At 36.2% G+C, this 43,824-nt stretch carries 34 protein-coding genes; 5 read left to right on the plus strand and 29 right to left on the minus strand.

All coding sequences use genetic code 11. The annotated features are described in order from the left end of the window. Together ADH99_RS00030 and ADH99_RS00035 are read left to right on the plus strand one after the other, a co-directional pair. A partial coding sequence (locus ADH99_RS00030) for an IS3 family transposase (RefSeq protein WP_049555912.1) occupies positions 1–180 on the plus strand: 180 nt, incomplete at its 5' end. Between the two features lie 220 nt (positions 181–400). Next, positions 401–1,609 (plus strand): putative glycoside hydrolase, encoded by a 1,209-nt coding sequence (locus ADH99_RS00035; protein ID WP_049554589.1) that lies wholly within the window; start codon positions 401–403, stop codon positions 1,607–1,609. Between the two features lie 46 nt (positions 1,610–1,655). Here ADH99_RS00035 and parC read toward each other — a convergent pair whose 3' ends face one another. Beyond that, complete coding sequence (gene parC / locus ADH99_RS00040) at positions 1,656–4,124, minus strand: DNA topoisomerase IV subunit A (RefSeq protein ID WP_049554590.1); 2,469 nt, start codon at positions 4,122–4,124, stop codon at positions 1,656–1,658. A gap of 1 nt (position 4,125) precedes the next feature. Continuing rightward, complete coding sequence (gene parE, locus ADH99_RS00045; RefSeq protein WP_049554591.1) at positions 4,126–6,183, minus strand: DNA topoisomerase IV subunit B; 2,058 nt, start codon at positions 6,181–6,183, stop codon at positions 4,126–4,128. Positions 6,184–6,354: 171 nt separating this feature from the next. On the opposite strand from parE, the gene plsY reads away from it, so the two are divergent. Beyond that, positions 6,355–6,975 carry a glycerol-3-phosphate 1-O-acyltransferase PlsY gene (gene plsY, locus ADH99_RS00050; protein WP_049554592.1) on the plus strand — a complete coding sequence of 207 codons (621 nt, stop codon included), beginning with the start codon at positions 6,355–6,357 and terminating at the stop codon, positions 6,973–6,975. A gap of 19 nt (positions 6,976–6,994) precedes the next feature. Here plsY and ADH99_RS00055 read toward each other — a convergent pair whose 3' ends face one another. The 16 genes from ADH99_RS00055 to deoD form a co-directional block, all read right to left on the minus strand. Continuing rightward, a complete protein-coding gene (locus tag ADH99_RS00055) occupies positions 6,995–7,867 on the minus strand; it encodes a hypothetical protein (RefSeq protein WP_049554593.1) in 873 nt (290 codons plus the stop codon). A gap of 15 nt (positions 7,868–7,882) precedes the next feature. Beyond that, a complete protein-coding gene (gene codY / locus ADH99_RS00060; RefSeq protein ID WP_005605445.1) occupies positions 7,883–8,686 on the minus strand; it encodes a GTP-sensing pleiotropic transcriptional regulator CodY in 804 nt (267 codons plus the stop codon). 16 nt (positions 8,687–8,702) lie between these two features. Continuing rightward, a complete protein-coding gene (hslU, locus tag ADH99_RS00065) occupies positions 8,703–10,109 on the minus strand; it encodes an ATP-dependent protease ATPase subunit HslU (RefSeq protein WP_049554594.1) in 1,407 nt (468 codons plus the stop codon). Between the two features lie 12 nt (positions 10,110–10,121). Continuing rightward, positions 10,122–10,652: an HslVU peptidase proteolytic subunit gene (gene hslV / locus ADH99_RS00070; protein ID WP_049554595.1), complete on the minus strand. Its 531-nt coding sequence runs from the start codon at positions 10,650–10,652 to the stop codon at positions 10,122–10,124. Then, positions 10,649–11,602, minus strand: coding sequence for a tyrosine recombinase XerC (xerC, locus tag ADH99_RS00075; protein WP_049554596.1), 954 nt, complete (start codon positions 11,600–11,602; stop codon positions 10,649–10,651). The genes hslV and xerC overlap by 4 nt, the downstream gene beginning before the upstream one ends. Before the next feature lie 172 nt (positions 11,603–11,774). Next, complete coding sequence (gene topA, locus ADH99_RS00080; RefSeq protein ID WP_049554597.1) at positions 11,775–13,847, minus strand: type I DNA topoisomerase; 2,073 nt, start codon at positions 13,845–13,847, stop codon at positions 11,775–11,777. A 147-nt stretch (positions 13,848–13,994) separates the two neighbouring features. Further along, a complete protein-coding gene (dprA, locus tag ADH99_RS00085) occupies positions 13,995–14,861 on the minus strand; it encodes a DNA-processing protein DprA (RefSeq protein WP_049554598.1) in 867 nt (288 codons plus the stop codon). 65 nt (positions 14,862–14,926) lie between these two features. Beyond that, positions 14,927–15,697 carry a ribonuclease HII gene (locus ADH99_RS00090; RefSeq protein ID WP_049554599.1) on the minus strand — a complete coding sequence of 257 codons (771 nt, stop codon included), beginning with the start codon at positions 15,695–15,697 and terminating at the stop codon, positions 14,927–14,929. Beyond that, a complete protein-coding gene (gene ylqF, locus ADH99_RS00095) occupies positions 15,697–16,557 on the minus strand; it encodes a ribosome biogenesis GTPase YlqF (protein WP_049554600.1) in 861 nt (286 codons plus the stop codon). The genes ADH99_RS00090 and ylqF overlap by 1 nt, the downstream gene beginning before the upstream one ends. A gap of 188 nt (positions 16,558–16,745) precedes the next feature. Next, positions 16,746–17,399 (minus strand): NAD(P)H-dependent oxidoreductase, encoded by a 654-nt coding sequence (locus ADH99_RS00100; protein ID WP_049554601.1) that lies wholly within the window; start codon positions 17,397–17,399, stop codon positions 16,746–16,748. 173 nt (positions 17,400–17,572) lie between these two features. Continuing rightward, the gene (locus ADH99_RS00105; protein WP_005605428.1) at positions 17,573–18,274 is read right to left on the minus strand and encodes an MgtC/SapB family protein; all 702 of its coding nucleotides are present in this window, start codon (positions 18,272–18,274) and stop codon (positions 17,573–17,575) included. 204 nt (positions 18,275–18,478) lie between these two features. Beyond that, positions 18,479–24,301 carry a putative Ig domain-containing protein gene (locus tag ADH99_RS00110; RefSeq protein ID WP_049554602.1) on the minus strand — a complete coding sequence of 1,941 codons (5,823 nt, stop codon included), beginning with the start codon at positions 24,299–24,301 and terminating at the stop codon, positions 18,479–18,481. A gap of 296 nt (positions 24,302–24,597) precedes the next feature. Further along, a complete protein-coding gene (gene abc-f / locus ADH99_RS00115; RefSeq protein WP_049554603.1) occupies positions 24,598–26,076 on the minus strand; it encodes a ribosomal protection-like ABC-F family protein in 1,479 nt (492 codons plus the stop codon). A gap of 83 nt (positions 26,077–26,159) precedes the next feature. After that, positions 26,160–26,810 (minus strand): signal peptidase I, encoded by a 651-nt coding sequence (gene lepB, locus ADH99_RS00120; protein ID WP_005605425.1) that lies wholly within the window; start codon positions 26,808–26,810, stop codon positions 26,160–26,162. A gap of 11 nt (positions 26,811–26,821) precedes the next feature. After that, positions 26,822–28,315: a S41 family peptidase gene (locus tag ADH99_RS00125; RefSeq protein WP_049554604.1), complete on the minus strand. Its 1,494-nt coding sequence runs from the start codon at positions 28,313–28,315 to the stop codon at positions 26,822–26,824. 26 nt (positions 28,316–28,341) lie between these two features. Continuing rightward, the gene (gene deoD, locus ADH99_RS00130; protein ID WP_049554605.1) at positions 28,342–29,046 is read right to left on the minus strand and encodes a purine-nucleoside phosphorylase; all 705 of its coding nucleotides are present in this window, start codon (positions 29,044–29,046) and stop codon (positions 28,342–28,344) included. Positions 29,047–29,252: 206 nt separating this feature from the next. Between deoD and trhA the strand changes: the two genes are divergently transcribed. After that, positions 29,253–29,918 (plus strand): PAQR family membrane homeostasis protein TrhA, encoded by a 666-nt coding sequence (trhA, locus tag ADH99_RS00135; RefSeq protein ID WP_049554606.1) that lies wholly within the window; start codon positions 29,253–29,255, stop codon positions 29,916–29,918. A 51-nt stretch (positions 29,919–29,969) separates the two neighbouring features. Here the strand turns inward: trhA and ADH99_RS00140 are convergent, their stop codons facing one another. The 11 genes from ADH99_RS00140 to hisS form a co-directional block, all read right to left on the minus strand. Beyond that, positions 29,970–30,968: a 2-hydroxyacid dehydrogenase gene (locus ADH99_RS00140; RefSeq protein WP_005605418.1), complete on the minus strand. Its 999-nt coding sequence runs from the start codon at positions 30,966–30,968 to the stop codon at positions 29,970–29,972. Positions 30,969–31,028: 60 nt separating this feature from the next. Beyond that, entirely contained in the window at positions 31,029–32,075 is a 1,047-nt protein-coding gene (locus ADH99_RS00145; protein WP_049554616.1) for an AEC family transporter, read from the minus strand. 107 nt (positions 32,076–32,182) lie between these two features. After that, positions 32,183–33,340, minus strand: coding sequence for a radical SAM family heme chaperone HemW (hemW, locus tag ADH99_RS00150; RefSeq protein ID WP_049554607.1), 1,158 nt, complete (start codon positions 33,338–33,340; stop codon positions 32,183–32,185). Positions 33,341–33,358: 18 nt separating this feature from the next. Beyond that, entirely contained in the window at positions 33,359–33,994 is a 636-nt protein-coding gene (gene pcp, locus ADH99_RS00155) for a pyroglutamyl-peptidase I (RefSeq protein ID WP_049554608.1), read from the minus strand. Between the two features lie 9 nt (positions 33,995–34,003). Further along, positions 34,004–35,719, minus strand: a complete 1,716-nt coding sequence (locus ADH99_RS00160) for an Rqc2 family fibronectin-binding protein (protein WP_049554609.1) — start codon at positions 35,717–35,719, stop codon at positions 34,004–34,006. A gap of 31 nt (positions 35,720–35,750) precedes the next feature. Then, on the minus strand, positions 35,751–36,977 hold the full coding sequence (gene pepT, locus ADH99_RS00165) for a peptidase T (RefSeq protein WP_049554610.1): 1,227 nt from the start codon (positions 36,975–36,977) through the stop codon (positions 35,751–35,753). Further along, positions 36,970–38,115 (minus strand): Nif3-like dinuclear metal center hexameric protein, encoded by a 1,146-nt coding sequence (locus ADH99_RS00170; RefSeq protein WP_049554611.1) that lies wholly within the window; start codon positions 38,113–38,115, stop codon positions 36,970–36,972. The genes pepT and ADH99_RS00170 overlap by 8 nt, the downstream gene beginning before the upstream one ends. After that, complete coding sequence (locus ADH99_RS00175) at positions 38,102–38,809, minus strand: tRNA (adenine(22)-N(1))-methyltransferase (protein WP_049554612.1); 708 nt, start codon at positions 38,807–38,809, stop codon at positions 38,102–38,104. Before ADH99_RS00175 ends, ADH99_RS00170 begins: the two co-directional genes overlap by 14 nt. A gap of 23 nt (positions 38,810–38,832) precedes the next feature. Then, positions 38,833–39,600 (minus strand): DeoR/GlpR family DNA-binding transcription regulator, encoded by a 768-nt coding sequence (locus ADH99_RS00180; RefSeq protein WP_049554613.1) that lies wholly within the window; start codon positions 39,598–39,600, stop codon positions 38,833–38,835. A gap of 34 nt (positions 39,601–39,634) precedes the next feature. Continuing rightward, positions 39,635–41,392: an aspartate--tRNA ligase gene (aspS, locus tag ADH99_RS00185; protein ID WP_049554614.1), complete on the minus strand. Its 1,758-nt coding sequence runs from the start codon at positions 41,390–41,392 to the stop codon at positions 39,635–39,637. 14 nt (positions 41,393–41,406) lie between these two features. After that, the gene (gene hisS / locus ADH99_RS00190) at positions 41,407–42,723 is read right to left on the minus strand and encodes a histidine--tRNA ligase (protein WP_049554617.1); all 1,317 of its coding nucleotides are present in this window, start codon (positions 42,721–42,723) and stop codon (positions 41,407–41,409) included. Between the two features lie 411 nt (positions 42,724–43,134). Between hisS and ADH99_RS00195 the strand changes: the two genes are divergently transcribed. Further along, a partial coding sequence (locus ADH99_RS00195; RefSeq protein WP_049555913.1) for a helix-turn-helix domain-containing protein occupies positions 43,135–43,824 on the plus strand: 690 nt, incomplete at its 3' end.

Here is a 43,824-nt window from a genome sequence, read left to right on the forward strand (position 1 = left end):
TTTTTCGCCAGAATGAAGAACGAGATGTTCTATGGTTTTGAAATGGAATATTCTACCTTTAAGGAATTTCAAACGGCTGTGGAAGAATATATAGATTATTACAATAACAAAAGAATTCAAGAAAAAACAAAATGGATGCCCCCTGTTCTATACAGGGAAACATCCATGTGTTCAGCTTAATTTAAAAATGTGTCCAGGATTCTGGGTACATATCATTTTTCGTTAGCATATCAGGTGGAAAACAAACAAGCGATGAATTAAAAGCGCTCATTATTGAAGTAAATAATTCTGCTAACGAGCGTCAACAAATTATTGAAGCAATAAATTCTCCAATCAGTGAGCTAGATAGACCAATTCGCATTCTAAAAGCTCGCTTGGCAAATAGCGGAAAGGGTGAGTAATGATGTTGAAGAAAAAATCTTTAGTAACGAGCATGCTTACTGTTGCGTCTGTTAGTTCACTACTCGCTTTCCACTCTGTGGCAAATGCGCAAGATACTGCTGATAGTAAGTTGAATGTAAGAACGAATAGTTTACTCCGAGTTCCAGCGAATATACCACAGGAACATATTTATGATTCAGGCATTTCTATTCCATATCCTGAAGACGGAGTTAAGGGGGTTTATTTACAGGCGTTTCGTGCCAAAGGACAAGACTTGGAAAATATGATTCAGTTCGTTAAGTATACTCCCATTAACTCTCTTGTAATTGATGTCCGTGATGGATATGGACAAATTACAATGCCTCTGGAGACTGATAATCAACAAGTGAAGAAACATACTGTCAATGAAGTACCAGATACTACTGCTCTTCTTAAGCGACTCGAAAAGGAACAAATTTATCCAATTGCTCGTATTGTATGTTTTGGAGACCGATTTGTTCCAAAAGAGAATCCAGAACGTTCCTTTAGAAATGCTTTAGGCCAGCTATGGTATACAGATGACGGAGAAACGTTCCTGAATCCTTTTCTTAAAGAAAACTGGGAATACGTTGCAGAAATTGCAATTGGTGCTGCTAAAGCGGGATTTAAAGATATTCAATTAGATTACGTTCGTTTCCCACTGGGGTTCGAAACTGTTTCGGAAGACTTAGTCTATGATAAAGGCGATTATGCTCATATTAAAGATGATGATGAAGCCCGTATTGCTGCGATTACAGACTTTGTTGCATTTATTCGTGAAAAACTTCAACCATATGGTGTACATCTTTCAGCTGACATCTTAGCACACGCAATTACTGAATCAAAAATTGGTGGTATTGGACAAAAATTTGTCAATATTGCTGATAAAGTAGATGTCATCTCTCCTATGATTTTTCCAAGCCATTGGGTGAATTATGCTCTAGATGTAAAGGATCCTGATAAAAATCCATATGAAATCGTTAAACGCTATATGGTGATTGAAAAAGGATATATAAAAACATTAAACCCTTCTCCAATTTCAAGGCCTTGGATTCAAGCGTTCACTGCAGATTTTCTTGGTGAAGGAAATTATCAACTCTACACCGCGGATATTATCAGCAAGGAAATTCAAGCGCTAAAAGAAGCTGGCGTAACGGAATACCTACTTTGGAACGCTGCTTCTCAGTATTCATCAGAAATAAACTTCTAAACCAAAAGGACTTCCATTAGTATGGAAGTCCTTTTCTTTATAATCTCTATTGTTCTTTCAATGAACTGTAGTCAAAGTTTGCCAATACAGCTTTTACTTCCTGGTCGTTATCCCCTAGAAGCATTGAACCATTACTTGTACGATCTACAAGTGTTAAGTCCATTGGTCTAACCACTTTTGTTTCGCCGTTTCCAGCAATGATTGTGTATTCACTGTTTGAAGTGATTTCTCCATCTAAGAATACGACACGATGAGGTTTTGTTTTCAATTCACGTAAAACCATAAGTCCACGTTTTGCACGTGTAAGCATCGAAATTTCTAATACATTGAATCGTTTTACAGCCCCACGCTGTGTTGTAAGGAAAGCAGAAACAACTTTATGTTCTAATGAGTAAACCATCGCTCCGGCAACAAAATCTTCTTTACGAAGGTTGATTGCTTTCACACCGCTGGCTACAGTACCAACTACTGGAATTTCGCTTAATTCATAACGTAAACCAAATCCACAGTGCGTCACGATAAATACTTCTAAACTTTCTGGATTTGTGACAACCACTTTGACTACTTCATCCGTTGTAGTCTTCAATTTCATCGCATTACTTGTACGAGTCTTGTATCCTCGGTACGTTGTAAACTCATTGAATAATGTTTGTTTCACTAAGCCCTCTTTTGTAAAGAAGACAACCGTCCAATCTTTATAAGAGGCATCACTATCTTTAGCCTTAATGAATCCAGTTAAAATGACTTCGTTGCTACCCAAAGAAATGGATTGACTTAAATGGTTTCCCACGTCTTTCCATTTCGCTTCCGGAATTTCATGCACTGGTAAGTGTAAGTAATTTCCTTTTGAAGTAAATAGAATTAAATTATCTAATGTGGAAGCTTTTTGACAAAGAATAACTTCATCCCCTTCACGCATTCCATTTTCTTCTGGAGCGCTTGAAGCAAATGAACGCGGGCTAACACGTTTGTAGTATCCTTGTTTTGTAGCAACCACATATACTTCTTCTTCAGCGACTAACACTTCAGTTTCAATCTTAATCTCTTCAATTTCAGCTTGAATTTGCGTTAAACGAGGCGTTGCATATTTCTTCTTCAAATCACGAAGTTCACTCTTCATGACTTGAAGAAGAGTTTTTTCGGATTTTAAGATACTTAAGAATGTTGCGATTTGCTCATTTAAATCAAGCTTTTCATTTTGAAGAATTGTAATATCCGTATTCGTTAAACGATACAATTGTAAGCTTACAATCGCTTCTGCTTGGATCATTGTGAAGTCATATGTTTCTACTAAACGTTCTTTCGCATGTTTCTTATCTTTACTGTTACGAATTAATGCGATGACTTCATCTAAAATCGATAAAGCCTTCATCAAACCATCAACGATATGAAGACGATCTTGAGCCTTCTTCAAATCATATTGCGTACGTCTCGTAATCACTTCTTTTTGGAAGTTGATATAAGAAGTTAGAATTGTTTTTAATCCTACTTGTACAGGTCGGCGTTCATCGATAGCGACCATATTGAAGTTATAGTTCACTTGTAAATCTGTATTCTTCAATAAGTAGTTTAAGATTCCCTCAGCATTAGCTTCTTTCTTCAATTCAACAACGATTTGAAGCCCAGTACGGTCTGATTCGTCCCTTACTTCAGCAATCCCGTCAATCTTCTTATTCAAGCGAATTTCATCAATCTTCTTCACTAATAAAGCTTTGTTTATTTCATAAGGAATCTCTGAAATAATGATTTGCGATTTTCCACCTTTAATCGGTTCGATTTTCGTTTTCGAACGAATCACTACTTTACCGCGTCCGGTTTCATACGCTTGTTCCAATTCCTCAAGACCCTGAATAATTCCTCCTGTAGGGAAATCAGGACCTTTCACAAATTGCATCAATTCTTTCACAGTCGCTTTAGGATGGTCAATCGCATGAATGGTTGCATCAATAACCTCACCTAAGTTATGAGTAGGAATCTCTGTTGCGTAACCGGCTGAAATCCCAGTAGCTCCATTTACAAGAAGGTTTGGATAGCGCGCAGGAAGTACAGTCGGTTCTTCTTCTGTATCATCGAAGTTTAAAACAAATTCAACGGTTTTCTTGTCTAAATCTTTTAGTAATTCTTCTGAGATTTTAGAAAGACGAGCTTCCGTATAACGCATCGCAGCAGCAGGGTCTCCATCCATACTACCGTTATTCCCGTGCATTTCAATTAACACATCACGAAGCTTCCAATCTTGACTCATACGAACCATTGCTTCATAAACTGAAGAGTCTCCGTGTGGGTGGAAATTACCGATTACGTTACCGACAGTCTTTGCTGATTTACGGAATTGTTTATCGCTTGTGTTTCCATCGAATGACATCGCATATAAAATACGACGTTGTACTGGTTTCAAACCATCACGGATATCAGGAAGAGCACGGTCTTGGATAATGTATTTCGAATAACGTCCAAATCGGTCGCCCATTACATCTTCCAGATTCAATTCTTGAATATCTTGAATTTGACTCATACTATTCCTCCTCTCCTAGTAACGACAATTGTTCTACATGATCAATTGTTGCTTCTTTTTTCTTAACTGATGGTTTCTTTTCTTCTTTCGGACTAGCTGTTGTGCTAATGGCATTTACATCTGATTCTAAAATGCTCTTATCTTCTTCTAGACCAAACTCAACGTGGCGTTCAATCCACTTACGACGAGGTTCCACTTTATTCCCCATCAATGTGCTTACACGACGTTCTGCTTGAGCTTTATCATCGATAACCACACGAATTAACGTTCTTGTATCTGGATTCATAGTAGTATCCCATAATTGGTCAGCGTTCATTTCCCCAAGACCTTTATAACGTTGTAATAAGTAGCCTTTTCCGACTAGTTTAGTCTTCTCTTCAAGTTCTTTTTCTGTCCACGCATACTCAATCACTTGTTTTTTGCCAGTTCCTTTAGAAATTTTATATAAAGGTGGTAATGCAAGATAAACTTTTCCGGCTTCAATCAATGGTTTCATATAACGATAGAAGAATGTTAACAGCAAGACTTGAATGTGAGCCCCATCGGTATCCGCATCAGTCATAATGACAATCTTGTCATAGTTACAATCTTCAATCTTGAAGTCACTACCAACACCAGCACCAATCGTATAAATAATCGTATTGATTTCTTCGTTCTTCAGAATATCTGAAATCGATGCTTTTTCTGTATTGATTACTTTACCACGTAATGGAAGAATTGCTTGGAACTTACGGTCACGACCTTGTTTAGCAGAACCACCAGCAGAGTCCCCCTCTACTAAGTAAAGTTCGTTTTTCTTAGGATTTTTACTTTGAGCAGGCGTTAATTTACCAGAAAGAAGAGTTTCTTTCTTCTTACCCTTCTTACCATTACGACTTTCTTCACGAGCTTTACGACTCGCTTCACGAGCTTCACGAGCTTTAATCGCTTTACGGATTAATTCTTGCGCAATTTCCCCATTCTCCGTTAAGAAGAAACCTAATTGTTCAGAAATTGTATTATCCACAATTCCACGTGCAGCAGGCGTCCCTAATTTATCTTTCGTTTGTCCTTCAAATTGAAGAATCTCTTCAGGAATACGAAGCGAAATAATCGCAGTTAATCCTTCACGAACATCGCTACCTTCTAAGTTTTTGTCTTTCTCTTTTAAAAGACCAACTTTTCGTGCATATTCGTTGAACGCTTTTGTTAAGGCACTCTTCATTCCCACTTCATGAGTACCACCGTCTTTTGTACGAACGTTATTTACAAAAGATAAAATCGTTTCGGAATAGCCATCGTTATATTGGAATGCAAATTCGGTTTCAACACCATCCACTATGCTGTCAAAATCAACTACTGGAGATAATGTATCTTTTTCTTCATTTAAATATTGAATGAAATCTCGAATTCCTTCTTCATAATGGAACGTTTCTGATTCCCCAGTACGTTCATCTGTAAGAACGATTGTAAGTCCTTTTAACAAGAACGCTGATTCTCTTAAACGTTCAGCTAATGTTTCATAAGACCAATTCGTTGTTGAAAATGTCTTATCACTTGGAAGGAATGTAACTGTAGTTCCAGAACCACGACGGCTTGTTTTTTCTTTTTTAACAGTTCCGACTGGTTCACCACCATTTTTAAACGATTGTTTGTATAATGTTCCATCTCGCAAAACTTCTACGGTTAACCAATCTGACAACGCGTTAACAACAGACGCCCCAACTCCATGAAGACCACCTGATGTTTTATATCCACCTTGGCCGAATTTACCACCGGCATGTAATACAGTAAAGATAACTTGAATAGTTGGGATCCCAGAAGCATGCTTTCCCGTTGGCATTCCACGACCATTATCTTTTACTGAAAGTGATTGATCTTTATGAATTGTTACTTCAATTTTTGTAGCGTAACCTGATAATGCCTCATCGACCGCATTATCAACAATTTCATACGCTAAGTGATGAAGTCCTCGATGATCAGTTGATCCAATATACATCCCTGGACGTTTACGAACAGCTTCAAGACCTTCTAAAACTTGAATCGCATCATCATTATACTGATTCGTCACTTTGCTCATTTAATACTCTCCTTTTTTCATCATCTTATCTATAATACTTGTTTTTAAATATTTTCGCAAGATTTCCCTTCATAAATAGCGTTATAATAACATTTCTTATTAGAATTGTAAGTTAAAATGTTTTTGTGTTAAACTGTTTCTAGACTGTTTTTAAAAGGAGAAGTCAAACAAATGTCATTTACATTTATAATTGGTGCCATAGTGGCATACTTACTTGGTTCGATTCCATCTGGATTATGGGTTGGGCAGTATTTCTTTAAAAAAGATATTCGCCAATATGGGAGTGGAAATTTAGGATCAACAAATGCGTTTCGAGTTTTAGGAAAAAAAGCGGGTTCCCTAGTATTATTCTGTGATATCTTTAAAGGATTCTTAGCGATGATTCTTGCTTTAACTGTATTTAAGCAACCTGATATTTCTCCATTGTGGATGGCCTCTTTCGCGGTTATTGGTCATACTTTTCCCATTTTTGCTTCATTCAAAGGAGGAAAAGCGGTTGCTACTTTTGCTGGAATGATTTTAGCTTACCAACCATTATTACTTTTATATGGACTTATTATTTTCTTAGTACTCCTTGCAATTACACGAATGGTTAGTCTTACTGCTATGGTAACTATCACTTTAGGGGTATTCCTTTCACTACTATTTAATGATTGGACACTAACACTTTTTGCACTTGCAATAGATATTTTTATCATTTACCGACACCGTTCTAATATCCAAAGAATTTTAAACGGAACAGAAAATAAAGTTCCAATGCCTTGGGAACAAAAAAATAAAGACACTAAGTAAGTACTTAGTGTCTTTTCTTTTACTCGAAAATAAAACTGGCTGTAGATTGATAAGGTGTCTTGTTTGTAATTTTCAAGACATTCTTTTTTTCTTCTAAATTTTGCGTAAAATCATTCGCCAAGTCTGGATATCCATCCCAAGGTTCAAAGCAAACAAAAGGAGAATCATCTGGCATAGTCCATACTCCTAACGCGCCAATCCCATTTAAAAGTACGGTTACGCTTTTATTCCCTTTTTGAGAATACAACTTGCCTTTGAAATGAGGGGAATTTGATTTAAATAATAATACATCATTCGTAAATAAATCATGGTGTAATCGAAATTCTTTTTCTGGATACGAAACCCCTTCAAGTGAAGCAAGATATGGAATCTCTAATTCAAGTTTATGAATCGAGCTTTCCGAATCTAATTGGATTCGATAATCTTCAAACGACAATCTTTCTTCCAACGGTACTCTAAATGCAGGATGACCACCAATTGCAAAGTACATTTCAGGACTTTGAGTAGTAACGAAATAACTCATATCTAATTGACGACCATTTAAAGTGTATTTTAGACGCAATTGAAAATCGAAAGGATAGTTTTCCTCGATCATCTCATTCGTGAGTAAGAAAGTGGCAAAGTCACTTCCATTATCCTCTAACTTAAATGCATAGTCACGAGCAAAACCATGTTTTCTAGCTTCGTAATCATTCCCTTTGTAGGAAAAAGAGTTATTTCGAATAGCACCAATATTCGGAAATAAAATTGGAGATTGTTTATTCCAATGAATCCCATCTGGTTGATACATATATTCCGTATGAGTCTCTTTATCAAATACAGAAGTTAGTTCTGCCCCAAAAAGTTTTACTCTGACTTTTAAAAATTTATTTTCTAAAGAAATGTTATCCATATAATCGCCTCTAATTTATGAATGTTTTAATTCAGTTAATAAGGATTTTTTGATATTTTGATTTTTTATTTTTATATAGGTTCCTTTAGTTCCTAGGCTGCGACTTTCAATAATTCCTGCTGATTCAAGTTTACGAATAGCATTTACAATTACTGTACGAGTAATATTATACTCTTTCGCAATTTTTAAAGCAGTGAATCTTAAATCCATACCATCAAACAATTGGATAATCACTTTAATGGCTTCTAATTCACTATAAGATAACGAACTAAGAGCTAAATGAACATTTTGTTGTTCTCTCTTTTCTTGCTCAATCTTTCTTGTATACCAGTGCAACATTTCTGTTCCAATTACTGTTCCAGCGTGTTCAGCCAAAATAAGATCGTCGGTTGAAAAAGGTTCTTCATCCTTCCCCATCACTACAAATCCTAATTGAATTCCTGAAGCAAAAATTGGAATAATGGTGGTCATTGCATTCTTGAAATTATCATGTAATTCAACTGGAAAAATCGTTAGTTCATCCGTTACAGGTATATTTTCCTTCGTGAATTTTAAAGATGTTAATCCGTCCATATAAAAATCCGGAAATTGTCTACTATTTTTATACTCCTTCATACGATCGTTATTTACTTGAAATTCATCATGAATTCCTAACAATCTTCCATCGCTTGATGCGATATATAAATCAACTTTCAAAAGAGTTCCCAAAATTTCTGTTAGTTTATTAAATGGTAAATCTGCTGTTTCAGAATCTCTCCAAATATTATCATACTGGACAATTTCATTAATCTTCCTTAAATCAGCTAAAACTTTACGCATGAGTATATTCTCCTTTTTATAAAATGTATTTAGTTAAATCTTGATCCTCTCGAATCGCATTTAATTTACTTTCTACATATTGTTCAGTTATTTGGATGCTTCCCATTTGCATCGTTGGTGCTTCGAACAATAATTCTTCTAATACAGTTTCTAAAATAGTGTGAAGACGACGGGCACCAATATTTTCCATTGTACTATTCACTTCGAAAGCAATCTCAGCCAATTTTGAAACAGCTTCTTTTGTGAAAACGACTTCCACATTTTCTGTAGCAAGTAATGCCTTATACTGTTTTAATAATGCGTTTTTAGGTTCCATTAAAATGCGTTCAAAATCTTCTTTTGATAAATCTTGTAATTCAACCCGAATCGGGAATCGCCCTTGTAGCTCGGGCATTAAATCACTTGGTTTAGCCGCATGGAATGCTCCAGAAGCAATAAACAAAATATGGTCTGTATTAATCACACCGTATTTCGTATTCACTTGGCTCCCCTCAACGATTGGTAAAATATCTCTTTGTACTCCTTCCCTTGAGACTTCCCCTCCGTTTTGACCTTTTGCAGTAATCTTATCAATTTCATCAATAAAGATAATTCCTGATGTTTCAGCTAGTTTTAAAGCTTCTGCATGCATATCTTCCTGATTGATAAGGTTATTTGCTTCTTCCTCCGTTAATAGTTCTAACGCTTCTTTAACAGTGACTGTACGGCTAATTTTCTTCTTAGGAGTCATCTGATCAAGAACGGATTGAATTTGCATCATTTGTTCCATTTGGTTACCAGATCCCGCCATCCGCATTGGTTTCTCAGTTAATTCAATTGTTACTTCTTTTGAATCAAGTACTCCATTTCTTAATTGTTGCTCAATATCACGACGACTTTGAGCAATTTCTTCTGTGATTTCTTCCTTCATTTCAGGTTCTAATCCTGGATTTTGAATGCCCATTTGTTGGAACATATTGAAGAGTGAATCTTGTTGTGGGTTCGATACTTTCTTCATGATTCCAGGTTTTAAGATCTTCGCAAGCTTTTTAACAGCCTTATCAAAAGCTTGTGGCTTTACCTCTTCTTGTTTTAGTTTAGTCACAATTTGAATCGCATTTTCCACTAAATCACGAACCATCGATTCTACATCACGCCCAACGTAACCGACTTCCGTAAATTTAGTGGCTTCGACTTTTGCAAATGGTGCATCGACTAGTTTTGCAAGACGACGAGCCAATTCAGTTTTTCCGACCCCCGTAGGTCCAATCATCAATAAATTTTTTGGAGTGACTTCTTTTTTCATTTCGTCGTCCAATAATAAACGACGGTAACGATTTCGAAGAGCAACAGCTAACGCTCGTTTTGCATCCTGTTGCCCGACGATGAATTGATCTAATTCAGATACAACTTCTCTAGGTGTTTTACTAATATTTGCTTGCATACTTCCACTTCCTTAAGCCAATGTTTCAGTAATGATATTATCATTTGTAAAAATATCAATCTCTGAAGCGATTTTTAAACTTTCACGAGCAATATCTTCTGCTGTTAAATTCGAATCGCCAAATCTTAGGAGACCTCTAGCAGCTGATAAAGCGAAGTTACCACCAGAACCGATTGTTAGAATGCCATCATCTGGTTCAATGACTTCTCCTGTTCCTGAAACAAGTAACACTTGTTCTTTATTCATTACGATTAACATCGCTTCTAATTTTTGTAAACCACGGTCACTTCTCCATTGTTTCGCCATTTCAATAGCTGATCGTTGTAAGTTCCCTTTGAATTGTTTAAGTTTATCTTCAAACATTTCTTCTAAAGTAATTGCATCCGCTACCCCACCTGCAAATCCCACAAGCACTTGATTGTCAAAAATACGACGGATTTTACGAGCGGTTCCTTTCATTATCACTTTTTCCCCCATTGTCACTTGACCGTCACCAGCCATTGCAACTTCGTTATCTTTTTTTACTGCACAAATTGTAGTCATGATTTTCCTCCGTTATTCTTATTAAAGGCACTAGCGTCAAATTCATTCTTCCCAGCTTTAGATCTTGGAAAATATAATTGGTAATTTTGCTGTAGAGCTTCTTTCGTTACATGTGTATAAATTTGAGTAGAACTAAGACTAACATGCCCTAAAAGTTCCTGAACGGTTCTCATATCCGCACCATTATTTAATAAATGCGTTGCAAACGTATGTCTTAGCATATGTGGATGAATCTTTAATGTTAGTCCACTTTCTTGAATTAGTTTTTCTAAAATATAACGAACTCCATTAGTCGTCAGTGGATCACCTAAATGATTCACAAACACGAAAAAATGCTCCTTCCTTTCTTTAGCCATAAGATCCTTTCGTCCTTCTTCAAGATAAGTTTCTAAAGCCGTTCTTGCAAAGTCACCAATCGGAACATAGCGTTCTTTAGAACCTTTACCGATGACGAGGATAATGCTATTATCCAGGTCTAATTGCTCAAGAGTTAAATTCGTTAACTCACTGACACGCATACCTGTAGCATATAATACTTCGACTAGAGCTTTATTACGTTGGTCTAAAGACTGATTTCCATCAATAGAATTGATAAATTTTTCAATTTCATCTTCATAAAAAAACTCTGGAAGAAGCATTTTACCCTTTTTATAACTGACTGACGCAAAAGGATTTGATTCTACTGCTTTTCGTTCTACCAAAAAATGATAAAAAGAACGTAAACTTGAAAGGAACCGAGAAATACTTGAACGATTATAGTTTTCACGATGTAAAACTCCTAAATAGATTCGAACATCAACGACAGATACATCGTTCCATGACGTAATTGGAACTTCTGTTAAGTAATCGCAGAAATGTTGAATATCACGCTCATACGCACGAATCGTCTCTGGTGAATAACGCCGTTCAACTTTTATATACGCTAAGAAATCTTGCATTTCATTCTTCATCATCTTCCTCCTATCGTTAACTTTATCACAGTAAGCACTTTCTTACAACCGAATTGTCAAAATTATTAAGACAATTAATACATATTTAATAAACTCTGCGTCATAGTCAATGCACTAACATAATTTCACGCACATAAAGAGAGCACCCAGATTTCTCCAAGTGCTCTTTTCGTTATTTTTGAACATCCTCTTTGTAATCACAATTACTACACGCAATTTGTTTTCCACCGCGACCTTTTTTCTCAACTAAGTAGTGATCACATTTTGGACAATTGCGTCCTACAGGTTTATCCCATGAAACGAATTCACATTCAGGATAACGATCACAACCATAGAAGATACGATTTTTCTTCGACTTACGTTCAATCACTTTGCCTTTTCCACAAGTTGGACATGTAATCCCAATATCTTTAACAATGGCTTGTGTATGATGACATTCTGGGAAATTGCTACATGCGTAGAATTTTCCAAATCGACCTAATTTAATCACCATCGGATGGCCGCATTTTTCACAGTTGAATCCAGCTGGTTCATCTTTAATTTGAACTTTCTCGATTTCAACTTCAGCCTTATCCACTTCAATCTTAAACGGTTGGTAAAACTTATCGATAACTTGTACCCACTCTTCTTTCCCTTCTTCTACAAGGTCAAGATTGTCTTCCATGGAAGCCGTAAAATGAGTATCGACAATATTTGGGAAGTATTGTTCGATGATTTGATGAACAACATATCCAAGTTCCGTTGGTTCAAAACGTTTAGAAACTAATTTAACGTAGTAACGTTTTTGGATTGTTTCGATTGTTGGTGCATATGTTGATGGACGACCAACACCGATTTCTTCTAATGTTTTAATTAACGTAGCTTCAGAATAACGTGCAGGCGGTTGTGTGAAATGTTGTTCAGGATTTAGTTTTGCTAATTGAACTTCATCCCCAACTTGCATTTCCGGAAGCACGTTTCCTTTTTTCGCTTCTGCATTATCTTGATATACCTTTTGATACCCAGCAAACTTAATTGTAGATCCATTTGCCTTAAACACATGATTGTTTTGTTCTAAATCTACTTGTACAGTATCATAAACTGCTGCAGTCATTTGACTAGCAACAAATCGTGACCAAATTAAGGTGTACAATTTCAATTGATCTTTTGTTAAATAACTTGCGATTGAATCCGGTGTACGTAAAACAGATGAAGGACGAATTGCTTCGTGAGCATCTTGAGCGCCTTCAGCGTTCTTTACAGTGCGTTTAGTTTCAAGACAGTACTCTTTACCAAACTCTTTCTCAATGAACTCAGAAGCCTCATTTTGGGCAGATGCTGAAATTCGAGTTGAGTCTGTACGCATATACGTAATCAAACCGACTGAACCACTACGACCAAGAGATACCCCTTCATAAAGTTGTTGAGCTACCATCATTGTTTTTCGCGTTCTGAAGTTTAAGCGGTTTGACGCATCTTGTTGCAAGCTACTTGTTGTAAATGGAGCTGCAGGATTGCGTCTACGTTCTTTCTTCGTTACTTTAGTAACTTTGAATGGTTTCTTCTCAGAAAGTTCGTCCATTACTGATTTCACAGTCGCTTCTTTTTCTAAAGACGCTTTCTCAGCTGTAGTACCATAGTAATTTGCCGTGAAAGTTTTCTTTTCTTTTTTGAATTGTCCTTCAAGAGTCCAGTATTCTTCTGGAACGAATGCTTTAATTTCGTTTTCGCGATCAATAATTAATTTTACCGCGATACTTTGAACACGACCAGCACTCAATCCTTTTTTCACTTTCTTCCATAAAATAGGAGATAAAGTGTAACCCACAAGGCGGTCTAAAATACGACGTGCTTGTTGCGCATCAACTAAATCCATGTCAATCATCCTAGGATTCTTAAATGCTTCTTTAATTGCATCTTTTGTAATCTCATTAAACTCCACACGAATAGGTTTGTTTAAATCAAGTCCTAATAAATGCGCTAAATGCCAAGAAATAGCTTCTCCTTCTCTATCCGGGTCACTTGCAAGATAAACTGCATCTGCTTTGGCTGCTTCCTTTTTAAGAGACTTAATTAAATCGCCCTTCCCTCGAATCGAAATATAATGAGGTTCATAATTATTTTCAATATCTACACCCATTTTGCTCTTAGGTAAATCTCTTAAGTGACCTTTACTTGCGACCACTTTAAAATTTTTCCCCAAATAGCGTTCAATGGTTTTAGCTTTTGTAGGAGACTCTACAATCACTAAGTTTTGCTTCACCATTAAATGGCTCCTTCCATCATTACTCTATCTAATATTAAAATATCAGGCAAAAAGCCTGTATTTAGCGAGATTGTTTAAATTGTCTTTTGTCATCATATCTAAACACATTCTTTTTGTCAAGGCAACAAATTATCTCTTATAGTTTTTTTATGGAAAGTAATGTAGATTTTTATCAATAGTTTCAGCGCTAGAAACTAAACAAGCTCCAGCTTCAATTAGTTGATTAGTTCCTTTTGAATGTGATGAAAAAATACTTCCAGGAATAGCAAATACCTCTCTATTTTCACTCAAGGCAATATTAGCGGTAATTAGACTTCCACTTCTCTCTTTAGCTTCTACTACACAAACACCATGGCTTAACCCTGCTATGATGCGATTTCGGTAAGGAAAATGAAACTTCAAAGGTCGACTTCCTAAAGGATATTCAGAAATAATAAGACCTTTTTCCCCTATTTCTTTATAGAGATTGGCATTTTCAGGTGGATATACAACATCTAATCCACTTCCTATAACCGCTATCGTTTTTCCATCATCCTTCAAACATTCAAGGTGTGCTAAAGAATCCACTCCTTTAGCTAGACCGCTAATAATTCCGATTTTCTTCTGTACTAAATCCTGTACAATGATTTTCGTACATTGTTTTGCATAGTTTGAATGTTCTCTAGAACCTACTAAAGCGACTAATCGTTCATTTAACAAAGACAATTCTCCTTTATAGAAAAGAACAATTGGAGGTAAATAAATTTCTTTTAACCTTCTTGGATAAACAGCATCCAAAATGGTCAATACTTTTACTTTTTCAACCTTCATTTTTTCAAAAGAAGCTAACCAATCAAATGTCTCTAACCATTTAGAAGTTTCTTCGGGCAAGCTGAATTTTACATCCCCTAAAACAAATGGATGATTTAAAGAAACATCATCATTCAATTTTTGAAATAACTCATAAAACTGTTTACTATTTAATGTTTCACTAATCGCTATTCCAATTAATAGTTTTCTTTTTGTTAATAACATAAATAAACTCCTTCCGGTAAATAGTTTTCAAAACTATTTACGAGAAAGAGTTTACATTTGGAACTTTATTGTTGATATTCTTTTACAGGTGCAAATGTCATACGATGTATTGGCGTCGGACCTAATTTCTCAAGACCTTCTATGTGTGCTTTCGTACCATATCCTGCATTTTGTGCAAATCCATATCCTGGATACAGTTGTTCGTAATCCTTCATCATTTGGTCCCTTACCTCTTTAGCAACAATACTTGCCGCAGCTATCGAGATGCTCTTCGCGTCCCCTTTAATAATGCCTTCTTCTGGAATTCCTGTATCCAATCTCATCGCATCAATTAATAAATAATCTGGCTGTTCAGGCAACAATTCAATCGCTCGTTTCATCGCCACTTTACTAGCTTCATAAATATTAATTTTATCAATCGTGAATGCATCGACAATACCGATACCAATGGCAACAGCTTGCTCTTTAATCATTTCGAAGATTTCTTCGCGTTTTTTCGCGCTCAACTTCTTAGAATCATCGAGACCAATATCTTCCATACCTTCAGGAAGAATGACAGCAGCTGCTACCACTGGACCAGCAAGTGGGCCGCGACCCACTTCATCAATTCCTGCAATCATTCGATAGCCTTTTTGTTTGGCTGCACGTTCAAAGCTTTGCATTTCCTCAAAGTGTGCAGCACGTTCTGCTTTTTTGGCGAATTGACGTTCAAACTTTGCGATTAAATCTTGAACTCCTTTACGATCGTCACTTCTAAGTTCTGTTAAACGTTCATCCGACAACGTTTGAATTTCTTCAAGAATCAATTTAATTTCTTTGATGGAACGTTTTTTCATTATGCTTCCTCCGTTAACGACACAGGCGCTTTGTCTAATGTATAACGACCCAGTTTTCCTGAACGAATATCAAACACGATTCGTTCACTTGCCTTTTCATAATCTTCTTTAAAGCCTAAATTCTTTGTAATTAACATTAATAAATCAACATTTGAAAGTTCTAAATCGCTATCTATTAAACGATAAGCTTTCTTTAAATACTCTGGATAATCTAATTTAAACTGACTAAGAGCAAAAAGTGCAATATCATCCATGTGAAGGAGTGCATCTTTAATCGCACCCGTAAGTGCTAGTTTATTCCCAACTTCTTCACTTTCAAACTTTGGCCATAGAATTCCAGGAGTATCCAGCAACTCAAAATCATTTCCGATTTTTAACCAGCGTTGTCCCTTTGTAACACCAGGACGGTTTGCTGTTTCAGCTTGATTTTTATTAATCATACGGTTGATAAAGGTTGATTTTCCAACGTTAGGAATTCCGAGAACCATTAAACGAATCGGTCTAGGACGAATCCCTTTTTCCAAATTCTTTTCAAAGACTGGCGCCATTAATTCCTTAATGGCCGCTTTAACCTGTTTTATCCCTTTGCCATCTTTAGCTTCTGTTGTAAGAACTTTAATTCCTTGGCTAGTAAAATAATCATTCCAACGTTTTGTTTGAGATGGATCTGCCAAATCAACTTTATTTAATAAGATTAATTGCTTCTTTTGTCCTTTAATTTCTTCGATAATAGGATTGCGACTTGATTCTGGGATACGGGCGTCCACCATTTCAATCACGACATCGACTAATTTCAATTTTTCAGTTGCTTCCCTGCGAGCTTTGGCCATATGCCCCGGGAACCATTGGATTGTTGCCATACGTTTTGAATCCTTTCTATATTACATTCACAAAAACATTCTTATAGAACCAACGAATATTATACCATGTTTTAATCCTTTTTTCCGTTCTCTTCCTTATTCTTTATAATAAAAAAATCTCAGTACAGTAGCAATTACTCATTGCCGATGTACTGAGATAGCAATTGTTTGCTAAGAAAAAATTACTTCTAATCAATTACTTCATAAATACTTTCTGTATTCCAACGAACTTTCGGTTTAATGTCTTCATCTCTATAACCAAACGCGCACATTACTGATACTCCAAATTCTGATGTATCCAAAACTCCTTTTTCTTCTAAATAAGCTTCAACTTTAGCTTTATCATATCCTTCAATTGGACAAGAATCCATTCCCATCAAAACTGCTGCATTCATCATATTTGCCATTTGGATATACGTTTGTTTACTTGCCCAGTCAAAGAGTGATCGTTCATCGTTTAGCTGTGCATCACTTTCTTGGAAGCTCTTGATTCGATGCGCATATGCAGAATCCGGATCATAACTTCTATGTCTTACCTCTTGCATTAATTTTTCAATATAAGGTGTTTCATAGTTTACACCTTTACGAGCTAGATAAATCACAAAATGACTTGCTCCATCGAGCATTGAAACAGCGCCCCATGCCATTGATTTTAAATCTTGTTTCATTCCTTCATTATTTAGTAAAAGCATCTTCCAAGGTTCAAACCCCAATGAAGATGGTGCTAATCGTCCAACTTCAACAAGTGCTGCCCAATCTTCATCAGAAATACGACGTGTTGGGTCAAACTTTTTAGTAGCATAACGTTGATGTTGCAACGCAATAATTTCTTCTCTATTCATAATAGTAAACTCCTTTATCTTGATTATTACGAAAATTTCAACTAAGAAATGAATCTCTCATATAAATTAAGTTTATCAGCCAAAAAACAAAATAGCAATTCACTCATAAATAATTCTTTTTTAATCAATAATAGATATAAAAATAAGACTGGAGTAGTCCAGTCTCACTATAACTATTGCGGATTATTTTCAGAAGATTTAAACTTAACCTTTTTAATTTTAAAGTCAATATGTCTTTCTCTGATGGTTGATTCGATATCATCAATTAGGATTCTCTTATCATTCTCTATTTGAATATTGATTTCGTACTTTCCTCCAATATCCTTAACATCCACATTTGCGATTTGATATTGTTTTAAATTACAGTACTCATAAATATCGTGAACAAGAGAAATATCTCCAACAGTTCCATTAATACTTGCCTGATAAATCTGCTGCTGTTTTGTAAAATCATGTGTTAACCATTGAATTAACATAACAAAGATACTACAAACAATACCAAAGAACCAAAATCCTCCACCAATGGCCATCCCAATCCCTGAAGTAGCCCAAATACCAGCAGCTGTTGTTAAACCACTTATTTTTTTATCCCTCATGAAAATGATACCACCACCAATGAAGGAAATCCCACTTACAATTTGAGCAGCCACACGAGAAGTGTCGTAATCTGGAGTGTCCAGAAAAGCTTCTTTAGAAATAATCATCATTAAGGCAGAAGTAAGACAAACAATCACGTGTGTCTTTACTCCGGCTTGTTTATTCCTTGCTTTTCTTTCATAACCAATTAATAAACCACAAATACAAGCCAAAATAATTGATGTAAAATGTCGTAATTCAAGCATTGCATCAAATGAACGTATAAACACTTGATCCATATCTTTCCTCCCTAAAAACGTGTATTCCTATTTTACGTTTGTTTAATAGGAAAGTCAAATTTTATGAAATCGTTTACTGGAGAAAGAAAAAGGAAATTTAAGAAAAAAAACAGGAAGTGAGTATTTACGACTCAATCTTCCTGATCTTTTAAATAGGTGCTTTTCTAGAAAAAATAAATTTTTTAAGAAAAATCACTCTAACAACTATTCTTCTTTTCTTTTACCTACATAGAGTGTTAAAAGAATACCACTTCCTAGAAGCATTGGAATGACTTCTGTATGCGCTCCAGTATTTGGCAAAATAGCATTATTGTTAGTCTCATTAGCTACTTTATTTGTAGTTGAGATAGTACTTGCAACTAATGATGGATTCTTATCGGAATTCACTGGAATTGCTGATGGAATTGCTCCTCCAATAGTTGTGCTTCCAACAGGAGTATTATTTCCTGGTTTATTTGTAGAAGGTGTACTATTTGTTGGAGTTCCATTTGTCGAAGAACCATTTGATGGTGTAACACTAGTCGTCGTTCCGTTAGATGGAATTCCATTTGTGGAGGTTGGATTGGTAGGAGTTCCATTTGTTGGCGAAATAGAGCAATTACATGTACCATCCTTTCCATCTTTCCCATTTTTAACTACGACTTCTTGTTTAGTTCCGTCAGGATTTGTTACTGAAATTGTATAACTTCCATCATTATTATCAGTTAATGTAATAACTGGAGAAATACCATCTTTCCCGTCAGCACCATTTTGACCTGCAACACCTGGATCCCCTTTGTCTCCTTTAGGTCCGGTTTCGCCATCTTTTACAACAAATGTTCCAAGAACTTCATCAGTGGCTTCATCAAACTGACTATTACCGTTTTTGTCAAGGTAGAACGTTAGTTTTGTCTCTTTCTTAGCATTGTCGCGTTCTATTTTAACTTTTGGAGTTTCTCCGTCTTTACCGTCACGTCCAGCTTGACCTTGTTCGCCTTGCTCACCTTTAGCTCCGGCTGCACCTGGGTCGCCTTTGTCACCCTTAGGTCCAGCAACACCTTGAGGACCTGCTTCTCCTGGATCGCCTTTATCACCCTTAGGACCGGCTACACCTTGAGGTCCAACTTCACCTGGATTGCCTTTATCTCCCTTAGGCCCAGCTACACCTTGAGGACCTGCTTCTCCTGTGTCCCCTTTAGGACCTGCTTTTCCGTCTTGTCCGTCTTTAACAATTAAAGTACCAAGAACGGTATCAGTGGCTTCATCAAACTCATTATTAGCATTTACGTCTTTGTAGAAGGTTAGTTTTGTCTCTTTCTTAGCATCGTCACGTTCCACTTTAACTTTTGGAGTTTCGCCGTCTTTACCGTCACGACCTGCTTGACCATGTTCGCCTTGCTCACCTTTAGCTCCAGCTGCACCTTGAGGACCAACTGCTCCTGGATCTCCTTTGTCTCCTTTAGGGCCGGCTACACCTTGAGGACCTGCGATACCTTGTTCACCTTTTTGACCATCGGCGCCATCTTTGATTACAGATGTTCCTAAAACAGTATCAGTAGTTTCATCAAACTCGTCATTGGCGTTTACGTCTTTGTAGAAGGTTAGTTTTGTCTCTTTTTTAGCGTCGTCTCGTTCTACTTTAACTTTTGGAGTTTCTCCGTCTTTACCGTCACGTCCAGCTTGACCTTGTTCGCCTTGCTCACCTTTAGCTCCAGCTGTACCTTGAGGTCCAACTGCTCCTGGATCGCCTTTGTCACCTTTAGGTCCGGCAACACCTTGAGGGCCTGCAATACCTTTTTCTCCTTTTTGACCATCAGCGCCATCTTTAATCACTGATGTGCCAAGGACCGTATCTGTATTTTCATCAAACTCATTATTGGCGTTTACGTCTTTGTAGAAAGTTAGTTTTGTTTCTTTCTTAGCATCATCTCGTTCTACTTTAACTTTTGGAGTTTCTCCATCTTTACCATTTTTAATGATTGTTTCTATTGGAGATTGCCCCTCAGGTTGAGTAATGGTGATTGTGTGAGTTCCGTCATTATTTTCTTTAACAGAAATTGTTGGAGGAGTCACTTGTTGTGGTGTAAGGTCGACAACATCAATCGAGATATCCTTTGTAATGGTTTTATTTCCACTAGAACTTGTCACCGTTACTGGAATATCATATTGACCAGCGACTGTTGGAGTTCCTTCAATTGTTTTCGTCTGCGCATTGTATGTTAAACCGCTAGGAAGTTTTGTTTGGTCAACACTCACTCTAGCATCAGAAGGAACCTGTAATGTAACAGGTCTAGCTTTATTTCCTAGAACAATTAACTGACGATCATTTTTCATATCAAGAGATACTGGATCATCAATAACCTTCAAGGTAATAATTTCTTCGGCTGTCCCTTTTCCTAATGAATCTGAATCGACAGACGCTTTCATACGAATTTTGTATACTCCAGCTTTTGTAGGAGTTCCACTGATTGTGTGAGTTGCACGATCATAATGTAACCCTGCCGTTGATTCTAGATAAGAGTCTAAGTCTGACTCAGGTAAATCTACACTTAAGTATCTTGCTCCAAGTTTTGAATGCTCGCTATGACTCACGACCATGTTTTTGATATTTTCGCCTAAGTGGATGGTTTGTTCTTTGTCGGTTACATTGATACTTACAGGAAGTGGTCTGATATTAAATCGGATATATCCTCCAGACACTGGAGAGTCTGCCATTTCGGCAAATGTTGCCTTATATGGTACGTAATAATCACCAACTTTTGTAGCAGTTCCAGAAATTGTTTTCGTGGAAGCATTGTATGTTAACCCTTGAGGAAGTTTACTAGTATCAAGCTCTAATCTAGCCTTCTCATCAGAAACGGTTAATCTCACTTCGTCTACAGGAGATAAGACTGTTTTCTCTTGGTCTTTATTTTCAACTGTAACATTTAAATCCATTGGTGTAACAGTGATTGTTACAGATGCACTAGCAGTTGTGTTGCCACTAATCGTCGCACTTGTTGCTGTAAATGTAGCTGTGTAAGTCCCAACTCTAGTCGGTGTACCTTCAAGCGTTTTAGATACTGAATTATAATTAACTCCTGGTGGTAGGGAACCGGAAGTTAGAGTAATATTTGCACCTTCTGCTTGCAACGGAATTGAAGGAAGAGCGTCTAAAACTTTCACTTCTTTACGATTATTAGGAATCGTAAAGTTAAGTGGTACACTATTTACCTTAATCTTTATTGTTGCAGTTGCTCTTTGAGTACTTCCTGTAGCAGTAGTTCTTGTAACATCTGCATAAGCTGTATAAGTTCCAACCTGAGTCAGAGTACCAGTAATTGTTTTTTTATCTTCTGACCATTTTAATCCGTTTGGTAAAGAGCCCGACGTATAGTTTACTCTTGCATTTGCAGGTATTTTAAGAGTAATTGGTGCTATTTCTTTACCGGCTGTATATTCATAAGAAACACTTGGAATATTAAAAGCACCAGGAGTAACCGTTAGTTCAACTAGTTTGGTTATCGATTCTCCATTTTTTGAAGCCGTAACAGGGACTACGTATTGTCCTTCATATTGTCCAATTCCAGCAATCTTCTTTAAAACTTTATCATAAGTAACCCCATCAGGAAGTTTACTTTCATCTACATTTAATTCTGAATCCTCACTAGCATTTAGTTGAATGTCTTTGAATCGATTCCCTTCAACAATTGTTTGTCTATCATTTGTAATCGATAAACTTAAATTAGAAACAGGACGAGGAGTAACTTCATAGGTAAATCTTGTTTTAATCTGTCGACTCTCATTTTCGTTATTCAAATAAGTAGCTGTAACAATCGCAGTTTTTTTACCTTCTGTCTTCTTAAGAGCATAACCAGCTAGTCCATTATTATTACTATTAGAATCAAGGCGAACATAGCCATCTTCCTCTTCATACTCCACAGATAAATTAGTAATCTTTGTTCCATTTGTTAGCGAAATTGGAACATTAGGTATAGCTTGTCCCTCCTGCCAAGTTTGATCAGGAATATTATTTAAGCCCTCTAGTACTTCAAATTTAAATGTACGAACAACATTGTTATTTCCAAAGTGACCGTCGATTGCTTTCGCTTTAAACGAATACACACCAGGAGATAACACTACTCCAGCGTTTTTAGTAACAATGTATTTTGTCTTATCTAAAGGATTTTTTTCGATAGTAATTCCTTGAGGGACACTATCTTGCTGGATTTCTAAAGTAGCATTGCCTTTATTTAATACTAAGTTCCCAATAATTTGTTTCTGATTTGTAGAAGGAATTGCAACGGGTGTTGGATTTGAAACACGATAAATTTTGTCTGCTTCAAACATTACATCAGCATTCGTTAAAACATATGTACCATCATTTCTAGAAGGTGATGTTTGGGATATTTCTTTAGTAATTAAATTAAGATGATAGTTTGTTACTCTTCCAATATTATCAGTAACCTGAAAGTCAATAAAATAATTTCCAGCTTTTTCAGGAAGAGATTTAAAATTAATTCTATATGGAGAAACTGAATTACCTCTAGGATCGTTTACATTGTCGTATTCAGCGCTATATACTGATGTAACATACTTATTGTCCGTTAAAACATTAGAGGTAGTTCGATTATCATTTTCAATAAATATATTATCCCCTTTTGCTGGTCCATCCTTAATAAATTCTACTTCAACACCTGGACTGGCATTTTTGACTTCGAATCGAGTAATTTTAACAGGAGCCTCGTCATTCTGAAGATTATAATCTGTTCTTCTCCCTGGAATAGACAACCAAAGATTGGATGAATATTGTGGGGTATATGGTTTTACGTCAGAAATCGTACTTGATTTATTAGAAAGAATATAATAACCAAACGGGGTTGCAGTCATATATGCTGTGCTTGTTTTTTTATCATAAGTCACTGAATCACTTAATATACCATTCCCTGTAATTCTGCTTCCTTCATCGGTACCATATAAATAAGAATAATTATCTACTATTTGGAATACTGGAGGTTCTTCGATTAAAAGATTCGCAACAACACGTGTAGCTGGGTCATTTTTGGATTGTAGCCCAATTACATAAGTCTTACTAGCTACTTGATGGTTTAAAGATAGTTCTTTAATTAAATAACCTGTTTCTTTTTCATAAGTGAAACCTAAATCTTTCGCATCCTGAGTTAATTCAACTTCATCCGGAGTGATTCTTGTTAAACCAACTTTATATCTTAATTCAATAGTTGATCCATTTTTAATTAGTTTATAATCTACAACAGAACGACCCTCATCAGGTCCAAAATAACGCTCAATAGTCATATATGGTTTTTCATTAGATGGGGAAGCAGGTTGTACCCCCGCTGTATTAAGCATATAAGAGACATTATCAGTGTGCCCTGAGCTTTTCATCTGATTCCATAAAGTTTCAATGGCATTTGATAGATTTAAACGTTGTGAGTCAATCGTCTCTTGATCCACCTCTTTAGAAAGAAATGCTGCTTTTGCTTCCTTCAATAACTCTGATGTATGACGCAATGATCCTTCAATTTCAGCTTTATTAGTTGAATCATTCAAATTATTTAAAAACTTTTCGGCTTCTTTCGTTACTACTTCGCCTTCAACGATTGCATTATTTAATTGCTCTTTAGAGAGGTTTGACTCTAACCCATCTTCTTTATTAGTTGTCTCTTTTGTTTTGTTATCTGTATTATCAGTTGTTTCATTGTTAGAAACTTCACTTTCAGATTTGCTTGAAGCATCTGTTTTATCAATTTCTGATGTAACAGCCTTTTCTTCTTTTGTAATTTCATTTGAATTAGGAATATTCTCCTTATTTCCTAATTCAACTTTTTCTTCTTTTTGTTTTGTAACATTTGTTGGTAAATCACCCTTTGATGGTTGCAGTTCTTCAACACCTTTATCTTGAGCTATTACTCCGGATTCAACAACCTCATTAGCTTGCACAACAGGTACATTTATAGTTCCTCCTAAAAAGAACTGACCAATAATTACTGAAGCTACTCCCACGCTAAATTTTCGGATTGAAAACTTCTGTCGTTTTTCAAATTTCATTTTGATTCCTCACTTTTTATAATATTTTTTCTGTAGTCCTGCCACCATTCATGAAAATAAGCAAATAATAATTAAAACACCCAATCGGATAACAATCATACAGTACCATTCTATTTATTTTTAACTAAAAATCAAAATAAATTGTCTGAAAAATTCAATTTTTTTCAAATTATTATAAAAATTCATAAAGTTATATCTTTTATTAAAATTTATTTTGAATATTGTAAGAATCGATACGTAAAAAAGGAGATTACCTTTTGATAATCTCCTTTTTAATTTAAAGAATTTTTTGTTTATTACAATTCTATATTTTTATTAGTAATCTTCTTTTTAAAATAGTTATCGTGTTCAACAAATATAAGAGTTATATCATTATCAAGTATTACTTTCTCAATTTGCTCTCTAGAAATTACGTCGATATAATTCATAGGTTCATCCCATATATACAAATGAGCTTTCGTAGCTAAGCTAATTGATAATAACAATTTCTTTTTTTGGCCATCACTGTAAGACTCGATATCACTTTCTAACAGATCTTTCGAAATATTTAGTTTTGCTAAAAGAGTTCTACAGAGTGTCTCATCGATTTCCTTTGAACGAATATATTCTTTAAAGCTTCCTTTTAAATTTTTAATCTCCTGAGGAACATAGGAAATTATTAGATCTGTTGGTTTTAAAATCATAGAGGACTCCACTTCTAGTTTACCAATCAGACAATTAAATAAAGTACTTTTTCCAGAGCCATTTTCTCCATTAATCGATATTCTATCCCCTCTTTTTATCACAAAAGAAAGATCTTGAAGAATATTTTTATCTCCATAATTAAAAGAAAGATGATTCACTTTTATGAATTCCTTCTTAGGATAAGTCAATGGGTGCAAAAACAAGGTTTCCTGAAGCTCTATATCTTTTAGTAACCGTTCTTTCTCTTCAATCAGTTTTTCTTGCCGTTTTATAAGATTCTTTGACTTTTTCATCATTTTTGCAGATTGATGCCCAATATATCCCTTATCTGGTTTAACCCCCGATATTTTATGCCCATTTTTAGTGTTTTCAATCCGATCGGACCATTGTTTGGTTTCCTTCGAAGCATTCTTTAATCGGCTAATTTCCTTTATTAGTTTATGATTTTCATTAAATTCTAGTTGATCTTTTTGGAGTTTGTTTTGATACCAACTACTGTAATTTCCACTTTGGATTTCTATACTATTGCGATTAATGGCTAATACATGATCGATACATCCATCTAAAAATTCACGATCATGTGAAATAACCATGAATCCCTGTCTTTTTTGCCGAAGATATTCGCTCACAACCTTTCTTCCTAAGGAATCAAGATGATTCGTGGGTTCATCAATTAATACAAAAGCATCTTCCTTCGTAAACAGAATTCCAAGAAGAACTTTCATACGTTCTCCTGGAGATAATAAAGATAAAGGCTGATCCAAAACACTTAAATCTAGACCTAAAAGATTAAGCTCTTTTATAAATTTCCATTCTTCTTCTGTGCTACTTTGTCTATATACTTCCAAACACGTTAAATCTTGATTTTTAATTATAGGAGGAAAATAATAGCATGTAGTACTATTTGAAATGACACCTGTATATTCTAATTCCTTCGTTAACATTTTTAATAAGGTTGTTTTACCGATTCCATTTCTTCCAATCAAACCTATCTTCCAATTTGTATCAAAAGATAGATTTATCTGATTAAAAATGGGTCTTAGACTACCATAGTAAGAAAACGAAACATTCTTTAAAGAAATATCAGTCATGAACCCACCTCCTCTATTCTAATTTTACCATATTCATTTAAAGACACAAAAAGGTGATTACGATAATCGTAATCACCTTTATATTAATGGTATAAATTTGAGTAATCTTTAAGACCACCGATTCTATTTAGAGGCCAAACAGTAAATACTGCTTTTCCTTCAATTGAAGCCTGATCAATAAATCCAATCATTCGGCTATCCTTTGAAACTCCTCTGTTATCTCCCATTACGAAGTATTTTCCTTCTGGTACTTTATCTTCTCCAGTCAATTGTTTTAATGTAAAATCATCAATATAGACGGTCTTTTTATCACTATTCGAATTGATAAACGGCTGTTCTACCTGTTTTCCATTAATGTAAAGGACTCCGCCTTTCACTTCAACAGTGTCTCCAGGCATCCCAATCACTCGTTTAATATACTCTTTGTCTTCATCGGGTGCTTTCAATATAACAACGTCAAAACGATTAATACCTCCAAGTTTTGACATAATCATATGATCCCCATTATGAAGTGTAGGATACATCGATTGCCCACTAACCGTAAATGGTCTTCCTACAAAAACGTATAAAAGAAACATAATAGTTGCTGCAACAATTATTGACCAAATCCAACTCACAATTTCCTCGATGATTGGATGAAGTTTTTTCTTTTGTTTACTCTTATCTTTTCGAGACTGAAGACGTTCTTCAATAGATGATAGGCTTGAATTTTCTAGTTGATTCTCTTCGTTCATTCCTATCCTCCTTATTGTAATGCTTTCACCGCAGCTTTATATTGTGTATCGTTTTTCTTCAATTCTTCGCGAATTGCATTCATTAAAGCCGATCCCGTTTGTTCATTCACTTCACCAGTTTCTGAGATTCCTTTTGATTTTTGGAACTGTTTTACTGCTTCAGTTGTTTTAGAATCAAAATATCCATCTGCTTTTACATCATATCCTAAACCTTTTAAGATTGTTTCGATAGTTTTAACATTATCAGATACAGAACCTTCTTTTACAACTTCACGAGTATCCACAATTGTAATGTTATAGTATTCAGGCATTGATACCGCTTCGGTTGGTTCAATTCCTGTTTTGTGAATCCACGTTTCATTTGGAGTTAACCATTTAGCAGTTGTATATTTTAGCTCTGCGTTTTTTGAAACATCAACTACAGACTGTACGGTTCCTTTTCCGTATGTTTTAGAACCAATTAATTTTGCATTTGCAGATTCTTTAAGGGCTCCTGCTAAAATTTCAGATGCAGAAGCACTTCCTTCGTTCACAAGAAGCACATAAGGTTCTGTGATTTTAAAGGTACCATATTCTTTAGAAGCTTTATAGGCTGTAATTTTACCATTTCTATCTTCAATATTTAAAATAGTCTTGCCTTCTTCTACAAACATATTACTAATCGCTAATGCTTGGTCTAACAATCCACCAGGATTATAGCGCACATCAAAGATAAATTTCTTCACGCCTTTTTGACGTAAATCAGTCACAGCATTTTCAACTTCTTGAGCTGTATTTTTAGCAAACGAATTGATTTTTACATGACCAATCGTTGGATCTGTTTCATCTACAGTGCCCTTTACAGTCTCAATGGAAATTTTCGCTCTAGTGATTTTTACTTCTAATTCTTGACTTCCACGTTGAATGGTTAAAGTGACATCTGTTCCAACTTCTCCACGGACTTTGGATACTACATAAGAAGTACTTTTTCCTTCCATATCCTCACCATCTACTTTAAGAATTACATCGTTTTCTTGTAATCCTATTTTTTGAGAAGGTGTTCCTTCACGAGTATTACTGATAATCACTTTATTATTTTCAGATCTTAATTCCGCACCGATTCCTCCGAAAGAACCCGTTAGTGTTTCGTCTATCGCCGCTGTTTCTTCATTTACTAAATAGGTTGTATACGGATCTCCAGCTGCATCACTCATTCCTTTTAAGGCTCCATTAATAAGATTATCTTTGGAAATGTTCTTATCCACATAACCGTTCATCAAAGTTTTATAGACTAGTTCTATTTTACTTAAGTCTTCATTAGAGAGCACGCTACTATTAGAATTTCCATTAGTAGTTTGCGTAGATTGCGTAGTTTGCGCTTGGGTTTGTGGTGAAACTGTAAGAGTTGTGCCAAAGTAAGTTAAAGCAGCAGTGATTAGTACAGCCAGTATTAAAATCCAAACGGAAACTTTTTTTGACTCTAAGCCTGTTTGAACAGCTCCTTGAGGTTTTGGATTATTTCCCATTCGGGTTCCTTCTTTCTATTCAAATTTTATGCACGAACTGTTTCTAACGCGATTTCCATCATGTCGTTAAATGTTTGTTCCCGTTCTTGTGCAGTTGTTTCTTCACCTGTTAACAGATGATCACTAATGGTAAGAATTGCTAAAGCTTCTTTCTTATGTTGTGCTGCTAATGCATATAATCCAGCAGCCTCCATTTCAACACATAGCATTCCATAATCCATTAATTTTTTCTTATCTAATTCTGCATTATAGAAGCGATCTGATGATAGTACGTTTCCAACGTGTACACCTACACCACGATCTTTCGCAAGATGATATGCTTTATCCAATAAATTAAAGCTTGCAATTGGAGCAAACGTTACTTGATTATGGAAAATGTTGTTGAAGATTGATGAATCTGTAGTAGCACCTTGCGCTAAAACAATATCACGAACTTTAACATTTTCTTGCATGCCACCAGCAGAACCAATACGGATGATGCGTTCTGCACCAAATTCAGTATATAATTCATTCGCATAAATCATAATTGAAGGAATTCCCATTCCACTTCCTTGAACAGAAACACGTTGTCCTTTATAAAGTCCTGTATATCCAAACATATTTCGGACCGCATTATATTGTTCTACTTCAGTCAAGTAATGCTCAGCAATAAATTTCGCACGTAATGGATCTCCTGGCATTAAAACTGATTCGGCAACTTGCCCTTTTGTTGCATTAATATGAACACTCATTGTTAAATCTCCTTTTCTGGGAACACCCAATACTTATATATCCACTATTTTACTATAAAATGGAATTAATGAAAACTTAAAAAGGCACCTTTAAGCCTTTCTTAACAACGAATATGTTTCAGGTTCACAAAAAAATCCTAAAAAGTCAGTTGGACAAATAACGATTTGCCTTCTATAATAAGATGTATTGAAAGGAGCGTGTTTCTATGAAAGAATCAACTCTCAAAAAAGAACGAAAAGTCCAATCGATAAAATCAGAGATTGTCGGTGAAGTCCTTAATGCGGTCACTCACGGCATTGGAGTCGCATTAGCCATTACTGCTCTTGTACTTCTTTTAATGAAGGCTGTGGCAGTCAATAATACCACGCAAATCATCGCATTTAGCGTGTATGGAGCTTCACTCATCTTATTATTTTTAGCGTCAACGCTCTATCATAGCTTTAAATTTACAAAAGCCGCGAAAGTATTTCAGCGGATTGATCACTCTTCGATATATCTATTAATTGCTGGAACCTATACTCCATTTTGTTTAATCGGAATTGGAGGCCAGGAAGGATTAACCTTCTGCATAGCTATTTGGATTTTTGCTATTGGTGGTGTCATCATCGAAGCATTCTTTTTAGAGAAATTCTCTAAGATTTCAGTTTTTCTTTACCTAGCAATGGGATGGGTTTCCATTTTTACTATAAAACCTTTATATGAAAGTATGGGCTGGGGAGGGATTCTCTATCTCATCTTGGGTGGATTAAGTTATTCGCTTGGTACAATCTTCTACAAACGTAAATATCATAATTTCTATCATGTGATTTGGCATATATTCGTTCTAGCAGGAGCCATTTTCATGTTTCTGGCTATTTTCAAATATTTATAAAGCAAAAAACATCTCTTAGAAAATTCTAAGAGATGTTTTCTTTTCTTTCAATTAGCATTGAATGTCATTTTTACATGAACCAGTTTCAACATATGCTTTTAAGTTTTCAAAACTTGTTTCAACCATGTTTAATACTGCTTCATCAGTGTAACTACCCATATGAGGTGTTAATAATACACGTGGGTATAATTCAACTAATTTACGGATAGCAGGATTTTTGATTTCTTGGCCACGTAAGTCTTTGAAGAATACTTCGCTTTCCCCTTCTAAAACGTCTAAACCAACACCACGTAAGTGCCCTGATTCTAATGCTTCGATGATCGCATCGATATCTTGTAATTCACCACGAGCAGTGTTTACTAAGATAGCACCTGGTTTCATTTTGCTGATGAATTCTTTAGTGATTACTTTTCCGTTTGCTGGAATGTATGGAGCGTGAATTGAAATCACGTCTGATTTTGCTAATAACTCATCTAAAGGTACTTGAGTACAGATATGATCAACGCCTTCTTTAGGGAAAGCATCATAAGCTAATACGTTAGCGCCTAAACCTTTAAATAATGTTGCAGTCGTTAAACCGATACGTCCGATACCAACAACCCCAACAGTACAGTTACGGATTTCTTTAGCAAACATTTGAGTGTCTACTGTGAAATCTTGTTGGCTAGTTTTTGCTGCAGTGTAAGCAACGTTACGTAATAATGTCATTGCTAAAGTAACTGCTAATTCACTAATTGCGTTTGGAGAATAGAAAGGAACGTAACCTAATTTCATTCCTAATGATTTTGCGTATTCAGCATCGATGTGGTTTACACCAACAGTACGAGTTAATACGTACTCTACTCCTAATTCTTTGTAAATATCTAAAGTTTCTTTGTTTGCCCAGCAGTTACCACGTAAAATAACAGCTTTGAAACCTTCTGCTTTGCGAGCAGTTTCTTCAGAATTTAAGTATTCTGGAATACATGTTAATTCGTATCCGAATTTCTTGTTTACTTGTTCGAAAATTGGTAATTCAACTTCACGAACCCCATATGCTAAAACTTTCATTTTATCTCCTCCATTTTGTAAAAATTGAAAAGTAGACCGAAAATCGATCTACTTTTTTGTTTATCCTACTCCAGGGAAAATAACAGATCCAGCAACAATCCAGAAGACGATTGCGAATACTGCTAATACAGTTCCTAGTAATGAAGCATTACTTGCAAGTGCTGCTTCTTTATCGTATTTGATAGCATAAGCCACGGCAACGGTTGCTGGTGGTGTAGCTAACATAATAAGAATCCCTTTTGAAGCTTCAGGAGCCATTGGTAAGAATGGGCTAACTGCGAAGATAATTCCAACGAATACTGCAGGAACTAAGATTAATTTAACAATGCTGTAGTACCAAACCATCTTATCTTTAACGGCTTCACCTAAAGAAATGTTTCCTAAAGTGATACCGATTGCTAACCAAGCAAGTGGTGAGCTTAAGTCAGCTAAGTAAGTAATAGCTTTGAATAACCATGGAGCTGTCTTATCGATACGTAAGAAAGCATACATCATTTCTTTAGTTTCTTCACCAACTTTAACTTGAACAGCTACTTGTGGTAATGAAGATTGGAAGATCCAGATTAATAATCCGGCAAATGTTGCGATAACGATGATGTTACCGAAAATCATTTTGAAGTTTTTCTTCTCGAATTTTAATCCGCTCATACGAATTAATCCGTAAGAATATAAGAACACACGGTAAGCTAAGTTGAAGATGTTAGCATATAAAATACCAGCTGCTCCTAATAAACCGTTAATAATTGGAATCCCAAAGAAAGTTGTTGAACCGAATGTTGTTAATACTGATAAAGTAGTTTTACGGTCACCTTTCTCCTTAATAAAGAATAATTCTCCTAAAAGAATTAAAATGACATAAGCGATAAAGCCGAAGATAAATACGTTTAATCCAGTTGTGAATGTTTTGTCATTAATGTCAACCATGAAAGCTTTGAACGCTAACGCAGGAAGCGCAACTGAAAGTAAAACGTTTGATAAAACTTTACCACTGTTTGCATCAACAATGTTTTTCTTGCGGATGAAATAACCCACTAAGATAATTGAAATTGTTGAGAAGATAGCAGACACGAATGCTGGTGCTGTTAAAATCTTAACGATATTTTCCATTGGATAGATATCCCCTTTTCTTTTATTATATTTTTTGTGCATTAGAAATGCCATAAAGTATAATACCACATTCTTTAAGAAATGTTTAACAAAACCCCTTGTTTTCATCAAATTTCATTCTGATTTTCATCAATCAAAAATGATTGGAAAACGTTATTTCCAAGAAACTTTCCTCGGTGAGTAAGAACGTACCCATCATTTGTTGTGGTAATCAACTCTTCATCCAATAATTCCTGAATAACTTCACCATAAATTTCATCCATTGAATTTCCAAATCTTTCCATGAATTCTTTCTTTGATACACCAGAAAATTTTCTTAACCCTAAGAACATGAACTCTTCAATCAACTGTTTTGTAGACAGTTTTGTTTCTGAGAAGACGGGAAGTTTCTTCTCTCTCAATGGTGCAAGATAATGTTGAATGGGACCATTATTTTGATAACGAACTCCATTCACGTATCCATGTGCTCCAGCACCGAAAGCAAGGTATTCATCCGCATTCCAATAATGCAAATTATGTCTAGATTCATATCCAGGGAGTGCATAATTGCTAATTTCATAATGATGACGACCAAAGTTCTCCATTGTCTGCATGGCTAGCTCAAACATATCTGCTTCTTCATCCTGCGTCGGTAAGGGTAATTTCCCTTGTCTCATCAGATTATAAAAGACCGTCTTCTGCTCTAAAATGAGAGAATAAATCGAATAATGAGGTAAGTTCAGCGACATTGCCATTTCTAAACTTTGTTGAAAGTCTTCAATGGTTTGTTTTGGCAGTCTAAAGATCAGGTCGATACTCATATTTTCAAATCCGACTTTTCGTGCATTTTCAATCGTCCGGATTGCTGTTTCCTTTGTATGTTTGCGACCAATCGCTTTCAGTAAATCATTATTAAAGGTTTGAACGCCCATACTGAGGCGATTCACTCCTCCTTGTTTCATTACGGTGAGCAGTTCATGAGTACCATCATCAGGGTTCAATTCCATTGAAAACTCTGCCCCTTTTTGAAGCGGAAAATGTTGATGGATTCCATCTAATAATCGCTCCATTTGTTGTGGATTTAAAGAAGACGGTGTTCCTCCACCCACGTATAGTGTTTCAAGAGGTTCAATTTTATATTTTTTCCCAGTCAGTTCCATTTCTCTAATCAATAATTCGATATATTCATCAACCGGCTGTCCTTCAATAAATACTTTGTTAAAATCGCAATAATAACAAATATGCGAACAAAAAGGGATATGAATATATGCTGCTTTTGGTGACATTATTCATCTCCCTCCTTTCTAAAAAATGGCTCCCTCTTGAACCTTAATATCTTCATCGTTTAAATAATCACGGATTGTCTCAATCGCTATCTGTAATGCTTTCGTGCTCTCTTCAAGAGGTAGAGACGGTTTATCCGTTGTTTGTTCTGGTATAAACGGAATATGCATAAAACCTGCTTTAAACGGTTTATCAGCCTTTGTTGCAGCAAATAACGACTGGTACATAATGTGGTTACACACAAATGTCCCAGCGGAATTTGATACTTCAACTGGAATTCCCGCTTCACGAATCGCCTTTACAATTCGTTTGATCGGCAAAGTTGAAAAATAAGCAGCTGCCCCTTCAGTTTGAATGGTTTCATCAATTGGTTGTTGGCTGATATTGTCTGGAATTCTCGCATCATCGACATTAATCGCAATACGTTCCATTGTAATTCCAGGTCTTCCCCCTGCTTGGCCAACGCTTAATACTGCATCTGGTTTCACCTCATTAATGACTTCATTCAAACGCTTTGCTGATTCCTTAAACACAGTCGGTAATTCTAAACGAATCAGTTCTACGCCTTCAACTTCGGGAAGAGCCTTCACGCATTCAATTGATGGATTAATCTTTTCCCCTCCAAAAGGGTCAAATCCTGTCACAATAATTTTCATAACATCCCTCTATTTCGGTTTATTATTTCTTAACGCTTCTACCTTTAATGGATCAGGCGTAATATAAGTATTTTGTTGGCCTTCGTAGACTACAAAACCTGGTTTAGCTCCATTTGGTTTACGAATTTTCGATACTTGAACATAATCCACTGGAACCGTTCCTGAAAGACGATATTTCGAGTAGTATGCAGCAAGCATCGCGCCTTCACCAATCGTTTCTTCCGCTGGATTACTAGATTCAATAATCACGTGAGATCCTGGAATATTTTGCGCATGAAGCCATAAGTATTCCTTTTTCGCTTGGCGTAGCGTTAATTGATCGTTTTGTAAATTATTACGTCCAACTAGAATTCGCGTGCCATCAGTTGCGTAGAACACATGTGGTTTTGCGCTTCCTTGTTTCTTAATGCCTTTTTTCAAGGCAGAACGTTTTAAGTAGCCACAATCAACAAGCTCTTCTCGAATCGCTTCTAAGTTAAAGACATCCGCTTCTTCAATTTGATAGATGACACTTGCTAAGTAATCCATCTCATTTTTCGTTGCTTCTTGCTGCTCATGAATATGCGTGACTGCATTTCTTAGTTTTTGGTATTTTTTAAAATACGCCTGTGCATTTTGAGAAGCCGTTAATAATGGATTTAATGGAATTGTTACTTCTTCGTAGTCTTGATAGAAGTTTTGAACCGTAACACTACTTGCACCTTTTTCAATTTGGTGTTGGTATGTGTTAATCAAATCTCCATATATACGATAATAATCCGCATCTTCAGTTCGTGCCAAGTCTTCATCGAGTTTTACCATCTTCTCACGGTTTTTACGAAGTTCTGATTTTAACATTTGCAACAGGTGGCCTGCTAATTGCTGAATCTTTTCTTCTTGAATCTTCTGTATATAGTAGGCACTTAATAATTCAGAAAGGCTGTCGAAGCTTTGAGACTCACCAACCTTACTCATATAAGGAAATGGTAAGAAGTACGTCTTTCCATCCTCTACCTTTGTAAGAGTTGGTTGAATTGCTGTGTTCCCTTCTTCGAGATAGTGATGTAAGGCTTCTGCTAAACTTTGTCCTTCTCTTTCACTGCGTTCCACAATTTCATGAGCAGATTGCTTACTAATCCCTTGAAAGACATTCATTAATGTTCTTTCACCTGGTTCACCACTATAAGGATGGAGTAAACTATCTAATTCAAAGAGCGAGTATTCAAAAGGATTCTTCTTCTGCGTTTGAGGGGGCATTACATAGCTTGCACCTGGTTGTAAGGTACGATAACTGTTTTGCCCAAGAGAGACACGTTTCACACAATCGATGATCGAGTTATCCTCTTGATTCACTAAGAATAAATTACTATGACGTCCCATCATCTCAATGGTGAAACGATAGCTAGCCTTATCCCCCAGTTCATCACGTGTAGAAACATCCAAATGTAAAATACGGTCATTTTCTACTTGAGTGAACGATTGAATAATAGACCCTTCTAAATACTTACGCAGAATCATACAAAAGTTAGGAGCAACTTCTGGATTCTCTGGTTTCTCAGAAATAAATTGTACACGAGCCATCATTGGGTGTGCCGAACAGACAAGCAAATAATTCTTACGGTTGGCACGAATGGTGAATTGTACATCGTATGGTAATGGCTGATGAATCTTTGTAATACGTCCTCCCACTAATTGAGGCGCCACTTCGTCCATCATCCATTTGGTGAAAATACCATCAAATGTCATGAACTCACTCCTTTCCTTTTCTATTTAAAAATTATAACGCTGCTAATCGAGCGATTTCGATAATCACTTTTGTTGCTTTTTCCATTGATTCAACAGCAACATATTCATAGCGGCCATGCATGTTTTCGCCACCTGCAAAAATATTTGGCGTTGGTAATCCCATGAATGAAATCTTAGAACCATCTGTACCACCACGGATTGGTTTAATGATTGGAACGATATCTAAGTTCTCAAGTGCTTGTTTTGCTACGTCCACACAACGGAAATCTTTTTCGATGATTTCAGCCATGTTGTAATACTCGTCGTGTAAATCAACCGTAATACGATCTGTATCTAATTCTTTATTCATTCGAGAAGCAATACGTAACATCATGTCTTTTTTCGCATTGAATAATTCGCGACTGTGGTCACGTAAAATGTAGACTAATTTAGCTTCCTCCACAACACCTTCAGCTGTTACTAAGTGGTAGAACCCTTCACGCCCTGTAGTATGTTCAGGAACTTCGAACTCTGGAAGAGCATTTTGGAATTTACGAGCTAATTCTAATGCGCTCACCATAGTATCTTTAGCTGTACCAGGGTGAACGTTCTTTCCTTGAATACGAACTGTAGCACGGCAAGCGTTGAAGCTTTCATATTCTAATTCGCCAACTGGTCCACCATCCATTGTATAAGCAAAATCGCACGCGAATTGTTCTACATCGAATAAATCAGCTCCACGTCCGATTTCTTCATCTGGACCAAACGCTACACGAATTTTTCCGTGTTTAATTTCTGGATGTTGTAATAAATAAGCCCCAGCTGTAACAATTTCTGTCACACCAGACTTATCGTCAGCACCTAGTAAAGTTTTACCATTTGTTGTAATTAATGTTTGACCAACATAGTTCTTTAAGTTCGGGAAGTCTTTAGGGTCTAATACGAATTTTCCTTCTTCGTCTAGGACAATTGCTTCACCGTTATAGTTTTCGTGGATTTGAGGTTGAATATTTCTAGCTTCAAAATCAGCTGTATCTACGTGAGCAATAAACCCAATAGTTGGCACTTCGTGGTCTACGTTAGATGGAATTGTTGCTGTTAGGAAACTGTTTTTAGGATTTAAATACACTTCTTGGAATCCTAATTCATTTAATTCTTGTTCTAAGTCCTTTAAAAACGCTGTTTGAGATGGCGTTGTTGGGACTGTTTGACTTGTTTCGTCAGATCTTGTTTCTTTCTTTGCGTAACGGATAAAACGTTCTGTTAATTCTTTATGCATTTTCTTCACCTGCTTTATAAAATTCAAATGGATCTGTAAAAGTTTCACTTTCAATCACTGTTACATCCCAATTATTTTCTTCTTTCCATTCACGAGCCCATTTGGCTAATTGTTTTCGACATACAACTTCGATATGATGCCCAGCATCCACTAGGAATAATGAAGTCTCTTGAATATCATGCGCTGTATGGTAAAAAATATCACCTGTTACAAAGGCATCTGCGCCGTTTTTTAGTGCATCCAAGTAATAGTTTCCGCCAGAACCGCCCATCACAGCGACTCTAGAGATGAGTCCATCTGGATTTACACGAGAAGGAACGTAGCGGAGCCCCTTGAGTTTGAAACGCTCAGTAACAAAAGCGATAAATTCATCCCCTGTCATTGCTTTTGGAAGATTTCCAACACGACCAAATCCTAGCGTCTTGCCTGCATTCTTCAATGAGAAGACGTCGATTGCTGGTTCTTCATAAGGATGTGAAGCTCTTAAGCTTTTTAAAACATCACTTAATACTTTTTCAGAACAAACAACCTCTAGTTTCACTTCTTCTACAAATTCTGGTTTATTTAACGAACCAATTGCAGGATTTGCGCCTTTAACGGGTGTAAATTGTCCAACTCCTGAAGTTTGAAACGCGCAGTCTTTATAGTTGTCCCCAATTGCTCCAGCACCTGCTTCAAACATGGCTTCTAAAACTTTCTCTGCATTATTTTTATGAACATAAGTAATGACTTTGACAGATGGAATGGTAGTCGTTGGAGACATCACCGTCATATCCGTTAATAGCAATTCATCTGCCAACCAATCATTCACTCCACCTTCGACTACATCAAGGTTAGTATGTGCCGCATAAACCGCAATATCATGTTTCAAAATTTGTTGGAACATTTTATTTTGCGGAACCGTTAAATCAAATAACACAACTGGTCTAAAGATTGGTGGATGATGTGCGATAATTAAATCAACCTTTTTAGCAATCGCTTCTTCAATAACACTTGGACGAATATCCAGCGTAGTCATAATCACTTTAACTTCTTGATTCCAATCTCCAAAATGAAGTCCAATGGGGTCTTTTGGAACGGATAAACTCTTTGGCACGCGTTTTTCAAAACGACTTACCACATCTCTAACTGTTGGCACGATCAATCACTCCTTTCAATTCATTAAACGCTTTTTCAAACTGCTCAATTTTTTCATGTTGAGGCGTCTTACTCTTTTGTAATTGTTCCAAAATTTCTTTATTTTTACGGTTCATACGTGTCCATTTTGCTACAGACAATTCTGATGGTTCTTTTAGTAAAATCGGACCGTATTTGATTTCTAATTCTGTATACTCTATTCGTTCTTCGACTGGTTCCGCAACGATAATTTCATATAACCGATGATTATCTTCAACGACCGTCTCATGAGTAATACGGTACGAATGATTCATTAACCATTCACGTACAAAATGTTCTGCAACGTTTGGTTGAAGAATGAGACGTTCTTTGCCGTTTAAATGACCGCCACTGAATCCAGCCTCTAAAATGCGAGAAATGAGTTCGCCGCCCATCCCACAAATCGTGATAGCCGTAATTTCATCTTCTTTTGAAAGAATCTGCAATCCGTCGCCAAAGCGTACTTCAATGCGCTCTTCCATCCGGTAATCACGAACTGTTTGCTTTGCTGATAAGAACGGTCCTTCGACCACTTCTCCTGCAACGGCTGAAGTAATCTGGTTATTCTGGATTAAATACACTGGTAAATACGCATGGTCACTACCAACATCGCATACCTTTGAACCGTTTGGAACAAAACTAGCAACTCGAGTTAATCGTTCTCCTAATTCAATCATTTTATACCTCTACATTCTTTTTCTTACGAAATAAATATGACTTTTACACCAATGCTCTTTAGATAAGCTACTGTTTCAGGGTCAGCGGTATGATCTGTAATTAAATGAGTAATCATATTACAATCAGCCGTATGGAAGTTTGAATCACGACCCACTTTAAATCCTTCCGTAACGATAATGCGGTGCCCTGTTGTCCGTTCTAAAATCACACGGTTTACGGCAGTCTCTGGAAGTGCATAGGTTGAAATTCCGTTTTTACTAATCCCTCCAACCCCTAAAAAACAAATATCTGCACGGGCTTTAGAGAATGAGTTAATTGCAAAATCCCCTACAAGAGATTTCTTTTGTTCGAAAATTTCACCACCACTAATCACAATAGATGCTTTCGTAGATGGCTTTTTGAAGATGGAACGACCATTATTCGTTAAAATCGTAACGTTGGCATCCGCTAGAAAATTTAATAACAAAAAGGCAGTAGAGCCTGAGTTAATAAAGACCATATTATGATCTCGTACTAATCCCGCGGCTCTTCTTGCAATGTTTTTCTTCATGGAATTATATTGAATTTGTTCCACGTTTTCCTGTTTAATTTTTCCAGCAAGGAAACGTGCGCCTCCGTAGAAGCGCTCGACAACTCCTTGATCTTCAAATTGTTGTAAATCTCTTCGAATGGTGATTTCAGAAACTTCTAACTCTTTCGATAAGTCTTCAACAGACATCTCGTGGTTTTCTTGTAAAAGCTGAAGGATACGTTGTTGTCTTTTAAACACAACTCCTTTACTACTCTTCAAAGTTTCTTCCTCCTTTTAGAAATCCATTCCCGTCTTATTTAATTTTTAATGAAAGCTCATCTAGTTGTTTTGCTGACACTTCACTTGGAGCTTGTGTCATTGGGTCTACTGCTGAACTGTTCTTAGGAAACGCAATAACTTCTCGGATGTTGTCCTCACCAGCAAGTAGCATTACTAAACGGTCTAACCCAAGTGCGATTCCTCCATGTGGTGGGAATCCGTAATCTAATGCATCTAATAGGAATCCAAATTGGCTTTCAGCAGATTCTTTTGTGAATCCAAGAACTTTAAACATCGCTTCTTGCATGTCACGACGGTAAATACGTAATGAACCTCCACCTAATTCATATCCGTTTAATACGATATCATAGGCTTGTGCTTTTGCTGCAGCTGGATCATCGATTAATGCTTGGAAGTCTTCGTTCACTGGACGAGTAAATGGGTGGTGCATTGCAACATAACGGTCTTCTTCAGCATCATGCTCTAATAATGGCCAATCAACAACCCATAAGAAGTTGAATTTGTTCGTATCGATTAAGTTATGTTTCTTACCAAAGTGTAAACGTAATTCAGATAATGATTGTGCAACCACTGATGGTTTGTCAGCACAGAAGAACACGATATCTCCAACTTCAGCGTTGATGCGTTCACGGAAAGCTGCTTCTTGGTTTACGATAAATTTCGCGATTGGTCCTTTTAGGCCGTCTTCTTCAACTTTAATCCACGCTAAACCTTTAGCTCCGAATTTAGCTACAAAGTCCGCTAAGCTATCGGCATCTTTACGAGAGTACTCATCCGCAAGACCTTTTAAGTTAAGTACTTTAACTTCTCCGCCATTTTCGATACATGAACTGAACACTTTAAGGTCAGATTCTTTCATGATATCGCTCACGTCGATTAATTCTAAGTCGAAACGAGTATCTGGTTTATCGTTTCCGTAACGAGCCATTGCTTCTGCAAATGAAATACGAGGGAATGGAGTTTGAACCTCCACATCCAATGTATCTTTCATCACTTTCTTCAATAAACCTTCCATCATTTCTTGAATTTCTTCAGCCGATAGGAAGCTTGTTTCGATATCAACTTGTGTAAATTCTGGTTGGCGGTCTCCACGTAAGTCTTCGTCACGGAAGCAACGAACGATTTGGTAGTAACGGTCTAATCCAGCACCCATTAACAATTGTTTAAATGTTTGCGGTGATTGAGGTAAAGCATAGAAGCTTCCTTCGTGAACACGTGAAGGTACTAAATAGTCACGCGCTCCTTCTGGTGTTGATTTTGCTAAAATTGGAGTTTCAACATCGATATAACCTTCGCCATCTAAATACTCACGAATTGAACGTGTAGCTTTATGACGTAAGCGTAAGTTTTCTAATACAGGACGACGACGGATATCTAAATAACGATATTTCAAGCGTAATTCTTCTGATGGTTTTTGTTCATCATCGATATAAATTGGAGAAGTTTTTGCTTTAGAGAATACTTCAACTTCGTCTACTAATAATTCATATTTACCTGTTTTAAGATTTGGGTTTTCTAGGCCTTCACCACGATAAGCCACTTCCCCAGTTACTTGAATGACGTATTCAGAACGTAATTTTTCAGCGATTTCAAACGCTTCTTGGTTACGTGCTGGGTTGAAGACTACTTGCATAATGCCTTCGCGGTCGCGTAAATCGATGAAAATAACTCCGCCGTGGTCACGACGTTTTGCAACCCAACCATCTAATGTCACTGTTTGTCCCACTAATTTTTCACTAATTAATCCACAATATTCTGTTCTTCTTTTCATATCCATCCCTCTTTCTATTTACCAAAGTACTCATCAATGGCTGTTGTATCCATTGTGATTTGACGATAAATGCTATCAAAATCATCATAGAGTTCTTGTAAATTAATTTTTACTTCTTTACCAGTCTTCATTACTTTCACTGGTACTTGTTTTGTTTCTAATTCTTCTTCACCTAGTGTGATGACCACTTTAGCTCCATATTTTTGAGCATTCTTGAACTGTGGTTTTGCTTTACGCCCAAAGAAATCACGATCTACTGAGTAACCTTGTTGACGGAGTGAAATAGAAAGTTTTAGTACTTCCTCCTCTGTTGCTTCACCAAGACCAACAATATATACATCTAGTTCTTGTAACTCTGGAACTTCTACCTGTTCGTCTTTCATTAATAACACTAAGCGTTCCATTCCAAGACCAAATCCAAAACCAGGAGTCTCAGGTCCATCGAGTTCTTGTACAAGACCATCATAACGTCCACCACCACAAATTGTGGTTTTAGCACCAAATGATTTTGAATCCGTCATAATTTCAAAAATCGTATCTTGATAGTAATCGAGTCCACGTACCATTGTTTCATCGATTTCAAATGGAATCTCTAATGCGTTTAAGTATTGTTGTACTTTTTCAAAGTGAGTGCGTGCTTCATCTGATAAGAATTCTAAAATGCGTGGTGCATTTTTCACGATTTCAATATCACGTTTGTCTTTACTATCTAACACACGCAACGGATTTTTGTGAAGACGATTTTTAGAATCTTCACTGAGTTCATCCGCAAATGGCTCTAAGTAACTAATTAAGGCTTCACGGTATTTAATACGGTCAGCAGTTTTTCCAAGAGAATTAATCACTAAGCGCATATTGGACAATCCTAATTCTTTTAATAAATCCCATGCCATTGCAATGGTTTCAACATCAGTGGCAGGATTTGTAGATCCAAACACTTCAACTCCTAATTGGTGGAATTGACGAAGACGTCCTGATTGTGGACGTTCGTAACGAAACATCGGAGCCATATAGTACACTTTATAAGGTTTTTTATGTTCTGGTCCGTATAATTTATTTTCTACATAGGCACGAACAATCGCTGCAGTTCCTTCTGGACGAAGTGTAATGTGACGATCTCCTTTATCGTAGAAATCATACATCTCTTTTGAAACGATATCGCTTGTATCCCCAACACCACGGCTAAATAAATCGTAGCTTTCAAACATTGGTGTACGCATTTCTTCAAATTGATAATCGCCTAAAATGATGCGTGCTGTTTCTTCGATATAATGCCAAATTTTGAGTTCTTCAGGTAATAAATCGGCTGTCCCTTTTGGTTTTTGAATCATATGAATCATCCTTTCTTTCAGTAAAAATAAAAAAATCCCAACTTCAATAGAAGTCAGGACGAAAATTTCGTGGTACCACCTTAGTTCGGAAAGAGCTCTTTCCCTCTTAATGATAACGGAATCACCGGAATAACTTTGCATTATTCTCCTCAAGAGTGTCTTTCCTTGTACGGTTAGAAGCTTTCAGCCACGGCTTCTATCTCTTTAGTGTACGTCTTTATCTCTGTCTAAGGATTTTTATTGTTGCTATAAAGAATACTAGAGGAATGCGTATTTGTCAAGAAAATCTAATTATTTTTTAATCTCATAATCTACTAAAAACGAAAAAGCAAAATGTAACATATATGTGATATGCTCCCTCTAAAGTAGACACTAAAAAAGTAAACTACTTTAGAGGGGGTATTTTTTAGATTGGCTAAGAAACATACTGCAAAAGAATTAGAACGATTCATAGAATTGTATTTAGATGGTGTGCCTTTTCGTGAGTTGCGTAGTGAATATGGTTTAAGGATTTCACCTGGAACATTTAATATGTATTTTTCGAAATATAAAGCATATGGACTTTCTGCTTTAGAAGATAGAGATGGGTTTAACACTTATACAAATGAATTTAAAGAAATGGTGGTTAAAGAGTTTTTAGAATCGAAAACCTATTTAACGGCAATCACAAGAAAATATAATATTCCTTCTGTTACAACTGTACGAAATTGGATTATTAAGTATACTAATGGTGAGGCCACGAAGGCCTACTATCCTAAGCCAGAGGTATACACTATGAAATATAGAAAAACATCGCACGAAGAAAGAATCCTTATCGTCAAAGACTGTATTCAAAATCAATTAAACTATAAACAAACTGCACAGAAATATAACATCTCGTACAACTTGGTGTATCAATGGGTAAAAAAATATCAAAAATATGGCCCTGATGGATTAATAGACAGTCGAGGAAAACGAAAACCAGATAATATACAGACAGAAACTGAGCGTATTCGTGCAGAAATGGCTATATTAAAGGCACGAAACGAATATTTAGAAACAGAAAATGCCGCACTAAAAAAATTACAAGAAGTGGAAAGCGAGCTGATGTTTGCCAGACGA

Source organism: Granulicatella sp. 572.rep1_STHE (genome assembly GCF_001073445.1).
Lineage (GTDB): Bacteria > Bacillota > Bacilli > Lactobacillales > Aerococcaceae > Granulicatella > Granulicatella adiacens.

Bases quoted from the DNA above. Each gene is read 5' to 3' on its own strand.
- ADH99_RS00035 (WP_049554589.1), top strand. From the start codon at position 401: ATGATGTTGAAGAAAAAATCTTTAGTAACGAGCATGCTTACTGTTGCG.
- parC (WP_049554590.1), bottom strand. From the start codon at position 4,124: ATGAGTCAAATTCAAGATATTCAAGAATTGAATCTGGAAGATGTAATG.
- parE (WP_049554591.1), bottom strand. From the start codon at position 6,183: ATGAGCAAAGTGACGAATCAGTATAATGATGATGCGATTCAAGTTTTA.
- plsY (WP_049554592.1), top strand. From the start codon at position 6,355: ATGTCATTTACATTTATAATTGGTGCCATAGTGGCATACTTACTTGGT.
- ADH99_RS00055 (WP_049554593.1), bottom strand. From the start codon at position 7,867: ATGGATAACATTTCTTTAGAAAATAAATTTTTAAAAGTCAGAGTAAAA.
- codY (WP_005605445.1), bottom strand. From the start codon at position 8,686: ATGCGTAAAGTTTTAGCTGATTTAAGGAAGATTAATGAAATTGTCCAG.
- hslU (WP_049554594.1), bottom strand. From the start codon at position 10,109: ATGCAAGCAAATATTAGTAAAACACCTAGAGAAGTTGTATCTGAATTA.
- hslV (WP_049554595.1), bottom strand. From the start codon at position 10,652: ATGACTACAATTTGTGCAGTAAAAAAAGATAACGAAGTTGCAATGGCT.
- xerC (WP_049554596.1), bottom strand. From the start codon at position 11,602: ATGAAGAATGAAATGCAAGATTTCTTAGCGTATATAAAAGTTGAACGG.
- topA (WP_049554597.1), bottom strand. From the start codon at position 13,847: ATGGTGAAGCAAAACTTAGTGATTGTAGAGTCTCCTACAAAAGCTAAA.
- dprA (WP_049554598.1), bottom strand. From the start codon at position 14,861: ATGTTATTAACAAAAAGAAAACTATTAATTGGAATAGCGATTAGTGAA.
- ADH99_RS00090 (WP_049554599.1), bottom strand. From the start codon at position 15,697: ATGAAAAAACGTTCCATCAAAGAAATTAAATTGATTCTTGAAGAAATT.
- ylqF (WP_049554600.1), bottom strand. From the start codon at position 16,557: ATGGCAACAATCCAATGGTTCCCGGGGCATATGGCCAAAGCTCGCAGG.
- ADH99_RS00100 (WP_049554601.1), bottom strand. From the start codon at position 17,399: ATGAATAGAGAAGAAATTATTGCGTTGCAACATCAACGTTATGCTACT.
- ADH99_RS00105 (WP_005605428.1), bottom strand. From the start codon at position 18,274: ATGGATCAAGTGTTTATACGTTCATTTGATGCAATGCTTGAATTACGA.
- ADH99_RS00110 (WP_049554602.1), bottom strand. From the start codon at position 24,301: ATGAAATTTGAAAAACGACAGAAGTTTTCAATCCGAAAATTTAGCGTG.
- abc-f (WP_049554603.1), bottom strand. From the start codon at position 26,076: ATGACTGATATTTCTTTAAAGAATGTTTCGTTTTCTTACTATGGTAGT.
- lepB (WP_005605425.1), bottom strand. From the start codon at position 26,810: ATGAACGAAGAGAATCAACTAGAAAATTCAAGCCTATCATCTATTGAA.
- ADH99_RS00125 (WP_049554604.1), bottom strand. From the start codon at position 28,315: ATGGGAAATAATCCAAAACCTCAAGGAGCTGTTCAAACAGGCTTAGAG.
- deoD (WP_049554605.1), bottom strand. From the start codon at position 29,046: ATGAGTGTTCATATTAATGCAACAAAAGGGCAAGTTGCCGAATCAGTT.
- trhA (WP_049554606.1), top strand. From the start codon at position 29,253: ATGAAAGAATCAACTCTCAAAAAAGAACGAAAAGTCCAATCGATAAAA.
- ADH99_RS00140 (WP_005605418.1), bottom strand. From the start codon at position 30,968: ATGAAAGTTTTAGCATATGGGGTTCGTGAAGTTGAATTACCAATTTTC.
- ADH99_RS00145 (WP_049554616.1), bottom strand. From the start codon at position 32,075: ATGGAAAATATCGTTAAGATTTTAACAGCACCAGCATTCGTGTCTGCT.
- hemW (WP_049554607.1), bottom strand. From the start codon at position 33,340: ATGTCACCAAAAGCAGCATATATTCATATCCCTTTTTGTTCGCATATT.
- pcp (WP_049554608.1), bottom strand. From the start codon at position 33,994: ATGAAAATTATTGTGACAGGATTTGACCCTTTTGGAGGGGAAAAGATT.
- ADH99_RS00160 (WP_049554609.1), bottom strand. From the start codon at position 35,719: ATGACATTTGATGGTATTTTCACCAAATGGATGATGGACGAAGTGGCG.
- pepT (WP_049554610.1), bottom strand. From the start codon at position 36,977: ATGCATAAAGAATTAACAGAACGTTTTATCCGTTACGCAAAGAAAGAA.
- ADH99_RS00175 (WP_049554612.1), bottom strand. From the start codon at position 38,809: ATGATTGAATTAGGAGAACGATTAACTCGAGTTGCTAGTTTTGTTCCA.
- aspS (WP_049554614.1), bottom strand. From the start codon at position 41,392: ATGAAAAGAAGAACAGAATATTGTGGATTAATTAGTGAAAAATTAGTG.
- hisS (WP_049554617.1), bottom strand. From the start codon at position 42,723: ATGATTCAAAAACCAAAAGGGACAGCCGATTTATTACCTGAAGAACTC.